The sequence below is a fragment of the Leisingera sp. F5 genome (assembly GCF_001593695.1).
On sequence record NZ_LUKH01000030.1, the window covers coordinates 1 to 55,727 of the forward strand.

Annotated in this window: 54 protein-coding genes and 1 pseudogene (1 of these 55 running past the window's edge); 22 read left to right on the top strand and 33 right to left on the bottom strand. The window is 63.2% G+C overall.

Annotated elements, in window-relative coordinates; genetic code table 11:
* Positions 1 to 196: 196 nt before the first annotated feature.
* Positions 197 to 331: pseudogene (locus A2I95_RS18245) on the top strand (transposase domain-containing protein); the annotation flags it as partial.
* 236 nt (positions 332 to 567) lie between these two features.
* Here A2I95_RS18245 and A2I95_RS18250 read toward each other — a convergent pair.
* The 14 genes from A2I95_RS18250 to A2I95_RS18315 form a co-directional block, all read right to left on the bottom strand.
* Positions 568 to 1,350: a DNA repair protein gene (locus A2I95_RS18250; RefSeq protein WP_291731884.1), complete on the bottom strand. Its 783-nt coding sequence runs from the start codon at positions 1,348 to 1,350 to the stop codon at positions 568 to 570.
* 143 nt (positions 1,351 to 1,493) lie between these two features.
* Positions 1,494 to 1,946, bottom strand: a complete 453-nt coding sequence (locus A2I95_RS18255; RefSeq protein ID WP_291731885.1) for a paraquat-inducible protein A — start codon at positions 1,944 to 1,946, stop codon at positions 1,494 to 1,496.
* Positions 1,947 to 2,149: 203 nt separating this feature from the next.
* Positions 2,150 to 2,818, bottom strand: coding sequence for a hypothetical protein (locus A2I95_RS18260; protein WP_291731887.1), 669 nt, complete (start codon positions 2,816 to 2,818; stop codon positions 2,150 to 2,152).
* A 19-nt stretch (positions 2,819 to 2,837) separates the two neighbouring features.
* The gene (locus A2I95_RS18265) at positions 2,838 to 3,584 is read right to left on the bottom strand and encodes an ABC transporter ATP-binding protein (protein WP_291731888.1); all 747 of its coding nucleotides are present in this window, start codon (positions 3,582 to 3,584) and stop codon (positions 2,838 to 2,840) included.
* The gene (locus A2I95_RS18270; protein ID WP_291731889.1) at positions 3,581 to 4,363 is read right to left on the bottom strand and encodes an ABC transporter permease; all 783 of its coding nucleotides are present in this window, start codon (positions 4,361 to 4,363) and stop codon (positions 3,581 to 3,583) included. The genes A2I95_RS18265 and A2I95_RS18270 overlap by 4 nt, the downstream gene beginning before the upstream one ends.
* Positions 4,360 to 5,397 carry an alanine racemase gene (gene alr, locus A2I95_RS18275; RefSeq protein WP_291731890.1) on the bottom strand — a complete coding sequence of 346 codons (1,038 nt, stop codon included), beginning with the start codon at positions 5,395 to 5,397 and terminating at the stop codon, positions 4,360 to 4,362. The genes A2I95_RS18270 and alr overlap by 4 nt, the downstream gene beginning before the upstream one ends.
* A 193-nt stretch (positions 5,398 to 5,590) precedes the next feature.
* Complete coding sequence (locus A2I95_RS18280; RefSeq protein ID WP_291731891.1) at positions 5,591 to 7,111, bottom strand: replicative DNA helicase; 1,521 nt, start codon at positions 7,109 to 7,111, stop codon at positions 5,591 to 5,593.
* A gap of 255 nt (positions 7,112 to 7,366) precedes the next feature.
* Positions 7,367 to 8,047, bottom strand: coding sequence for an orotate phosphoribosyltransferase (locus A2I95_RS18285; RefSeq protein ID WP_291731892.1), 681 nt, complete (start codon positions 8,045 to 8,047; stop codon positions 7,367 to 7,369).
* Positions 8,048 to 8,187: 140 nt separating this feature from the next.
* The gene (locus tag A2I95_RS18290) at positions 8,188 to 8,865 is read right to left on the bottom strand and encodes a calcium-binding protein (protein ID WP_291731894.1); all 678 of its coding nucleotides are present in this window, start codon (positions 8,863 to 8,865) and stop codon (positions 8,188 to 8,190) included.
* 54 nt (positions 8,866 to 8,919) lie between these two features.
* Positions 8,920 to 9,300 (bottom strand): hypothetical protein, encoded by a 381-nt coding sequence (locus A2I95_RS18295; protein WP_291731896.1) that lies wholly within the window; start codon positions 9,298 to 9,300, stop codon positions 8,920 to 8,922.
* 369 nt (positions 9,301 to 9,669) lie between these two features.
* Positions 9,670 to 11,028 (bottom strand): calcium-binding protein, encoded by a 1,359-nt coding sequence (locus A2I95_RS18300; RefSeq protein ID WP_291731898.1) that lies wholly within the window; start codon positions 11,026 to 11,028, stop codon positions 9,670 to 9,672.
* Between the two features lie 132 nt (positions 11,029 to 11,160).
* A complete protein-coding gene (gene pyrC / locus A2I95_RS18305; protein WP_291731900.1) occupies positions 11,161 to 12,201 on the bottom strand; it encodes a dihydroorotase in 1,041 nt (346 codons plus the stop codon).
* A 53-nt stretch (positions 12,202 to 12,254) separates the two neighbouring features.
* Positions 12,255 to 13,211 carry a phosphoadenosine phosphosulfate reductase gene (locus tag A2I95_RS18310; protein WP_291731902.1) on the bottom strand — a complete coding sequence of 319 codons (957 nt, stop codon included), beginning with the start codon at positions 13,209 to 13,211 and terminating at the stop codon, positions 12,255 to 12,257.
* 150 nt (positions 13,212 to 13,361) lie between these two features.
* A complete protein-coding gene (locus A2I95_RS18315; protein WP_291731904.1) occupies positions 13,362 to 14,426 on the bottom strand; it encodes a glycosyltransferase family 2 protein in 1,065 nt (354 codons plus the stop codon).
* 249 nt (positions 14,427 to 14,675) lie between these two features.
* Between A2I95_RS18315 and A2I95_RS18320 the strand changes: the two genes are divergently transcribed.
* From A2I95_RS18320 to A2I95_RS18360, 9 genes are all read left to right on the top strand, one after another.
* Positions 14,676 to 15,584, top strand: coding sequence for a MoxR family ATPase (locus tag A2I95_RS18320; RefSeq protein WP_291731906.1), 909 nt, complete (start codon positions 14,676 to 14,678; stop codon positions 15,582 to 15,584).
* 61 nt (positions 15,585 to 15,645) lie between these two features.
* Positions 15,646 to 16,899, top strand: coding sequence for a VWA domain-containing protein (locus A2I95_RS18325; protein ID WP_291731908.1), 1,254 nt, complete (start codon positions 15,646 to 15,648; stop codon positions 16,897 to 16,899).
* 99 nt (positions 16,900 to 16,998) lie between these two features.
* Positions 16,999 to 17,550, top strand: coding sequence for a YeeE/YedE thiosulfate transporter family protein (locus A2I95_RS18330; RefSeq protein WP_291731910.1), 552 nt, complete (start codon positions 16,999 to 17,001; stop codon positions 17,548 to 17,550).
* Between the two features lie 3 nt (positions 17,551 to 17,553).
* A complete protein-coding gene (locus A2I95_RS18335; RefSeq protein ID WP_291731912.1) occupies positions 17,554 to 18,144 on the top strand; it encodes a DUF6691 family protein in 591 nt (196 codons plus the stop codon).
* 142 nt (positions 18,145 to 18,286) lie between these two features.
* Positions 18,287 to 19,267 (top strand): XdhC family protein, encoded by a 981-nt coding sequence (locus A2I95_RS18340; protein WP_291731914.1) that lies wholly within the window; start codon positions 18,287 to 18,289, stop codon positions 19,265 to 19,267.
* Positions 19,264 to 20,265 carry a molybdopterin-binding protein gene (locus tag A2I95_RS18345; protein ID WP_291731916.1) on the top strand — a complete coding sequence of 334 codons (1,002 nt, stop codon included), beginning with the start codon at positions 19,264 to 19,266 and terminating at the stop codon, positions 20,263 to 20,265. The genes A2I95_RS18340 and A2I95_RS18345 overlap by 4 nt, the downstream gene beginning before the upstream one ends.
* Positions 20,266 to 20,429: 164 nt before the next feature.
* Entirely contained in the window at positions 20,430 to 20,915 is a 486-nt protein-coding gene (locus A2I95_RS18350; protein ID WP_291731917.1) for a (2Fe-2S)-binding protein, read from the top strand.
* 100 nt (positions 20,916 to 21,015) lie between these two features.
* On the top strand, positions 21,016 to 23,385 hold the full coding sequence (locus tag A2I95_RS18355; protein ID WP_291731918.1) for a xanthine dehydrogenase family protein molybdopterin-binding subunit: 2,370 nt from the start codon (positions 21,016 to 21,018) through the stop codon (positions 23,383 to 23,385).
* A 95-nt stretch (positions 23,386 to 23,480) separates the two neighbouring features.
* Entirely contained in the window at positions 23,481 to 24,269 is a 789-nt protein-coding gene (locus A2I95_RS18360; protein WP_291731919.1) for an FAD binding domain-containing protein, read from the top strand.
* 51 nt (positions 24,270 to 24,320) lie between these two features.
* Here the strand turns inward: A2I95_RS18360 and A2I95_RS18365 are convergent, their stop codons facing one another.
* Positions 24,321 to 24,959 carry a methyl-accepting chemotaxis protein gene (locus tag A2I95_RS18365; protein WP_291731920.1) on the bottom strand — a complete coding sequence of 213 codons (639 nt, stop codon included), beginning with the start codon at positions 24,957 to 24,959 and terminating at the stop codon, positions 24,321 to 24,323.
* Positions 24,960 to 25,094: 135 nt separating this feature from the next.
* Positions 25,095 to 25,643: a translation initiation factor IF-3 gene (gene infC, locus A2I95_RS18370; RefSeq protein WP_291731974.1), complete on the bottom strand. Its 549-nt coding sequence runs from the start codon at positions 25,641 to 25,643 to the stop codon at positions 25,095 to 25,097.
* 367 nt (positions 25,644 to 26,010) lie between these two features.
* On the opposite strand from infC, the gene A2I95_RS18375 reads away from it, so the two are divergent.
* Complete coding sequence (locus A2I95_RS18375; RefSeq protein ID WP_291731922.1) at positions 26,011 to 26,613, top strand: hypothetical protein; 603 nt, start codon at positions 26,011 to 26,013, stop codon at positions 26,611 to 26,613.
* 119 nt (positions 26,614 to 26,732) lie between these two features.
* Here A2I95_RS18375 and A2I95_RS18380 read toward each other — a convergent pair whose 3' ends face one another.
* The 7 genes from A2I95_RS18380 to cobA form a co-directional block, all read right to left on the bottom strand.
* Complete coding sequence (locus A2I95_RS18380; protein WP_291731924.1) at positions 26,733 to 27,236, bottom strand: hypothetical protein; 504 nt, start codon at positions 27,234 to 27,236, stop codon at positions 26,733 to 26,735.
* A 125-nt stretch (positions 27,237 to 27,361) separates the two neighbouring features.
* On the bottom strand, positions 27,362 to 28,228 hold the full coding sequence (locus A2I95_RS18385) for a ferredoxin--NADP reductase (RefSeq protein WP_291731926.1): 867 nt from the start codon (positions 28,226 to 28,228) through the stop codon (positions 27,362 to 27,364).
* Positions 28,229 to 28,373: 145 nt separating this feature from the next.
* Positions 28,374 to 28,769: a DUF934 domain-containing protein gene (locus tag A2I95_RS18390; protein ID WP_291731929.1), complete on the bottom strand. Its 396-nt coding sequence runs from the start codon at positions 28,767 to 28,769 to the stop codon at positions 28,374 to 28,376.
* A 5-nt stretch (positions 28,770 to 28,774) separates the two neighbouring features.
* Positions 28,775 to 29,536 (bottom strand): phosphoadenylyl-sulfate reductase, encoded by a 762-nt coding sequence (locus tag A2I95_RS18395; protein ID WP_291731931.1) that lies wholly within the window; start codon positions 29,534 to 29,536, stop codon positions 28,775 to 28,777.
* 3 nt (positions 29,537 to 29,539) lie between these two features.
* Positions 29,540 to 31,204, bottom strand: a complete 1,665-nt coding sequence (locus tag A2I95_RS18400; RefSeq protein ID WP_291731934.1) for a nitrite/sulfite reductase — start codon at positions 31,202 to 31,204, stop codon at positions 29,540 to 29,542.
* On the bottom strand, positions 31,197 to 31,505 hold the full coding sequence (locus tag A2I95_RS18405) for a DUF2849 domain-containing protein (protein ID WP_291731936.1): 309 nt from the start codon (positions 31,503 to 31,505) through the stop codon (positions 31,197 to 31,199). The genes A2I95_RS18400 and A2I95_RS18405 overlap by 8 nt, the downstream gene beginning before the upstream one ends.
* A complete protein-coding gene (gene cobA, locus A2I95_RS18410) occupies positions 31,505 to 32,260 on the bottom strand; it encodes a uroporphyrinogen-III C-methyltransferase (RefSeq protein WP_291731975.1) in 756 nt (251 codons plus the stop codon). Before cobA ends, A2I95_RS18405 begins: the two co-directional genes overlap by 1 nt.
* 210 nt (positions 32,261 to 32,470) lie before the next feature.
* On the opposite strand from cobA, the gene A2I95_RS18415 reads away from it, so the two are divergent.
* Positions 32,471 to 32,941: an Lrp/AsnC family transcriptional regulator gene (locus A2I95_RS18415; protein WP_291731938.1), complete on the top strand. Its 471-nt coding sequence runs from the start codon at positions 32,471 to 32,473 to the stop codon at positions 32,939 to 32,941.
* Between the two features lie 90 nt (positions 32,942 to 33,031).
* Here the strand turns inward: A2I95_RS18415 and A2I95_RS18420 are convergent, their stop codons facing one another.
* A complete protein-coding gene (locus A2I95_RS18420; RefSeq protein ID WP_291731940.1) occupies positions 33,032 to 34,213 on the bottom strand; it encodes a cytochrome P450 in 1,182 nt (393 codons plus the stop codon).
* A gap of 59 nt (positions 34,214 to 34,272) precedes the next feature.
* On the opposite strand from A2I95_RS18420, the gene A2I95_RS18425 reads away from it, so the two are divergent.
* The 5 genes from A2I95_RS18425 (at position 34,273) to A2I95_RS18445 (ending at position 41,091) form a co-directional block, all read left to right on the top strand.
* Positions 34,273 to 36,015: an ATP-binding protein gene (locus A2I95_RS18425; RefSeq protein ID WP_291731941.1), complete on the top strand. Its 1,743-nt coding sequence runs from the start codon at positions 34,273 to 34,275 to the stop codon at positions 36,013 to 36,015.
* Positions 36,012 to 37,241, top strand: a complete 1,230-nt coding sequence (locus A2I95_RS18430; RefSeq protein ID WP_291731943.1) for a sigma-54 dependent transcriptional regulator — start codon at positions 36,012 to 36,014, stop codon at positions 37,239 to 37,241. Before A2I95_RS18425 ends, A2I95_RS18430 begins: the two co-directional genes overlap by 4 nt.
* 694 nt (positions 37,242 to 37,935) lie before the next feature.
* Complete coding sequence (locus tag A2I95_RS18435; protein WP_291731945.1) at positions 37,936 to 38,937, top strand: DctP family TRAP transporter solute-binding subunit; 1,002 nt, start codon at positions 37,936 to 37,938, stop codon at positions 38,935 to 38,937.
* A gap of 100 nt (positions 38,938 to 39,037) precedes the next feature.
* Complete coding sequence (locus A2I95_RS18440; protein WP_291731946.1) at positions 39,038 to 39,715, top strand: TRAP transporter small permease; 678 nt, start codon at positions 39,038 to 39,040, stop codon at positions 39,713 to 39,715.
* Positions 39,715 to 41,091 carry a TRAP transporter large permease gene (locus A2I95_RS18445; protein ID WP_291731948.1) on the top strand — a complete coding sequence of 459 codons (1,377 nt, stop codon included), beginning with the start codon at positions 39,715 to 39,717 and terminating at the stop codon, positions 41,089 to 41,091. The genes A2I95_RS18440 and A2I95_RS18445 overlap by 1 nt, the downstream gene beginning before the upstream one ends.
* 104 nt (positions 41,092 to 41,195) lie before the next feature.
* Here the strand turns inward: A2I95_RS18445 and tpiA are convergent, their stop codons facing one another.
* From tpiA to A2I95_RS18465, 4 genes are all read right to left on the bottom strand, one after another.
* Entirely contained in the window at positions 41,196 to 41,945 is a 750-nt protein-coding gene (tpiA, locus tag A2I95_RS18450) for a triose-phosphate isomerase (RefSeq protein WP_291731949.1), read from the bottom strand.
* Positions 41,946 to 42,097: 152 nt separating this feature from the next.
* The gene (locus A2I95_RS18455; protein ID WP_291731950.1) at positions 42,098 to 42,457 is read right to left on the bottom strand and encodes an iron-sulfur cluster assembly accessory protein; all 360 of its coding nucleotides are present in this window, start codon (positions 42,455 to 42,457) and stop codon (positions 42,098 to 42,100) included.
* 157 nt (positions 42,458 to 42,614) lie between these two features.
* The gene (locus A2I95_RS18460; protein WP_291731952.1) at positions 42,615 to 43,817 is read right to left on the bottom strand and encodes a glycerophosphodiester phosphodiesterase family protein; all 1,203 of its coding nucleotides are present in this window, start codon (positions 43,815 to 43,817) and stop codon (positions 42,615 to 42,617) included.
* A 104-nt stretch (positions 43,818 to 43,921) separates the two neighbouring features.
* The gene (locus tag A2I95_RS18465) at positions 43,922 to 44,284 is read right to left on the bottom strand and encodes an SUF system Fe-S cluster assembly protein (protein ID WP_129371311.1); all 363 of its coding nucleotides are present in this window, start codon (positions 44,282 to 44,284) and stop codon (positions 43,922 to 43,924) included.
* Positions 44,285 to 44,530: 246 nt separating this feature from the next.
* Between A2I95_RS18465 and A2I95_RS18470 the strand changes: the two genes are divergently transcribed.
* A complete protein-coding gene (locus tag A2I95_RS18470) occupies positions 44,531 to 45,301 on the top strand; it encodes a hypothetical protein (protein WP_291731956.1) in 771 nt (256 codons plus the stop codon).
* An 80-nt stretch (positions 45,302 to 45,381) separates the two neighbouring features.
* Here the strand turns inward: A2I95_RS18470 and A2I95_RS18475 are convergent, their stop codons facing one another.
* The 3 genes from A2I95_RS18475 to rimK form a co-directional block, all read right to left on the bottom strand.
* Positions 45,382 to 45,657, bottom strand: coding sequence for an NfeD family protein (locus A2I95_RS18475; protein WP_027258518.1), 276 nt, complete (start codon positions 45,655 to 45,657; stop codon positions 45,382 to 45,384).
* Complete coding sequence (locus tag A2I95_RS18480; RefSeq protein WP_291731957.1) at positions 45,657 to 46,547, bottom strand: SPFH domain-containing protein; 891 nt, start codon at positions 46,545 to 46,547, stop codon at positions 45,657 to 45,659. The genes A2I95_RS18475 and A2I95_RS18480 overlap by 1 nt, the downstream gene beginning before the upstream one ends.
* 297 nt (positions 46,548 to 46,844) lie before the next feature.
* A complete protein-coding gene (rimK, locus tag A2I95_RS18485) occupies positions 46,845 to 48,254 on the bottom strand; it encodes a 30S ribosomal protein S6--L-glutamate ligase (RefSeq protein WP_291731959.1) in 1,410 nt (469 codons plus the stop codon).
* Positions 48,255 to 48,324: 70 nt separating this feature from the next.
* Between rimK and tgt the strand changes: the two genes are divergently transcribed.
* Complete coding sequence (tgt, locus tag A2I95_RS18490) at positions 48,325 to 49,455, top strand: tRNA guanosine(34) transglycosylase Tgt (protein WP_291731961.1); 1,131 nt, start codon at positions 48,325 to 48,327, stop codon at positions 49,453 to 49,455.
* 56 nt (positions 49,456 to 49,511) lie between these two features.
* Here tgt and rsgA read toward each other — a convergent pair whose 3' ends face one another.
* Positions 49,512 to 50,579, bottom strand: coding sequence for a ribosome small subunit-dependent GTPase A (rsgA, locus tag A2I95_RS18495; RefSeq protein ID WP_291731963.1), 1,068 nt, complete (start codon positions 50,577 to 50,579; stop codon positions 49,512 to 49,514).
* A 442-nt stretch (positions 50,580 to 51,021) separates the two neighbouring features.
* Here rsgA and lon point away from each other — a divergent pair, with 442 nt between their 5' ends.
* Positions 51,022 to 53,433 carry an endopeptidase La gene (lon, locus tag A2I95_RS18500; protein WP_291731964.1) on the top strand — a complete coding sequence of 804 codons (2,412 nt, stop codon included), beginning with the start codon at positions 51,022 to 51,024 and terminating at the stop codon, positions 53,431 to 53,433.
* A gap of 350 nt (positions 53,434 to 53,783) precedes the next feature.
* Here the strand turns inward: lon and A2I95_RS18505 are convergent, their stop codons facing one another.
* Positions 53,784 to 54,839 (bottom strand): Glu/Leu/Phe/Val dehydrogenase dimerization domain-containing protein, encoded by a 1,056-nt coding sequence (locus A2I95_RS18505; RefSeq protein ID WP_291731967.1) that lies wholly within the window; start codon positions 54,837 to 54,839, stop codon positions 53,784 to 53,786.
* 132 nt (positions 54,840 to 54,971) lie between these two features.
* Here A2I95_RS18505 and A2I95_RS18510 point away from each other — a divergent pair, with 132 nt between their 5' ends.
* Positions 54,972 to 55,427 carry an Lrp/AsnC family transcriptional regulator gene (locus A2I95_RS18510; protein WP_291731969.1) on the top strand — a complete coding sequence of 152 codons (456 nt, stop codon included), beginning with the start codon at positions 54,972 to 54,974 and terminating at the stop codon, positions 55,425 to 55,427.
* A gap of 243 nt (positions 55,428 to 55,670) precedes the next feature.
* Positions 55,671 to 55,727 carry the 5' end (the start) of an HU family DNA-binding protein gene (locus tag A2I95_RS18515; RefSeq protein ID WP_291731970.1) on the top strand. The gene runs 390 nt beyond the window's last position, so 57 of the gene's 447 nt are visible here — the first part of the coding sequence; its start codon is at positions 55,671 to 55,673; its stop codon lies off the right edge, out of view.

The window sequence follows — 55,727 nt, forward strand, 5'->3', positions numbered from 1 at the left end:
CGCAACATACTGGCCGTCACCTCGCCGCAGGGTGCGAAAAACCGTTACATCCGATCCGAAATAGGCATGCCATCGGTAGTGAACGCGACAAATCTGCCCGACATGGGCAGAATGAACGGGAACTGGCATTGACGAGGAAAAACGCGCTTTTGCCGGCCACGGCGAAGGTGGCCGCGCTTGGGGCCGCATCGCTTGGCTCATCGCTACGGCGAAGATCAATGGCGTCGGGCCCTTCGCCTCCCTCAAGGCAATCCTCGAAGCCATCGCTGCCGGTCACCCAGCCAGCCGGGTCGACGAGCTACTCCCCTGGAACTTCCAGCCGTCAAGCTGATTCAGGGTGACGTGCAAACACTGCTTACAACGGGGACGCGCCGCTGGCGCAGATTGCCGTGGAAAGTGCGAGGCTCTGCCTCGCGCTCCGGGATATTTCGGGCCAGAAGAATTTTGGCCAGTAGAATGATGGATCCAGTCTTCTTTCTGGTCAAAAATACTCCGGGGGAGGCCCGGAAGGGCCGGGGGCAGAGCCCCCTTTACCTCTCTGCAGTAACCCGGACACCGTGCCGCCTGTCAGTCAGCACGGCGGGGCGGCTGGATCGGCACGACGCTGCCCGGCTGCGGATCAGACCCGTCCGGCGGGCTTTGCAATTGCGCTGACAGTTCCGGCAGCAATTCGAACAGCTCGCCGCGCAGCCGACCCAGATGCGACTTGGCAATGCTTTCCTCTATGTCCACATCGCGGGTCCATTGGCGCAGCTCATGCATGACGATCTGGGCATCCTCCAGCCGCGCCTTAAAGGTCTCCAGCTCCTCTTGCCGCTGCTGCAGGAACAGCCGGGCGCGGGCCACCTTGGCGTCAGAGTAGGTCTCTGCCAGCTCGTGGCTGACCTGGCTCATCTGCGACGCCACTTCCAGCACCTGCGGTTCCAGCCCGGCCAGATCGGGGTGGGCGCGCAGAAAGGCGAGCCGCTCCTTCACCGCGTCAAACTCGGACGCCAGGGTAAAGACCCCGGCACGGTCGGCAGCATGGGCAAGCTGATAGGCTTGCAGCACATCCTCCATCTGCAGGGAAAACCGCCGGTGCGAGGTTTCCAGTGCCAGGATGCGCCCGTTGGCAGGCAGGAAAAAGGCGAGCATCACCGCCAGCGCCGTCAGGGTGATTTGCGCGGCCATCCCGGCCTGCGGGTGGATATCAGCGCCAACCCCGGCTTGCAGGCTGAGCCAGGGCCAGATGCCCGTGGCCGACAGCCCGGTGGCCGCCAGCGCCGCCAGCGCGCCAAAGCAGATCAGCAGGAACGTCAGCCGCATGAATGCGGTCTGGGCAGTGAACAGGATCGATTGAACGCCGGACATAGGTCCCCCTCCAGCAGCAATGCAACAGATGCGGGGCCGGCGGGCTGCGGGGGACACCCGTCAACCGGGCGCAGCGTGCCGGACCCCTGCGATACAGGTGTTCGGCCCTACGAAATGGAGCGGTTCAGCGCCGGATCAAGCTTTCAGACCGGTGTTTTGCCAATCTTTGCAGTGCGTTCAGTGAGCATCCCCAGCACCAGCGAGGCCAGGATGCATGCCGTGAACAGATACAGGCCCCAGGCGGTTTCGATGGTGGCAAGGCCGATCCCTTTGGCCAGCGTGATGTAGAGCGCGATCAGGAAAACATCGGCCATCGCCAGTTTGCCCAGCACATGCAGGACCGGCTGCACCCTTGTATCCAGCAGGTCCCATTGCACCAGCGCCAGGCCGATGGTTTTGAAGTAGGGCGCAAAAATCGCAAAAAATGTCACGATCAGCGCCAGCGCTGCGTCACTGCCCCATAAGGATTGCAGCCCCGTAAGCACCGAGATTTCGCTGAGGCCGAAAATGGGCAGCAGCCCTGCCCGCATCAAGGGCGCAAACCAGGCGACGGGGTAGAGGATCAGCAGCGACAGGTTGAGAAGGCGGAGGGTCATGGCGGCTCGTTTTTGTTGGTCCGCCAAGACTTGTGCGTTCTGTGCCGGTAATGGAAGGGGAAAACGGCGGCAGCCAATACCAGCCGGGCCGCCTGAGGCCCGGCCAGCGCCCGTCCGCCCCCTCGGGCGGGCGCTTCGCTTCCGCCCGCGGACGTGCACTGGCCTTGTGCTGGATGCCGTTGAAGGCCTGAACTCGCCTAAACCTAGCTTTCTTCCGAGGGTCCGGGGGACTCTGGCTTGGGAAGAGCCTTCGGGGGAGCAGGGAGTTGTAGTGGTTCTTCGCGCTTTGAGTTGAACACGCCGGCAATTTTTTCGAAGGCCTCGACCAACGGGCTGGCTTTTTTCCCAAACTTACCCATAGCATCGCCTACTTCCACCAGACCTGCCAAAGCTCTGTCCATGTCGCTTTGAACTTTGTGGATTTCAGACTGAAGAACTTCCAATCGCGCGAGTAAACGTTGCTTGTGTTGATCGTCAAGGAACGTAGAGGAACCGATTGTCTTGCGAGTTTTGTCGATCAGTGATTGGATTTTCTCAATGTCGCTTTCGTCTAGTTTGACAAGAGAGCCGCTGCGGGTTTTTTCCACACGAAATTTGGTTGCAAACGCTCGATGCTGTGCGCGGTAAGTATTATAGCGGCCCAAGAGAGATTTTATCGAATCGACATCATCTTTAATGTCGCGAGGTAGCGTAAGCTGACAGCCTGTATAATTTGAAAGGGCAGACAGTTCGGCGAACAAGTCAATGACTTCACCGACCCTCTCTAGTGCAAGAGCCTCGCCATTGAATTGCCGCGAGAAGAGTTCTGATTTTACAGCATCTAATCTGCCTATACAGTCTTCGATTTCTTCTAAGATCTGTTCTTCTGTCATAAAATTCTCCGTTCAATGCTCACCGCACCGCCTCGATCGGCCCCTCCGCGCGGCCGTGGATGAACTGCTCCATGTAGGGGTCGCCCGACTGATCCATCTCAGCCACCGGGCCGGTCCACTGGATCACCCCGCCGTGCAGCATCGCTACGTTGTCGGCAATCGCCCGGACCGAGGTCATATCGTGGGTGATGGTCATCGCAGTTGCGCCCATCTCCACCACGATCTCGCGGATCAGATCGTTGATGACGCCGGACATGATCGGGTCCAATCCGGTGGTCGGCTCATCGAAAAAGATGATCTCCGGCTCGGCAGCAATCGCGCGGGCAAGGCCCACCCGTTTCTGCATCCCGCCGGACAATTCGGCGGGCAGGCGGTCGGCGACGTCTGATTTCAGCCCCACCCGGCGCAGTTTTTCAATGGCGATTTCGCGGGCTTCCTCAGCCGGGCGTTTCAGCGCGCCGCGCAGCAGTCGGAAGGCCACATTCTGCCAGACCGGCAGCGAGTCAAACAGCGCACCGCCCTGAAACAGCATGCCAAAGCGCGCCAGAAACTTGTCGCGGTCGCCCGACCCGGACGGCCTGCCATCGACATAGATCTCGCCGCTGTCAGGTTGGATCAGCCCCAGCACGCTTTTCAGCGCCACCGATTTTCCGGTGCCGGACCCGCCGATGATCACCATCGAGGTGCCCTTGGCGATCTCCAGGTTCATGCCGTTCAGCACGGCATTGTCGCCAAAGGATTTGCGGACGTTTTCCATGCGGATCATAGCGAGAAGAACACCCCTGTGAGGACAAAGTTGGCGGCCAGGATCAGGACGGCTGCGGATTCCACCGACCCTTTGGTGGCGCGGCCCACACCCTGGGCGCCGCGGCCCGATTGCATGCCGTAATAGCAGCCCATCATCGCCGCGATGGTGCCAAAGGCAGCCCCCTTGGTCAGCGAGGAGATAATGTCGAGCGGCTCCAGGAAGTCGACCGTGTTCTTGAGGTAGGCCGCGGAGTTGAAGCCAAGGTTCTGCACCGCAACCGTATAGCCGCCCATGATGCCGATGATGTCGCCCACACCGACCAGCACTGGCACGGTGATCAGCGCCGCCAGCACCCGCGGCGCCACCAGGTATTTCATTGGATGGGTGGAGAGCGTGACCAGAGCGTCGATCTGCTCTGTCACCTTCATGGTGGCGATCTCGGCGGCAATCGACGAGGTTACACGCGCCGCGATCATCAGTCCGACCAGCACCGGGCCCAGTTCGCGCACCATGCCGATGGCGACGATCTGCGGCACCACGGCCTCGGCATTAAAGCGCGCCCCGCCGGCATAGATCTGCAGCGCCAGCGCGCCGCCGGTGAAGATTGCGGTCAGCCCCACGACGGGCAGCGACAGCCAGCCGATGTTCAACAGGGCTTGCAGGAATTCACGCGGGTAATAGGGCGGGCGGACCATATGGCTGAACGCCCGCAGTGCAAACAGCGCCGCGCGGCCAACTGCAGCCAGCCCGGCCAAAGCGGTGCGGCCCAGCCGGGCCAGAAAGGCAATCGGGTTCATCCCTGGTATGTCCGTGCATAGCGGTGGCCGGTGGAGGTGAGGATCTCATAGCCGATGGTGCCCGCCGCATCGGCCAGGGAGTCCACGGTCTGCTGCTCGTTGAGGATCGCCAGCGCATCCGGCACCTCAGCCAGGTCCGTGACGTCCACAGTGATCAGATCCATCGAGACCCGGCCGACCACGGGGCAGGGGGTTTTCCCGGCGAAAACCCGAATGCCGCCATTGCCCATCGCCCGGTGCAAACCATCGGCATAACCTGCGGCCACGGTGGCAATGCGGCTGGGGCGCTTAGCGGTCCAGGTGTTGCCATACCCGGCGGTCTCGCCCGGTTCCAGGTCGCGCAGCTGAATGACCGGCAGGTCCAGCTGCACCACCGGCAGCGCGTCCGTGAACGGCAGCCCCCCGTACAGCCCGACACCGGGGCGGCAGAGGTCAAAGTGGTAATCGGGGCCCAGCAGCATGCCGCCCGTCGCGGCCAGCGAGCGGGGGGTTTCCAGCCCGTCGGTCATCTCGCGGAAGCTGCGCAGCTGCCGGGCGTTCATCTCGTGGCCCGGCTCATCGGCGCAGGCCAGATGCGACATCAGCAGAACCGGGTTCTGGCCCAGGGCGATCTCGGCCACCGCGGCCCATTCGCCATGCTCCATCCCCAGCCGGTTCATGCCGCTGTCCAGCTGCACCCCGAACGGGTGGCCCGGCAGCGTTTCAAAGTGGCGCAGCATCTGGTCCAGCGAGTTCAGCATCGGCGTCAGCTGGAAGTCTTTCAGCAGTTTGGTGTCGCCCTCCATATGGCCGGAAAACACCGAAATTCCGGGGCCGGGGCCAAGCGCGCGGCGCAGCGCGCCGCCTTCTTCGGCAGCCGCCACAAAGAAATTGCGCGCACCTGCTTTGGCCAGCGCCTTGCCGACGCGGCCTGCATCCAGGCCATACCCGTTCGCCTTGACCACGGCTGCGGTTTCGCAGGTGGTCAGCGCATCCAGATTCCGCCAGTTGGTGACCAGCGCATCCAGGTTGATTGTCAATCTTGCCGTGCTCATGCGGTGTTCATGACACGGGGAACCCGCAGGTCAAGGGGGAAAACCGCAATGCCAGCAGTGCTCCGCCGTCATAGAGCAAATAAGCCCGGTCCAGCGGGGGGCGCTGAACCGGGCCGGTGCCGGGGCACTGACGATCATGTGACCGGCCGGGCCTTGGCACTGTAACCTGAACTTTGGCCGCAAATGGCCAGGGTCAGTAGTCCTCCTGTCCCTGCTGCCACGCCTTGGCAAGGTTGCCGAAGCGGGTGAATTGCGCCTCGAACGACAGCTCCACCGTGCCGATGGGGCCGTGACGCTGCTTGCCGACGATGACTTCGGCCTTGGCGTGCAGCCGTTCCATCGCCTGCTTCCACTCTTCCATCTTGTCCAGCTCGTGGTCGCCGGGCTTTTCCCGTTCCTTGTAGTATTCTTCGCGGAACACGAACATCACCACGTCGGCGTCCTGTTCGATCGAGCCTGATTCCCGCAGGTCCGACAGCTGGGGGCGTTTATCGTCGCGGTTTTCCACCTGGCGCGACAGCTGCGACAGTGCGATCACCGGAATGTTCAATTCCTTGGCAATCGCCTTCATCCCCATCGAGATTTCGGCAATCTCGTTCACCCGGTTTTCGGCCATGCCGCGGCAGAGCTGCAGATAGTCGATCACCAGAAGGTCCAGCCCATGCGTCCGTTTCAGGCGGCGCGCCCGTGCGGCGAGCTGCGAAATCGGAATTGCGGGCGTGTCGTCAATGAACAGCGGGCAGCTTTCCAGATCCTTGGCCGCCTGCACAAAGCGGCGGAACTCGCCTTCGGTCATGTCGCCCTGACGGATCTTATGCGAGGAAATTTCCGACGCTTCCGCCAGAATACGCCCCGCCAGCTGCTCAGCACTCATCTCGAGCGAGAAGAAGCCCACAACACCGCCGTCCAGCGCGCCCTCAGAGCCATCGGGTTTCACCCCGCGTTTGTATGCCTTGGCGACGTTAAAGGCGATGTTGGTCGCCAGCGACGTCTTCCCCATAGAGGGGCGGCCCGCGAGGATCAGAAGGTCCGAGGGATGCAGGCCGCCAAGTTGCTTGTCGAGGTCCATCAGGCCCGTCGAGATGCCGGCCATGCCGCCACCCCGCTGATACGCCTCGTTGGTCACATTAACCGCTTCTGTGACGGCTTTCAGGAACGACTTGAAACCGCTTTCCGTCTGGCCCTGCTCGGCCAGCTGATACAGCGATTGTTCTGCCTCAACTATCTGCTCTTTTGGTTCCGACGCCACGTCCACGCGGCGCGCCTTTTCGGCAATGCTCTGGCCCAGGGCAATCAGCTCACGCCGGATCGCCAGGTCGTAGATCATCTGCGCATAGTCGCGCACCGCAAAGGCCGAGATCGACGCGCCTGCCAGCTTGGCCAGATAGGCCGGGCCGCCCAGCTCCTTCAGCCCCTCGTGGTCCTCCAGAAACGCCTTCAGCGTCACCGGCGAGGCCAGCGCGTTCTTGGAGATCCGCGCCGCGGCCACTTCGTAGATCCGGGCATGCACCGGATCATAGAAATGCGACGAGTCGATGATCAGCGCGATCTTGTCGTAGACCTCGTTGTTGGTCAGGATCGCGCCCAGCAGTTGCTGTTCGGCCTCCACCGAATGCGGCAGCTCATTGTCCGGCATCGCAGATTGCGGTGCGGCAGGTTCCGGCAGCGGGGCCGGAGGCGGCATATCGCCGTCGAAAGGGGTAATCTCGTTCATCACTGCTCTCGTCACTAAGCCCGCCTTATAGGGCGCAAAGGGCGTTTCTCCTATCTGGGAATCTCTGTGGATCCCTTGTGGATATCCGCACGGGGCCTGTGGGCTGTTTACCGGAAAGGCCAGCAAGCCTGCCCTATGCAGACTACATGATGTGGCTCGATCTGGGAAGATTTCTATATCTGCACGCTGTTCGGCGCCGGAAATTGATTCGAGGCGGCCTTGTCCACAGGCCGCCCCGTAGCGCTTTCCCTAACGTTAAGCGGATTTATGCGCGTCCTGCCAGGCGCGCGGATCCTTCAGGAAGGTTTCCACCTCATCCAGTGTTTCGGTGCTGAAGGAACCCTGCGCACGGGCCTCGGCCAGCACGTCCCACCAGGTGCACAGGTAATGCAGCTCCACCCCGTGGTCGCCCAGCGTCTTGGTGGTTTCCGGGAAGATGTCGTAGTAAAAGATCACCGCAGTGTGGCCGCAGGAGGCGCCGGTTTCGCGGATCGCATCGACAAACGACAATTTCGAGCCGCCATCGGTGGTCAGATCCTCGACCAGCAGCACCCGCTCGCCTTCGCTCATCGCGCCCTCAATGCGGGCGTTCTTGCCGTAACCTTTGGGCTTTTTGCGCACATAGGTCATCGGCAGCGCCATCCGCTCAGCCACCAGCGCGGCAAAGGGAATGCCTGCGGTTTCGCCGCCGGCAATATTGTCGAACGCCTCGAAGCCTGCGTTGCGCATCACAGTGACAGTCATGAAGTCCATCAGCGTCGAACGGATGCGCGGAAAGGAGATCAGCTTGCGGCAGTCGATATAGCTGGGCGAGGGCAGTCCGGAGGCCAGCGTATAGGGCGTCTCGGTGTTAAAGTTCACCGCGCCGATTTCCAGCAGCATCCGGGCCGACAGGCGGGCGATTTCTTCGGGGGACGGATAGGACGAGGGGATCATGGCGGCAGGCATCCTTTGCGGCAGCGGTTTTGCTGTCCTTAAACCGGAACGCCGCCGGTTTGAAGCCCTGGAAGATGCAATGCCGGGCGCAGTCCGGCACACCGCGGGCCCGCCGCCGGGCCCGCGGCAAGGTCAGGTGATCAGAACAGGAAATCGTTGCCCGACAGATCGCCGATACCGATCCCGTCCAGGGTGATCGTATTGCCGCTGCCGTCGCTGATCACCGCGTCGCCGTTGCTGTTCTCGGACAGGTGATTGTTCTTCAGATCGCGGAAGGAGGTGATTTCGCCGATGCTTTTCAGATCAACTTTCTCCCGGCGTCCGGAGGTCTGAAAATCGGTGATGGTATCATCGCCGAACCTGCCCTTGAAAACAAACCGGTCCGCGCCGGCGCCGCCGGTCAGCATGTCGTCGCCGCTGCCGCCGTCCAGCGTATCGCGCCCGCTGCCGCCGATCAGCCGGTCATTCTGCCTGCCGCCAATCAGCTCGTCACGGCCGCCGCCGCCAACCAGCTTGTCGCGGCCGCTGCCGCCCTCCAGCGTGTCGTTGCCGCCTGCACCCTTCAGCGTGTCATTGCCGCCAAGGCCGGACAGCGCATCTGCATCCGCGCCGCCGCTGAGCAGATCATCCCCGCTGCTGCCGGTGGGGGAGCCGCTGCCGTCGATCTCCACCCCGGGAAGCGCGGCCCAGGCAATCGGCGTGTTCTGGGCCAAGTCGCCTGTCGCCGGGATGCCGGTCCAGTGATGCACATAGGAGTGGTAGTCACTTAGGCTGTTCATTACCGGCAAGGGCGTGCCACCCAGCTCCACGGTGTACATCGTGTAATTGGAGCCATCCGTATGGTCAAAGCTGGTAAATTCCCAGACGGTAGTTTATTTGCCCTGCCAGGACACCTGCCCAAGGAGACCGATAATTTCAGAATCGGTGAAATCGACACCATCGACCACAAAGCTGTCATAGCTTGCATACAGATCCACCAACGGGAGGTCGTCGTTGTAAATTTCGGTAATCGAATAGGAGAATGCCGGGCTGTCCGTCACGATTGTGATTTCAACGTCTTTTTTGAATCCGACATCGTAGTCTGTTTGAGCGTTAATTGTGACCGCCGACGCCTTAAGTGTATAAGTTGCCATTTTCTTTATCTCGCAGGAGTAGTTTAATGATACCCTACCGGCATTTCGCGTGAGGGCGCTGAAATTATTATTGTTTTCCGGATATTTGGCAATGCGTCGGTTTCTGTGAATGTCGCGCAATCAGAGTGTTGACTTCCGGTTCAGACCGCCGGGGACCGGTTTTCGGGAGCGGCTGCGCGGCCGATTTGACGCTTTTGCAATGCTGGGTAGATATCCGGTTTGCCAAAACTCCAACACGCATGAAGAGATCAATGGTTTGCATGACGCTTTTGGCGCAGCCGGGTCCACGGGCGGACTGCTGGCAGGACCGGAAGGCGTGGAAAATATCAGCTGGGTAAACGGCGTATTAAACCCCTGGCGCTGGCACATGGGAGCCGCAGCTGCATCGGGGTCCAGGTAATGCGGCAAAAGCCGCCATGCACCGGCTTGGGCGGCCCTGCCATTCAGAATGGCCCGGGCGCGGAATGAAACGCGCCCGGGGCGGGTTTGTCAAAAGATGAAATCGTTGCCGGACAGGTCGCTGATCGCAACGTCTTCCAGGGTGATTGTATTGCCCCGTTTGTCGCTGATCACCGCATCGCCGTCATCATTTTCGGACAGGTGGTTGTTCTTCAGATCGCGGAAGTGCTTGATGGTGCCGACATCAGAGAGGTCGATTTTTTCTTTGCGCCCGGCAGTCGAGAAATCAGACACGGTGTCATCGCCAAAGTTGCCTTTGAAAATGAACCGGTCTGCACCGCCTTCGCCGGACAACAGATCGTTGCCGCCGTCACCATTGATCCTGTCCCGGCCGCTGCCGCCATAGACCGTGTCGTTACCGCCCTTGCCGGACAGGGTGTCATTGCCGCCCAGCCCCATCAGGCGGTTGCCGGTGCCGCTGCCGGTAATCTTGTCGCTGCTCTCAGTGCCGCGCGCATTTTCGATGCTTTTCAGCGTGTCGCGGTCGCCGAACCCGTCAATGGCAAAGCCCTTGGACAGGTTGACAGTTGCCCCGTCCTCGCCGCCATAGCGTTCGTCGCGGTCATAGCGGACCTCATCGCGGCCCTTGCCGCCCTTTATGGTGTCGTTGCCTTCGATCCCGCGGAAGGTGTTGTTTTTTCCATTGCCGCTCAGGCTGTCATCATGGGCCGAGCCGCGCAGGGCTTCGATGCTTTTCAGGGTGTCGGTTCTGCCCCAGCCGTCGGTTGCCTTTCCCGTGCCAAGATGCGCAGTCACCCCATTGGGGTCCCAGGTATAGGCAACCTGGTCGAAGCTGCCTTTGCCGCCATTATAGGTATCGCGCCCGTCGGAGCTGGAGAAATAGTCGTCTCCCTTGCCGCCGTTGTAGGTATCGCGGCCGGGGGTGCCCCAGAACTCGTCGTCCTGGCTTGTGGTTGCGCCGTCGATTGACGACCAGGCGATGTTCTGGCCGGGCCCGACGGCGCCGTTGGGGTCCGACAGTCCGGTGATCGAGTTGTCGAAAGCCGTCCAATCGGACAGGCTGCTGATATCCGGTATCTGCGGCCCGTCGATGACAAAATAGAATTCGGTGTCGCTGTTTCCGCCGGTTTCAAAGGCGAGGATCAGCACCGTGCTGGTGCCGCCGGACCAGGTCACGCGCGTGATTTGGGTTTCTTCCGACACAACCGGGAACCCCGGAGCGTCGAGATTCTGGCCGTCCGCGATGACCTGCTGGATATCGTCGGACACATTGATGATCGCCACGCCATCCTCATCATGGCCGGCGATCGAATAGGAGAATGTCGACGACGCAGAGGAAACGATAATCGATGCGTCGATCTCCTTGGCGGCTACCGCATCGCCGTTTTCGTAATCAACCCGAAGCCCATTGAACGTAAATGTTGTCATACCCTTGCCCTTCACCGGAAAGTCGCCAGCGCAAATTGCTGGCAGGAACTATTGGCCCAGTAATTGAGTGGGCAGGCTGATTCCGGGCAAGGGCAAGGGGAGAGGGCGTAAAGGATTGCTTAACAGGTGTTGCTATTCTGCACGCCAGTGAACATCGAACCCCGGATCAAACACCGTCACCGGACCGTCTCCGGTTTCGATCTTCTCCGGGAATTCCACAGCCGTAACCGATTTGCTTATGCTCAGCGTTTCTTCACTCACCGGCAGGCCATAGAACGCCGGACCGTTTTCCGAGGCGAAACCCGCCAGCTTGTCCAGCGCGTCCTCTTCCTCGAATACATGCGCCAGAAGAGGCATGGTATTAGTGGCGGTGAAACAGCCGGCGCAGCCGCAGGCGCTTTCCTTGTTCGGATCGGTATGCGGCGCGGAATCGGTGCCCAGGAAGAACCGCGTATCGCCCGAGGTTGCAGCAGCACGCAACGCCTGCCGGTGCTCTTCGCGTTTGGCCACCGGCAGGCAGTAGTAATGCGGCTTGATGCCGCCCACCAGAATGTGGTTGCGGTTGATGATCAGGTGGTGGGTGGTGATCGTCGCGCCCAGGTCCTTGTCCTGGCTCGCCACATAGTCGGCGGCGTTTTTGGTGGTGATATGCTCCATCACCACCCGCAGGCCGGGGGTGGACTGGCGGATCGGGTCCAGCACCCGGTCAATGAATACCGCCTCGCGGTCGAAGATGTCGATATCGTGGTCGGTCACTTCGCCATGGGTGCACAGCGGCAGGCCGATCTCTGCCATCTTTTCCAGCACGCCGCGGACGTTGTTGAAGTCGCTGACACCCGAAGCCGAGTTGGTGGTCGCCCCCGCCGGATACAGCTTCACCGCCTTGATCAGTCCGCTGGCATGGGCGGCAGCGACATCTTCCGGATCGGTGGCCTCTGTCAGGTACAGCGTCATCAGCGGCTCGAACGCCATGCCCTCAGGCAGCGCGGCCAGAATGCGCTCGCGGTAGGCGGCGGCCTGATCCCCGGTCACCACCGGCGGCACCAGGTTCGGCATGATGATTGCGCGGCCGAAATGGCGGGCGGTTTCGGGCAGAACGGCCTTCAGCATCGCGCCGTCGCGCAGATGCAGATGCCAGTCGTCGGGGCGGGGGATGGTCAGCGTCTCGGTCATGAGGCCCGCGTTAGCACATGCCGGCTTGGAAAAGAAGCGGCGGAATGCGCCGCTCAGTGTTTGGCAGGAAAGGTGAATTCGCCGTCTTCGGCGCGTTTTTCCAATTTCTGCAGGCGGCGGCGGAACCGCGGCGCCCGCATCCGCTCGGTCACATTGCGGCACAACAGCGCCATCAGAAGCGGGCGGTCCTGCCGTTCCAGGCTTTTCAGCAGGTTGCGCAAGAAGAACGAGTTGTTGCGGCGGCTGCGCAGCAGCTTGTGAAAGGCGCCGCCGGTCAGCTTGCGGCTGCCGGCCAGCGACAGGATGTGATAGAGCATCTCCATCTCGATCAGCCGGGTCTGCACCGCATCGCCCAGATGCGGCACCCGCAGCCGCGTGACGTTCTTGCGTGCAAAAAGCGCGGCATGCATCGCATCCAGCCGTTCCCGGGGGTCATAGATCACATAGGCCTGATCGGCGGCGTCCAGCATGTCAGGCGCATAGCCGTAACGGTTGGTGAAGGACAGACGCCGCATATCGGCAAACCGGTCGTCCCATTCGGTCATCCGCGGGTCCAGCGTCGCCTGCGGCTGCACCGCCACCACCACGGCACCGGGCGAAGCCACGGAATAGGCCGCCGCCGCATAGCCGCAGGGGCCTGCGCCGTAAAAGATCACTTTGTCGAACTCGTCGAAAAACCCGTCGTCGATCAACTGGTCAAAGAAACCGTAGATGCGGCCTTCGCGGAACCAGGTGTCGCCGTCCGACACCACGCACATATGCGACCAGCCCAGGTTCTTCACCAGGTCAAACCCCAATGGCTGCGCCTGATCCGACAGATTGTGGATGCCCTGCATGGTCTCAAAGGTCACCAAAAGGGTGTTGCCCTGGTCGATAAAAGTGGCGAAATGCTTGTCGCCAAGCGGCTGGTACATGCCATGCTCTTCGGCCAAGGCCGCCATCCGGGCCTTCCACTGGGCCGGCTTCAGCCCGGAAAGGTCTTCATCCAGATTTTCAAGTCCGTCCTGCATGCCTGCTGTCCTCTTTGCCCCCAAAGGGTCCCTGCCTGCTGTTCGGATTTACATTTAGGTGACAATTAAGGCCAAAATTGGAAAAACCCATGCCTGAATGAGGCGGCGGGCGGTTCTTTCGGCGGCCTTTTGCCAGGGTGCGATGGGGCCTCAGCTGCTGTCTTCCAGCGGCTGCTGTCCGGCCTGGCCCGGGATGGCAAAACCGCGCAGCAGTTCGGCTGCAGCCGGGCTTACCGGGCGGGCAGGGGGCGTCATCAGCAGCCGCGCAAACAACGCCCGGCAGGGCTCCTGTGTCATCAGCCCGGCAAATCGGGCATGGCGCCAGGCCACCGCTCCGCTGTGCAGCCGGGCCAGGTCCGGATCCTCCATCAGCCCGGCCCGAACGCCCGCGCAGGCAGTACCGTACCGGGCAATGGAGGTATCTTCGGCGCTGCAGTAATTCCGTTCAACCCAGTAATCCATGCCCAGCTCCGCCTGCCGGTTGACCCTTCCGCGGTCAGCCTTCAGCACATAGCTCTCCATCGCTCCCAGCGGGTAGTGATTCAGCTGCGCCAGCCGCCCGTTGGGCCGGCCGTAATCGGAAAACAGCCGCTTAGTCTTGAATGCCTTGCCCAGCTCGCGGCCTTCGCAGTCATACCAGCGGAAACTGTCCAGCTGCGCCGTGCTGCGGATGTCGCGGGGCCGGTGAACACCGCATTTACGGTAAGTGCCGTCATTGCGGTACAGCGTCTTGAACATCACCGCCCGCCACGGCCAGTGAATGACCTCCGGCGCGCAGCGGGTGAACTGTCCGGTCACCGGCGCATCTTCGAACCGCACGATGCCGGCATTGCCGAACAGCCGCCAGGTCAGCGTCACCGCATCCGCCTCCGGCAGCGCCGCCAGCAGATCCGCCACAGTGCCACCGCCGGTCTTGATGCAGACAAATTCGTCGATATCCAGCACCAGCACCCAATCGGCCTGTTTCATCAGCGGATGCCTGTCGGCTTGCTTCAGCGCAGTGAACTGAATGCCGCCCTTGTCATAGGGACCCTCGTTGCGCTGGTGGGTCAGCTGCCCCATCTCCTGCAGGCGGTCCAGCATCTGATCGGTGCCGTCCTGGCAATCATTTGAAAATACCAGGAAATCGGTGAAACCCGCAGCCCGGTGATGGGCCAGCCACTCAAGCAGAAATGCGCCCTCATTGCGCACGCAGAGGATTGCCAGAACCCGCATGCCTATGCACCCGCCCGGGCAGGATGGCGCAGCTTAGGCTGGTTGTATGACGCGCTGTGCATGGCTGGCTTCTCTGTCTCTCTGCCCCCGCAGGTTGCGGGGGTGCTGGCGGCAGTTTTACCCGGCAGGTCCGGTTATACAACCGCTGCCGTCAGCCGCAGCCGTCCCGTCAGCCGCAGCGTCGCAGCAGCACACGGCTTGACCGATGCCGCGCCGCATGGCCTGTTGGCCGGGAAAAGGAGGCCACCCATGCAGCAGGCGCAATCCATCGATCAGGTTCAGACCATGCTCTCGGACCAGGGCTACGTCTGCGGCAGGTCCTTGGCCACCGTGGTGTTCCTGTCGCTGAAACTGGGCCGCCCGCTGTTTCTGGAGGGCGAGGCCGGCACCGGCAAGACCGAGATTGCCAAGGCCCTGGCCGCCAGCCTCGGCCGCCGCCTGATCCGGCTGCAATGCTACGAGGGTCTGGATGCCGCCAGCGCCGTCTATGAATGGAACTTCGCCGCCCAGATGGTCGCCATCCGCACCGCCGAGGCCGCAGGCAGCGCCGAACGCGCCGCCCTGCAGGCGGAACTGTTCTCGGCTGACTACCTCATAGAACGGCCGCTGTTGCAGGCGATGCGCCCGGATGAACACGGCGCGCCCGTCCTGCTGATTGATGAACTCGACCGTACCGACGAACCGTTTGAGGCTTTCCTGCTGGAAGCGCTCAGCGATTTCCAGGTCACCATCCCCGAGCTTGGCACCATCCGGGCGCCGGAACCGCCGATCGTCATCCTCACCTCCAACCGCACCCGCGAGGTGCACGACGCCCTGAAACGCCGCTGCCTTTATCACTGGGTCGACTACCCGGATTTCACCCGTGAGGTTGAAATCCTGAACGCCCGCGCACCGGAAGCCAGCGCACAGCTCAGCCGCGAGATCGTCGCCTTCGTGCAATCCTTGCGCACCGAGGATCTGTTCAAGAAACCGGGCGTCGCCGAAACCATCGACTGGGCCAACTGCCTCTTGGCGCTCGACGTCATTGCCCTCAGCCCCGAGGTGATCGCCGACACCCTCGGCGCCATCCTGAAATACCAGGACGACATCGCCCGCCTGCACGGCTCCGAAGCCAAACGTATCCTCGACCAGGCCAAGGCAGGCCTGGACGCCGCCTGATGTTTCATCTTTTCGGAAATACTCTGGGGGTATGGGGGCCAAGCCCCCATGAAGCGCCCTAGTGCCTGACACCCCGCCGCTCACCCTGCCGGACCACCCCAAGCTGGTCCAGAACCTCACCCATTTCGCCCGCGCCCTGCGCAAGGCCGGCCTGCCGGTCGGGCCAGGCCGGGTGCTGGATGCGGTGCAGGCGGTGGCCGCCGCGGGCTTCACCAGCCGGACGGATTTCTACTGGTCCCTGCAGGCCTGTTTTGTCACCAAGCCGGAACAGCGGGTGGTCTTTGCCCAGGTCTTCCGCCTGTTCTGGCGCGACCCCCGGTATCTGGAACATATGATGGCCGCGATGCTGCCGGCCATCCGCGGCGTGCAGGAGGACCGCGCCGCCAAACCCGCCGAAAAACGCGCGGCGCAGGCGCTGCTGGACGGCATGCAAGAGCAGCCTGAAGGGCCGGAGGGCGATGAGGGCGGCACCGAGGTCGAGGTGGACTCCACGCTCACCATATCGGCCGAAGAACGGCTCAGAACCCTCGATTTCGAACAGATGAGCACGGCAGAGGCTGCCGCCGCCAAACGCATCCTTGCGCAACTGACCCTGCCGGTAACACCGATCCAGTCGCGCCGCCTGACGGCCTCAGTGCAGGGGACACGCCCCGACTGGCGCCGCACCCTGCGCAAGGCGGCGCGGCAGGGCGGCGACCTGCAAACCATGGCGCGCGCCAAGCGCCGCATCCGCTGGCCCAATCTGGTGGTGCTCTGCGATATCTCCGGCTCGATGAGCCAGTACAGCCGCATCATCCTGCATTTCCTGCACGCCGCCGCCAACGCCAAGGGTCAGGGCTGGGCCAGGGTGCATGGTTTCACCTTCGGCACCCGCCTGACGAATATCACCCGCCATCTGCATCAGCGCGACGTGGACGCGGCCCTGGCCGCCGCGGGCGCCGAGGCGCAGGACTGGGAGGGCGGCACGCGGATCGGCGACTGCCTGCACGCCTTCAACCGCGACTGGTCGCGCCGTGTCATGGGGCAGGGGGCGGTGGTGCTCTTGATCACCGACGGGCTGGATCGCGGCGACCCGGACGCGCTAGCGCGTGAGATGCAGCGGCTGCAGCTGTCATCGCGCCGCCTGATCTGGCTCAACCCCTTGCTGCGCTGGGACGGCTTTGCCCCCAGGGCCCAGGGTATCCGCGCGATGCTGCCCTATACCGACAGCTTCCGCGCAGGCCATTCCATCGCCTCGCTGCAGGATCTGGCGCAGGTGATCTCCAGCCCCTCGGATGCGGGTGAGAAAGCCCGGCTGATGGCGATGCTCGGCTAACAAATTCATATAATGGAATGCAAGTTGATCTGAATCAAACCGCTTCCGTGTGTTTTATTACATTCTGAAATCAGAATGTAACGTGCGAAAGGAGCTGACATGTCTCTCAATTGGAAAGCCGGAGGCCTCTTGCTGGGGCTGGTGTTTTTCCTGGCGGTGCTGCTGGTCAAACCCATCGGGGTCTCGACGCAATTTGTGATCCTGGACGGCATCATCGCGGACGCGGTGAACCCTGACCTGGTGACGCGGACTGTCGAAGGCACCACCTCCACCAACGCTTATCTGGCGAAATCGGACGGTAAATATGCCAAGGCCGTCGCCAGCCCGCTCAATTACAGCTTTGTCTTTGTGCTGGCGATGGCGCTGGGCGGTTTGCTGTCGGCCAAGCTGCGCGGCGGGATCCCGCAGGCAGACCGCAGTGTGCCCGCCCTGTGGCGCGCCAACTTCGGCGGCTGCCAGGTGAAACGCTACGCTGCGGCTTTCTTGGGCGGATTCATCGTGCTTTATGGCGCCCGCCTCGCAGGCGGCTGCACTTCGGGGCACATGATGTCCGGCATGATGCAGACCGCGCTCTCCGGCTACATCTTCGCCGCCGGAGCCTTTGCCGCTGCCATCCCCGTCTCACTGCTGCTGTTCAAAAAGGAGGCCTGAGCCATGACAACCATCCTATTGGCAACTGTGATCGGCACAGCCTTTGGCGCGGTGCTGGACCGGATCGGGGCCTCCAACCCCAGCTATATCGGCAAGATGCTGAACCTCACCAATCTGAACCTGGCCAAGGCCATCCTGCTGGCAATCGGCACCGGCTCGGTGCTGATGTTCGGCGGCCAGATGGCGGGGCTGGTCGATGTCGGCCACATGTCGGTCAAGGCGGCCTATGCCGGCGTCTTCATCGGCGGGCTGATGCTGGGCGCGGGCTGGGCGCTGGCGGGCTATTGCCCCGGCACCGGCGTGGTCGCCGCTGCTTCGGGCCGCAAGGACGCGCTGTTCTTCATCGCGGGCGGGCTTTTGGGCGCTGCCGCCTATATGGTGACTTATCCGGCGTGGAAGGCCAGCGGCCTGTTGGACAGCCTCGCGGGCGGGAAGGTCACCCTCGGCATCGTTCCGGGCGCAAAATACGAAGGGCTGATGGCGCTGCCCGGCGATCTGCTGGGGATCATTCTGGGTCTTGGGTTTATCGCCTTGGCCTTTGCCCTGCCAGAACGGCTGGTGCCGCAAAAGGTTTCACCGCAACCAGCGGAGTAACCGCCCCTCGTGCAAGATCCAGGCGCCCGCCCGTTCCGGCGGGCGTTTTCTGTTTGGGGCCGCAACTTCTTGCTTGAAACCAAGGCGGTGAACCCCGACCTTTGAGGTTCAAAGCCGGGCAAACCGGTGGGGAGGACGCCGCATGCAAACCGCAAGCCCATTTGAAAACGCGCCTGAGACTGCCTTGGAATGGCACCGTGCCGGTACAGGCGCGGCACTGGCCACGGTTGTGCAGACCTGGGGCTCGGCGCCGCGCCGCACCGGTTCGCAATTGGTGGTCTCGGGGGGCGGACGTATCGAAGGTTCTGTCTCCGGCGGCTGCGTCGAGGGCGCCGTGGTGGCCGAAGCACTTGATGCACTTCAGGACGGCAATCACCGGCTGCTGGAATACGGCGTCAGCGACGCGGACGCCTTTGCCGTCGGCCTCGCCTGCGGCGGCACTATCAAGGTGCTGGTGGAACCCATCGGCGCCGCCTTGCCCGTGGACCTGCTGGAGGAACTGGTGCAGGCCCGCGCCGACCGCACACCCGTGTCCTATGAGGTGAACCTCACCACCGGCGCCCGCCGTCTGGCGCGCGGCGAATTCCCTGAGCGGATGCGCATGGACCGCGCGGGGCTGGAGGACGACGGCGAGACATTTGTGGCCGTCCACAACCCGCCCTTGCGGCTGGTCTGTGTCGGCGCGGTCCACATCACCCAGGCGCTGGTGCCGATGGCGCGGACTGCCGGCTACGACCCGGTGATCATCGACCCCCGCGCGGCCTTCGCCTCGACTGAGCGTTTTCCCGGCGAGACGCTGATGGATGACTGGCCGGACGAGGCGGTGGAGAAGCTTGGCCTCGACAGCCGCACCGCCGTGGTGCTGCTGACCCATGACCCGAAACTGGACGACCCGGCGCTGCAGGCGGCCCTGAAGGCTGATGTGTTCTACATCGGCGCGCTGGGATCGAAGAAAACACAAGTCGCCCGGATGGCGCGGATGCGGGGTGCCGGTTTCACCGAAGACCTGATCAGCCGCATCCACGGCCCCATCGGCCTGGATATCGGCGCCGCAGGACCGGCGGAAATCGCCGTATCCATCCTCGCAGAAATGACCGCCGTTTTGCGCGGCAAACAGCCATGAGGTTCGGCCCCGTTCCCCTGAAGGATGCCGAGGGCGCCATCCTTGCGCATTCACTGCAGGGCGCCAGCTGCAAGGTCGCCAAAGGCACGGTGCTGAGGGCTGATGACCTGCAAGACCTCGCCGCTGCCGGTCACACAGACCTCACCGTGGCCCGGCTGGATCCTGCCGATATCCACGAGGATGCGGCGGCAGCGGCGCTGGCGAACGCGCTGGTACCCGACCCGTCCGCGCAGGGCATCCGTATCTCGGGTGCCGGCACCGGCCGGGTTAACCTCTATGCCGCTGGCGCCGGGCTGGTGCGGCTGGACCGGGCCAGGCTGGAGGCAGTCAACGCAGCCGATCCGATGATCACTGTTGCAACCGTGCCGGATTATCACCGGGCGGACGCAGACGGAATGCTGGCCACGATCAAGATCATCTCCTATGGCGTCGCCGCCGATGCCATCCGCCGCGCCAGCGAAGACGCAGGGGATGCAATCCGGGTGCTGCCGCCGGTGTTCTCCTCTGCCACGCTGATTGAAACGCAGGTGCGTGAAGAGACGCCACCGGACAAAGGCCGCGCCGCGATGGCGGGCCGCCTGCACCGGATGGGCATCCCCCTGTCGCCGCGCGTTGTGGTGCCGCACCGCGAGGACGTGCTGGCAGAGGCCATCACCCGGGCACCGGGACAGCTGGTGCTGGTGCTGACCGGCTCGGCGACCTCAGACACCCACGATGTGGCGCCTGAGGCTTTGCGCAAGGCGGGCGGCAGTGTCACCCGATTCGGAATGCCTGTCGATCCCGGCAACCTGTTGTTTCTGGGCACCTTTCAGAACAGGCCGGTCATTGGCCTGCCGGGCTGTGCGCGTTCACCGGCCCTGAACGGTGCCGACTGGGTGCTGGAGCGGGTGATTTGCGGCCTGCCCGTAACCGCATCTGATATCGCAGCGATGGGTGTTGGCGGGCTGCTGAAGGAGATTCCCACCCGGCCGATGCCGCGCCGCGATGCAGAAGGCTGAATGCGGCGCTGCGGCACATGATTTGTGACGCAAGGTCACAACCATAGGCAGGCCCGTCTGACGCGAATTTTACCGCCGGCACCGCCCTGAAAACACTTCGCGGATGGCCCCGCCCGTGGTTAACTCCCCTCAGCCAGACAAAAACAAGCTAAAGGGAGGGTACTATGGCCAAGGTCTCAATGACCGTGAACGGCAAGGCTGCCAGCGGCAAGGTTGAAGGGCGCACGCTGCTGTCATCATTCCTGCGCGAGGCGCTGGGGCTCACCGGCACCCATGTGGGGTGCGACACCAGCCAGTGCGGCGCCTGCGTTGTGCATGTGGACGGCCAGGCGGTGAAGGCCTGCACCATGCTGGCGCTGGAAGCCGAAGGCGCCGAAGTCGCCACCATCGAGGGGCAGGCCAACACCGACGGCTCGCTGAACACAATCCAGCAGGCGTTCCAGGACCACCACGGGCTGCAATGCGGTTTCTGCACGCCGGGCATGGTGATGTCGGCGGCAGCACTTCTGCAGGACAACCCCAAACCCACTGAGGCTGAAATCCGCGACTATCTGGAAGGCAACCTGTGCCGCTGCACCGGCTACCACAATATCGTCAAGGCGATCATGGCGGCCTCAGGCCAGGATGTTTCCTCCATCGCGGCGGAATGACCGGACGACCCCAGGCCGGATCCGGCCTGAGCTGAACAAGGAGTGACTGACAAAGAGGTGCGCCGCCCAAGGCAGCACCCCCCAGGGAGGAAGACCAGATATGCCCAAGGACAATGACAGCGGCATCGGCGCCAGCCCCAAGCGGCGCGAGGACGTGCGGTTCCTGACCGGAGCCGGAAACTACACCGACGATATCAACGTGAACGGCCAGGCCCATGTGCATTTCCTGCGCGCGGATGTGGCCCATGCAACCATCAATTCCATCGATACATCTGCCGCGGCTGAGATGCCCGGCGTGGTGAAAATCTTCACCGGCGCCGATTTCGCCGAGGTCGGCGGCATCCCCTGCGGCTGGGGCGTGACCGACCGCCACGGCAACCCGCAGCAGGAGCCGCGCCATCCGATCATCGCTGAGGGCACCATCCGCCACGTGGGCGAAATCGTCGCCGCCGTGGTCGCCGATACAGTGGAACAGGCCCGCGATGCGGCCGAAGCGATTGAGCTGGACCTCAGCGACAAGCCCGCGGTGGTCAATATGGCCGCGGCGCTGGGTGACGATAGCACCAAGGTGCATGAGGATCTGACCTCAAACCTCTGTTATGACTGGGTGTTCGGCAATGATGATGACGGCGCGGTGCAGGCCGCCTTTGACAGTGCTGCGCATGTGACCACGCTGGATCTGGTCAACAACCGTCTGGTTGCCAACCCGATGGAGCCGCGTGTGGCCATTGGCGAGTACAGCCGCGGCACCGATGAATACACGCTGCACACCACCAGCCAGAACCCGCATGTGATCCGCTTGCTGATGTGCGCCTTTGTGCTGGGCCTGCCCGAGCACAAGGTCCGGGTGGTGGCCCCCGATGTCGGCGGCGGTTTCGGCTCCAAGATCTTCCACTATGCCGAAGAGGCCTTTTGCACCCATGCCGCCAAGGCCTGCGGGCGGGCGGTGAAATGGACTTCGACCCGGTCCGAGGCGTTCATCTCCGATGCCCATGGCCGCGATCATGTGACCAGGATCGAGCTGGCGCTGGACAGCCACAACCACTTCACCGCGCTGCGCACCAATACGATGGCCAATATGGGCGCGTATCTGTCGACGTTTTCGACCTCGGTGCCGAGCTATCTGCATGGCACGCTGATGGCGGGCAACTACAAGACGCCGGTGGTGCAGGTGAACGTGAAGACGGTGTTCACCAACACGGTGCCGGTGGATGCCTACCGCGGTGCCGGGCGGCCCGAGGCGACCTATCAGCTGGAGCGCGTCATCGACAAGGCGGCGCGCGAGCTGGGCGCCGATCCGATTGCCCTGCGGCGTCAGAACTTCATCACAGAGTTCCCCTATGAGACCCCGGTGGCGCTGACCTATGACACCGGCGATTACGTGGCGACCATGGACAAGCTGGAGGCGGTCGCCGATGTGGCAGGTTTCGCGGCCCGGCGTGCGGAAAGCGAAGCCAAGGGCAAGCTGCGCGGCTTTGGCGTCAACTGCTATATCGAGGCCTGCGGGATCGCCCCCTCCAACATCGTCGGCATGCTGGGCGCGCGTGCGGGGCTCTATGATGCCGCCACGGTGCGGGTGAACGCCACCGGCACCATCAGCGTCTTTGTCGGCGCGCATAGCCACGGGCAGGGTCATGAGACCTCCTTCCCGCAGGTCGTGGCCGACATGATCGGTATCGACGACAGCATGGTCGACATCGTGCATGGCGACACCGGACGGGTGCCGTTCGGGATGGGCACCTATGGCTCGCGCTCCATCGCGGTCTGCGGCTCGGCGATGGTGCGGGCGACCGAGAAGATCATCAACAAGGCCAAGAAGATCGCGGCGCATCTGATGGAGGCCTCGGACGCCGATATCGAGTTGAAGGACGGCCAGTTCACCGTGGCAGGCACCGATAAATCGGTGGCCTGGGGCGATGTGACCCTGACCGCCTATGTGCCCCACAACTACCCGCTGGAGGAGTTGGAGCCGGGGCTGGAGGAAACCGCGTTCTACGACCCGGCCAACTTCACCTATCCGGCCGGCGCCTATGCCTGCGAGGTGGAGGTGGATCCCGACACCGGCAAGGTCAGCATCGAGCGTTTCTCGGCGGCGGATGATTTCGGCAATATCATCAACCCGATGATCGTCGACGGCCAGGTCCATGGCGGGCTGGGGCAGGGCATCGGCCAGGCGCTCCTGGAGAACGCCGCCTATGATGAGGACGGCCAGTTGCTGTCGGCCTCCTACATGGACTACGCGATGCCGCGGGCCGATGATGTGCCGTTCTATCAGGTGGATCATTCGTGCCAGACCCCCTGCACCCACAACCCGCTGGGGGTGAAGGGCTGCGGCGAGGCCGGGGCGATTGGTTCCCCGCCTGCGGTGGTCAACGCAGTGATTGATGCGCTGCAATCAGCAGGCAAGGACGTGACCCATATCGATATGCCGCTGTCGCCCTCGCGTGTCTGGGCGGCGATGAATGGCTGAACCGGAACGGCGGGGGCGCTGCCCCCGCACCCCCGGGGTATTTTTAACCAGAAAGAAGAGGTTACGGCCTCTTGCTCTTTGGGAAGGACAACAGGATGTATGAATTCGAGTTTGAGAAACCTGCGACCATAGGCGAGGCTGTCGCCGCGCTGGCGGATGAGGACGCGCAGGCGCTGGGCGGCGGGCAGACGCTGATCCCGACGCTGAAACAGCGGCTGGCGATGCCGTCGAAACTGGTGAGCCTGACCGGCATAGAGGGGATGAAGGGCGTCAGCGGCGGTGACGGGATGCTGAGCATCGGTGGCGCCACCACCCATGCGGAGGTGGCCGAAGCCGCGGCAGATGCCTATCCGGCATTGGCAGCATTGGCGGGCCAAATCGGCGATCCGGCAGTCCGGAACCGCGGCACCATCGGCGGCTCATTGGCCAACAACGACCCCGCAGCCTGTTATCCGGCGGCGGCGCTGGGCAGCGGTGCGACGATCATGACCAACCGGCGCGAGATCACCGCGGATGACTATTTTCGCGGGCTGTTTGAGACCGCTTTGGAAGACGGCGAGATCATCACCGCGGTGCGCTTCCCGGTGCCGCAGAAGGCCAGCTATCAGAAGTTCCTGCAGCCGGCCTCGCGCTTTGCTCTGGTCGGGGTGTTTGCGGCTAAATATGCGGCGGGCGTGCGGGTGGCAGTGACCGGCGCGTCAGAGGAGGGCGTATTCCGCTGGAATGAGGCCGAAGCCGCGCTGGATGCGGATTTTGCGCCGGAGGCGCTCGATGGCCTCAGCGTGGATGCCGGCGGCATGATGGCGGACCTGCATGGCTCCAAAGCCTACCGCGCCCATCTGGTCGGGGTGATGGCCAAACGCGCCGTGGCGGCTGCAGCTTGATGGTTTGAACAGGGCGGGCACCGCGAAGCCGGTGTCTGCCGGAAACGGCAGCTAGTGCCGCAGGTAACCGGAGATTTCCTCCAGCAGGGTTTGTGTCTTGCCTGACAGTTCGCGGATTTCGGTTGCGATCACCGCAAACCCCTTGCCCATATCGCCGATCCGCGCCGCCTCGATCGAGGCGTTGAAGGAGATGAACTTGATATTGCGTCCGACCCCTTCGGCATTGGCGATGGTGGTCCGCATGTTCTGCTCGCGCTCTTCCTCACGCATCTGCTGTGCGCCGCACAATGTCTGGACCATCTGGCTGAGAAAGCTGGAGACGGCCGGTTCCAGCCGGTAGAGGCAGAGGCCCGCAAGATCCGGGATCCGGCGCACATTCTCCAACGGGCCGCCCTCAGGCCGGGAGGTGGCGCTGTGCAGGGGGGTGAGCACGTCCAGGCAGGCCTGGCGTTTGGCTTCCAGATCCTTGGGCAGGCTATAGCTGCACTCCTGCAGCAGGCTGTCCAGGCCGCTGCTGAGCATCGCATGGGCGGCCGCAATCCGCTGCACGGACAAGGTCAGGACGTCCGCGGCGCTGCCAGCATCCGCGTCTTTCGGATTCTGGGCCAGAGCCAGCAGAGACAGCGCGGCGATGCGGCTGGGGCCGACGGCCATGAAAGCGGTGTTCTGTACGTCGGATAAACTTTTCATGCCTGCACCTTAATGACCATGCAGACCGTTCTAACGGGCAGGCGTTAAGGCAGCGCTAACTGCGATGGCTCCGGCAAAAAGAAAAGCCCCGCAGCGGCGCTGCGGGGCTGGATACCTGTCTTGAAGGCGGCCGGATTACTTGTTTGGCAGCGGGCCGATCATCATGATCATCTGACGGCCTTCCATCTTGGGCATGTTCTCGACCTTGCCCAATTCCTTGATGTCTTCCGCAACCCGTTCCAAAAGCTCGCGGCCCAGGTTCTGGTGCGCCATCTCGCGGCCCCGGAAACGCAGGGTGACTTTCACCTTGTCGCCGTTTTCCAGGAACTTGTAGACGTTGCGCATTTTCACATCGTAGTCATGAGTGTCCGTGTTGGGACGGAACTTGACCTCTTTGACCTCGATGATCTTTTGCTTCTTGCGGGCTTCGCTCTCGCGTTTCTGCTGTTCATACTTGAACTTGCCAAAGTCCATGATCTTGCACACGGGCGGGTTGGCGTTGGGCGAGATTTCAACCAGATCCAATCCGGCCTCGGCAGCCAGCTCCATGGCTTTGGACGGGTGTACAACCCCGCCGTTTTCGCCATCGGCGCCAATCAGGCGGATTTCGGAGGCACGGATTTTTTCGTTGACGCGCGGGCCGGTGTCGCGTTGCGGCGGCGCGTTATGAGGTCTGCGGGCTATGACTGCGATCCTTCTGTCATTGCAAAAAGTGCGGGAACGCTACTGCCCCCGCGCGTGTGATTCAAGGCTTATAGGCGGTATGGCTGCAGGAAAGCCGCATTTCAAGGCCGCATATTGCAAATGGCCCTGAAAACAGGCGCGAACCCTGACCGGACGGCAGCATGGCGCTGCGGGACAGCATCCTGAAAAGACGGGAATGCGGCGGGGTTCCGCCAGTTGCGGGACCGGCGGGCGGCAGCTGGCCGCCCGTGATGCAGGCCTGGGAAACTTCCCCCTTGAGTGCTGCGCTGCCGCGCGCCATCTGGCAGGCAGATGCTGCGGATGGCGCGGCCAGGCCGGCAAAGCCGGTAAACGGAAGGAGTGTATTATGAAACAGTTATTGATCCTGATTGCGCTAGGGGCTGCTGCAGTGGGCGGCTATGTGCTGCTGAACGGCCAGGGGGCGCAGGACCCGGCACCTGCCGAGGCACCGGCCGTGCAAGAAGAACAGAGCAGCACCGCGCCGGAAGCGGCAGACGAGGAAAACGCGGCTCCGGCCGAACAGGCGGTGGAAGATGCGGCGGACGCCGTTGAGGGCGCCATCGACTCCGGTGCCGAAGCTGCCGGCGCCGCTGTTGATGCAGTGCAGGACACCGTAAGCGAGGCGGCGGAAGCGGCTGCTGAAGCGGCAGGGGACGCAGTTGATGCGGCCCAGGGCACGGCGGGTGCTGCATCGGACGCCGTGCAGGATACCACAGACGCTGCCACCGATGCCGCTGCCGGCGTTGCGGATGACGCTGCGGATGCTGCTGGTTCGGCGGTGGATCAGGCCGGCGAGGCTGCCCAAGGCGCGGCAGAGACTGCCGCCGGCGCGGCTGAGACCGCAGAGGACGCCGCATCCGAGGCGCTGGACAGTGCAGCCGGCACCGCACAGGAGCTGCTGAACCAGCCCGGCGCGGCGGAAACCGAAAGCACTGCGGGCAGCGATTGAACCCGGCCGTAGGCTGAGCCTGGCCAGAAGTTGAGCCAGGCCGCCAGGCACGAAATGCAACCGGCGGCAGGCATTATGCCCTGCCGCTGGAAGTCTGCGGCCGAATCTGCAGCCGCGGATCAGTGCGGGCGGGCCTGTGCCTGCTGCGCGACACGGGCCATATGGTCCAGCGGGGCCTGATCGCCTGGCTGCGGCTGCGGCGCCAGGAAGGCCAGGAAGGTCTCCCAGCCGGCACTGTTGCCGCCTTGTTTGCGGGCGCGCTGGATTTGCAGCTGGGCCACACCGATCAGGTCAAGCGGCTTGGCACCGTCGTAGGCGCTGCCGGTGAGGGTGGCCAGATGGCTGCGGAACCGTTTGCCCATGGAATTCAGCAGCAGCATCGGCGAGGTCACCGGATGGCCGGCCTGCACCAGCGCGTCAAACATCTCGTCAATGTCGCCGGGGGCAATGGCACGCGCATCATAGCGGGCTTTGACGCCTGCGATCCGCTCGGGAACCGTCGGCTGCACCTGGCCGGGACGGGCCTGGAACCCCGCAACCGCTGCTTTGACGCGGGCTTTGCCCGCCTCTGTTCTGACGGACTGGAAAACGGGCGGCTGCCCCGAGGTCAATTCGTTCTGCATGTTTCGTTGCTCCGTTCTGGATCTCAGCAACCGGAATACAGAATCATCCCCAACAAAAGATAAACGGGAGGCGGCGGCCTCCCGTCAAAATAGTGTCAAAATCCGGGCAGCGCCCCGGCGCGGGATCAGTCGAGGAAGGCCTTTTCGACCACGAAGTGCGCCGGTTTCGAGTTGGCGCCTTCTTCCAGCCCATAGGTGTTCTCGAACAGGTCCTTGAGCTCCAGATTGAAGGCCAGGTTGCCGCAGATCATCGCCCGGTCGCTTTCCGGGTTCAGCGGCGGCACACCAAGTTCGGCAAAGGCCTCGCCCGAGCGCATCAGGTCGGTGATGCGGCCCATCTTGGGGCTCTCTTCGCGGGTGGTGGTCGGGTAATACTTGATCTTCTTCCAGAAGCCTTCGCCGATCACCTCGTTCAGCAGCTCGTCTTCCTTGAGGCTTTCGATCAATTCGCGGCCATAGGTCAGCTCGCCTGCGGTGCGGCAGGTGTGGGTGATGATCACCTCGTCGTAATCCTCATAGGTCTGCGGCTCGCGCAGGAGGGACGCAAAGGGCGCAAAGCCTGTGCCGGTGGCAAAGAACCAGATCCGCTTGCCCGGCAGCAGCGCGTCATGCACCAGGGTGCCGACCGGCTTGGGGCGCAGGATGATCTCGTCGCCTGGCTGGATGTGCTGCAGGCGCGAGGTCAGCGGGCCGTCTTCCACCTTGATCGAGTAGAATTCCATTTCCTCGTCCCAGCTGGGCGAGGCGATGGAATAGGCGCGCAGCAAGGGTTTCACCTTGCCGGTTTTGGGGTCGGGATCGTTCATCAGGCCGATCATCACGAATTCGCCCGAGCGGAACCGCAGCGAGGCCGGGCGGGTCACCTTGAAGGAGAACAGCTTGTCGGTCCAGTGCTTCACCTCAGTGACGGTCTGGGCATCGGGCAGGGCGGGCTTTGCCTTTTCGGGCGCGGCGTTGGTTGCAATGTCGGTCACGGGTGTCATCTCATTCATCGGGTCCACTGCCGGAGGAGTAGCCGGCACCTCTGATTAGTCTTTGATACAGGTCAGGAAAACCCCTTGTTTTGCGAAACCGGCCCCGCGCAGGACGCAACGGAACCGGTCTGGCAAAGGTTTTCCCAGGCTCGGGAGGGCTGGCTTAGCGGGCAGCGGTGCTGCCGCGCAGGCGGGCCTGATAGCTGTGGTCTTTCCAGTTGGCGCGGGCCAGCCACTGGTCCTCGGGCTGGCGGGCGGCGAGGTCGTCGCTCAGCTCCACCTCGTCAAAGCCGGAGCGGCGGGCCATGGCATACTGGTCGGCGATCACATGGCCAAAGGCGCGCAGGCGGCCCTCATAGCCCTTCAGCCGCAGCTGACGGGCCAGGGTGAAGCCGCGCCCGTCGGCAAAGCTGGGGAATTGCACCCGCACCAGCTCAACCCCGTCCAGCGACACGTCGTTCAGGCTGGCGTCCGAGGCCAGTTCCAGCACATCCGAGCCGTCAAAGCCGGTGGTCCAGTCGTCGGCCGCAAAGCCGGTGTCGGTCACGATAACAGTCATCTCACTCACGCTCCTGTGCGTACCATTTGGCCGTCCACAACATGGATGCCGCATTCTTCCTTGTTTTCCCCGCGCCAGCGCCCGGCACGGGGGTCTTCGCCTTCCTTGACCGGGCTGGTGCAGGGCGCGCAGCCGATCGAGGGATAGCCCTTGGCCACCAGCGGATGGCGGGGCAGGCGGTTTTCATCCATATAGGCGCGCACGTCCTCGGGCGCCCAATGGGCCAGCGGGTTGATCTTGAGCCGGCCGGTGCCCTCTTCGACCTCGAAGAACTCCAGCGCAGCGCGGGTGCCGGCCTGGAACCGTTTGCGCCCGGTGATCCAGCCGTCATAGCCGTCCAGCGCCTTTTGCAGCGGCACCGTCTTGCGCAGGGTGCAGCAGGCGTCCTTGTCGCTGAATTTGAGCGCCCCGTAGGGATCCTTTTCGGCGATGTCATCGGCGCGGATGATGCGCAGATTGCGCAGGCCCAGCCGCTCGCTCACCTCCTGCTGATAGATCAGCGTCTCGGTGAACAGCAGTTCGGTGTCCACGAACACAACCGGCGTCATCGGGTCGATGATCGCGGCCATATGCAAGAGCACCACGGATTCCGCGCCGAAAGAGGAGACCAGGGCGATATGGCCCGCGTCCTTCAATGCGCCCTCCATAACCGAGGTGGCCGAATGGTGGCGGAAGCGCGCATTCAGCGCCTCCGCCTTGGCGGCCAGCTCCCGGTCCCGGGCGGGGTTGCCCCCCCCGGCGGGCTGTTTTCCGGCAGTGTCGAACATGGGTCAGGCGACCTTTTTCTGAGCCTCGGGATAAAGCGCGGCCTTGAACGGCTCCATGCCGATCCGGCGGTAGGTCTCGAGGAAGGTTTCCTCAGCCCCTTCACGCTGGGCCATATAGACCTCGACGATGCGTTCCACGGCGGGAACAATCTCGTCATAGGCAAAGCCGGGGCCGGTGCGGGTGCCGATGGCCGCCGTCTCGGTGGCGTCGCCGCCCAGGGTGATCTGGTAATTCTCCACCCCGGCGCGGTCCAAACCAAGAATGCCGATATGGGCAACATGGTGATGGCCGCAGGCGTTGATGCAGCCCGAGATCTTGATCTGCAGATGGCCGATGTCGTGCTCCATCTTCAGTTCGTCAAAGCGGGTTGCAATCTCCTGCGCCACGGGAATCGAGCGGGCGGTTGCCAGCGCGCAGTAGTCCATGCCGGGGCAGGCGATGATATCCGAGATCAGGCCGATGTTGGCGGTGGCCAGGCCGTTTGCCTTCAGCGCGGCGTGGATTGCCGGCAGGTCGTTCTTGTGGACATGCGGCAGGATCACGTTCTGCTGGTGGCTGATGCGCAGCTCATTATAGGCGTATTGCTCGCCCAGATCCGCCATCACCCGCATCTGTTCAGCGCTGGCGTCGCCGGGTGTTGCCCCGTGCGCCTTGATCGAGATGGTGACGATGGCATGGTCGCCCTTGCGGTGCTCGGCCAGGTTGGTGTCGGCCCAGGCGCGGAACACCGGGTCGGCTTCATAGGCCGCGTCAAACGCGTCGGTCGGGCCGGAGCGGAACTCCGGCGCTGCGAAATGCGTCTTGATCTCTTCTAAGAGTTGCTGGTCGGTGCCGTCGTACTGGCCGCGGATCGCCATGAAGGCCTCCTCGGTCATCGCGCGGTAGGTGTCGATGCCGTTCTCGGAGACGGTGATCTTGATGCGCGCCTTGTACTTGTTGTCGCGGCGGCCCAGCACGTTGTAGACGGTCAGAACCGACTCCAGATAGGGCAGCAGATCCGCCTGCGGCAGGAATTCGCGCAGTACCTGGCCGATCATCGGGGTACGGCCGAGGCCGCCGCCGACAACGACCTTGAAGCCGGTCTTGCCGTCCTGTTCCACCACCTGCAGACCCACGTCATGCGCCTTGATCACGGCGCGGTCGTTGCCGCTGCCGGTGATGGCGATCTTGAACTTGCGGCCCAGGAACTGGAATTCCGGGTGGTCGGTGGACCACTGGCGGATCAGCTCGGCATAGGGGCGGGGATCGGTAAGCTCATCCGCGGCGGCACCGGCGAAATGGTCGGCGGTGGTGTTGCGGATGGTGTTGCCCGATGTCTGGATAGCGTGCAGTCCAACCTCACCCAGCGCGTCCAGCATATCCGGAATATCGCGCAGTTTCGGCCAGTTGTACTGGATGTTCTGGCGGGTGGTGAAATGGCCGTAGCCCTTGTCCCACTTCTCACCCAGCAGGGCGAGGGTCCGCATCTGGGCGGAGTTCAGGGTGCCATAGGGCACCGCGACCCGCAGCATATAGGCGTGCAGCTGCAGGTAAACGCCGTTCATCAGGCGCAGCGGCTTGAACTCGTCCTCGGTGAGAGAGCCGTCAATGCGGCGCCCGACCTGGGCGCGGAACTGGGCGTTGCGCTCGGCCAGGAAGGCCGCGTCGAACTCGTTGTACTTATACATTGGCTTCGGCCTCCTGCTTGCCGTGGAAGTAGTTCGAGGGGCCGGTGCGGCGGAAATCCTCGCGGAAATGGGTCGGCTCGGGGCCGTTCGGGCCTGCCTTGGCATCGGCCAGATAGGCGCCGACGATGCGGATGTTCTGCTTCTCTGCCTCGATCAGGCGCAGCTGGGCTTCGGCCTCATCGGTGATCAGCTCAGCCTCCGACAGGTCGCGGGTCCAGCTGTCGTCAGCGGTGAAATAAATCACGTCGCCTTCCAGCAGATCGTTGGCGGTGATGACTTTGGGGGTAAAGGCGCGGGCCATTATGCAAGCTCCGTTTTGAGGTCGGTCAGGGCGGCGGCCGCTTTGCGCGGCGCAAGGCCCAGGAAGGTGAGGGCAGGGCCGTCAAAACCGGCCGCATCAAGGTCGGCGGGCAGGCGGTCCAGATTGGTTTCCAGCACCCGCTGTTCGGGGCGCGAGGCGTTCTCGACAATGGTCACCGGCGTGGCGCGGTCAGCGCCGTGCATGATCAGGCGGCCCTGCACAAACCGGGCGGACTTCTTGCCCATATAGATCGCGGCCACCTCGCCCGGACGCGCCAGCGCAGCCCAGTCGTGATCGGCAAAACCGCTCATCGCATGGCCGGTGATGAAGCGCACAGACGTGTTGCGGCCGCGCTGAGTCAGGCTTTGGCCGATGCCCGCCACGGCAGCCGAGGCAGCGGTGATGCCGGGGATGATCCGGGTGGCGATTCCAGCCTCTTCGCAGGCGGTCAGCTCTTCATCCAGACGGGCAAAGATGGTGGGATCGCCGGCCTTCAGCCGCAGCACCTTGCGGCCAGCCTTGGCATGGGCAACCAGCCGCGCGTTGATCTCGTCCTGGCTGACCTGCGCACCGAAGCCTTCCTTGCCGACGTTTTCCAGCTCTGCTTGCGGGCCGGCCAGCGCCATGATCTCACCACTGACCAGACGGTCATACAGAATGACATCGGCTTCCTGCAGCGCGCGCAGGGTCTTGATGGTCAAAAGATCCGCGTCGCCGGGGCCGGAGCCTGCAAAGGCAACCTGGCCCGCAACCATACAAGCCATGCTGCCGCGGGTGTAAGCGGTGGCATTGACGGTATGTGTGGTATGTGCAGGCATTTCAGCGGCCTCTCCGGTATGTTTGACTTGAGGTTAGATATAGGAAATATTCCCGGTATTGCGCTATATGTGCGGACAAATAAGAACATGGGTTCTTGGTGGTTGAAGATGCGGGCCGATTGGTCCTCACAACAGGAGAAAACAGGAATGACGGTGCGGATCGACGCCACTGACCGGAAAATTCTGGCTGAACTGCAGCGCGACGCGGGTCAGTCGCTGGACGAAATCGCCCGTCAGGTGGGGTCATCAAAGACCCCTGTATGGAATCGCATCCGCAAACTGAAGGAAGGCGGTGTGATCGGTCAGCAGACAGTTCTGCTGGATGCCGAAGCGCTGGGGTTTGAGGCCTGTTTTTTTGTCCTCATCCGCACTTCCGAGCACGAGGCGGACTGGCAGGCAAAGTTCCTTCAAGCCTTGCGCGATCGCCCCGAGGTGCAGGAAGCGCACCGGCTGGCGGGCGACATCGACTATATCCTGAAGGTCCGGGTGCAGAACGCGCGCGCCTATGATGTGTTCTATCAGGCGCTGATTGCCGAAGTGCGGGTGCATAATGTGACGGCGCTTTTGTCGATGGAAGAGATAAAATCCACAACGATGCTGCCGCTTCAGCCCGGATGATTTCGGGTATTTAAGACCAGAAAGAAGCCGGAGGATTGTCTGCTTCTTTCTGGTTTGAAAATACCCCGGGGTTTGGCGCGGAGCCCCAAGTCAGGCCGTAACCATCAGCCGGGTCAGTCCGTGGAAATGATAGGTGTTGGAGTATCCAGGCTCAACCGCCAGTGCCAGATCCGGGCAGCGGTGGAACAGGATCGGCAGGGCGATCTGCATCTCCAGCCGCGCCAGCGGCGCGCCGACGCAGAAGTGCAGGCCGCCGCCAAAGCTTTTGTTCACTTTCGGAGGCCGCGCCGGGTCGAAACGGTCCGCATCCTCCAGCGCCTTAGGGTCGCGGTTGGCAGCACCCAAGAGCAGCGCCACCTGATCGCCGCGCTGGAAGGTGTGGCCGAACACCTCGGCCTCTTCATAGGCGTGGCGGGTGAACATATGCAGCGGCGGGTCATATCGCAGGATCTCCTCCACCAGCCGCTCGATCCCTTCCGGAGCCAGCCACTCCGGCTGCCAGCCTTGCTGCAGCATGGTCTTCACGCCGTTGCCCAGTGAATGCACGGTGGCCTCATGGCCCGCGTTCAAGAGCAGGATACAGGTGCCGATCAGTTCGTCGGTGGACAGCTTGTCGCCTTGTTCCTCCGCCGCGATCAGCCGGGTGATCAGGTCGTCGCGGGGATCGTTCCGGCGTTCCGCGATGTAGCCGCGCAGGAACTCTGTGAACTCTTGCGAGGCCTGTGCTGCGGCGTGTTCGGTGTCTTCCGTGCGCGACGCCTGATACATCGCCACGATCTTGTGCGACCAGTCCACGAGATTGGCGCCCATCTCTTCCGGCACACCCAGAAGGCGGCAGATGGTCACGACCGGAACCTGGGTGCAATAGGCCTCCAGCAGGTCAAAGGGCTGATCCGGAAAGGCGTCGATCAGCTGGTGGCACAAGTCCTTGATCCCCGGCTCCAACGCCGCGATTCCGCGAGAAGTGAAAGCGTGCAGCACCAGGCGGCGCAGGCGGGTGTGGCGGGGCGGCTCGGCGTCGAGCATCGAATGCGCCTCAACCGCTAGGAAGGGGGCGAGATGGGCGGGGCCGTCCTGGCGCAGCTCCTCCGGCACCTCGCGGCCGAAGCGGCGGTCGCGCAGCAGCATGTGCACCGCGGCATGGCCGAAGGCGGCGGCCATGCCGTAGTCCTGCCAATGGTGCAGCTGGCCCTCGGCCTGCGCGGCGGCGTAGAAAGGGTAGGGGTCCTGCACAAAGGCCGGGTCGGTGGGGGATTGGAATAAAGTCTTCATACACCGGTTGTTGCCGTTGCATCTGGTCAATGCAAGGGCCGCTTTGATAACGTGCCGCAATGAAAACACAGCAACTTCTTCGCTGGAGCCTGCCTGCCGGGTTCCTGTTGGCCGTGGCGGCATTGGCGCTGGCGGTCTGGTCTTATGGCTACCGCCAGGCGCTGGACAGCCTGGCAGAGCGCAGCGCGGCGGATCTGGCCTTGGCGTCGGACAGGGTCAGCACCCAGTTGCAGGTCTATCAGGAACTGGCGGTGCTGACCGCCGAACACCCGGCGCTGACGGATCTGTCCACGCCCGCGGCGCAGGACGCGGCGGCGGAGCTGCTGCGCACGGTCGCCGATAAGACCGCGGCGCTGGATGTGTTTTTTGCCGCTGCGGACGGCCGGGTGATGGCGGCAGCCGAAGGGGTGTCCGGCCCGGATGTTTCGGAGCAGGCGTATTTCACCCGCGCCATGCACGGGGCAATGGGCACCGGCCATGCGGTTTTGCAGCCGGGCGGGCGGCGGGCGTATTTCTATGCCGCGCCGGTGTTCCGGTCCGGCGGTGTGCATGGCGCTTTGGTTGTGGCAGCGGATGTGAATGATGTGGAACAGACCTGGCGCGGCTCGCTGCCGGCGGTGTTCTTTACCGGCATGAGTGGCGAGGTGTTCATTTCCAACCGGTCCGAAATGCTGTTCTGGCAGCGCGGCGCGGAGGGGGAAACCCCGAGTGTCACGCGCAGGGACCGCTATGCAGGGCATGAAATCTGGAGTCTTGAGGGCAGCCCGTATTTGCCCGGCCGCGCGCTGCATCTTTCCGTGGACTTGCCGCTGATTGGAATGACAGGCGAAATCCTGGTGGATGTGGCGCCGGCCCGGCGGATCGCGGCCTTGCAAGCGGCGGCGCTGGCGGCGGTGTGCCTGGCACTCGGGGCCATGCTGTTCATCGTGATGGAGCGCCGACGCACTCTGGCCGAGGCCAATGCAGTGCTGGAAAGCCGGGTTGAGAAGCGCACCCGGGATCTGTCGGCGGCCAACACCCGGCTGCGCCGCGAGGTGCGCGAACGCGAGGAAGCCGAGGCGGCGCTCAAACGCGCGCAGGAGGATCTGGTGCAGGCGGGCAAGCTGTCCGCTTTGGGGCAGATGTCGGCGGGCATCAGCCATGAATTGAACCAGCCCTTGATGGCGATCCAGCAATATGCCGAAAACGGCACGGCCTTTCTGGAGCGCGGCAAGGCGGAGCGGACCGGCGAGAATCTGGGACGGATAGCTGACATGGCGGTGCGGATGGCGCGGATCATCAAGAACCTGCGCGCCTTTGCCCGCAATGAAAGCGAGCCGATGGGGCGGGTGGACCTGCTGCAAGTGATCGACGCCGCGGTGGAACTGACGATGCCGAGGCTGAAGGCAGATCGCATCGATCTGCGCTGGAACGCGGCGGCCTGTGGCGGACCGGTCTATGCCTGGGGCGGCGAGGTGCGGCTGACGCAGGTTTTTGTGAACCTGATCAACAATGCCGCCGACGCGATGCAGGCACAGGTGGAAAAGGTGATCTCGATCTCCGTCGACACCGGCCCGCGGCTGCAGGTGCGGGTGCAGGACAGCGGTCCCGGCATCAAGGAGCCGGAGAAGATGTTCGACCCGTTTTATTCCACCAAGGCGGTGGGCAGCTCTGAGGGCATGGGGCTGGGGCTGTCGATTTCTTACGGGTTGGTGCAAAGCTTTGGCGGCAATATCCGCGGTGCCAATACCGGCGGCGGTGCGGTGTTCACGGTGGAGTTGGAGCCATGGCACGAGGGTGCTGAGAAGGGGGACGCGGCATGACCCGCAAGGTGCTATTGGTGGATGATGACGCGGCAGTGCGCGAGGCGCTTGCCCAGACGCTGGAGCTGAACGATCTGGAGGTGGTCGTCTGCGGCTCGTTCGTAGCGGCGAAGGATCATATCACAAGCGCGTTTGATGGCATTATCGTGTCGGACATCCGGATGCCGGGGCGGGACGGGTTTCACCTGCTGGACTATGCCCGCGGTGCAGACGAGGAACTGCCGGTGGTGCTGCTGACCGGCGAGGGGGACATTCCGATGGCGGTGAAGGCGATGTCGCAGGGGGCGTTTGATTTCCTGGAAAAACCCTGCGCCGCAGCCGATTTCCTGCCGGTGCTGGAACGCGCCCTGAAGACCCGGGCGCTGGTGCTGGAAAACCGGCGCCTGAAGCACCAGCTCGAGAGCGGCGATCCGGCGGCGCGGCTGCTGTTCGGCACCTCGCCCCAGGCCACCGAGATGCGCCAGCGGGTGCGGGCGGTGGCGCCGACGGGGGCCGAGGTGCTGGTCACCGGCGCGCCGGGCAGCGGCATTTCCAAGGTGGCAGAGGTCATCCACCTGATGTCGCCTGCCGGGCAGGGGCCGTTTGTGAAACGCCCGGCAGCCGGGCTGGCAGCCGGGACAGTGGCGGAGCTGTGCCAGGAGGCCGCGGGCGGGTCGCTGTTCCTGGATGAGGTGCAGGCACTGCCGGAAGCGGCGCAATATGCGCTGCTGGCGCAGTTGGAGCAGGGCAGCGGAGTTCGGATCATAGCCGGTTCCAGCGCCGATCTGGCGGGTAAGGCGGAGGCTGGCAGTTTCAGTGCCGACCTGTTCTACCGGCTGGATGTGATGCGGGTGCGCATCCCCTCGCTGGCCGAACGCCCCGGTGATATTCCGGTGCTGTTCCGCCATTATGTGGCGCAGGCGGCAGAGCAGGCCGGGATCGGGGTGCCGGAGATCAGCCAGGACCATCTGGCAGCCCTGATGGCGCAGGATTGGCCGGGCAATGCGCGCTCCCTGATGTCGGCGGCGATGCGGTTTGTGCTGGGAATGCCCGAGGAGGCCGTCGTGGCCGCCGGGCTGGGGCTGGCAGAGCAGATGGCGCAGGTGGAGCGCTCGCTGCTGATTGCCGCATTGGGCCGCGCCAACGGGCGTGCGGCTGCGGCCGCGGAAGCGTTGAGGCTGCCGCGCAAGACGTTTTATGACAAGCTGGCCCGCTATGGCATCCGGCCCGAGGAGTACCGCCGCTGAGGGCGTTGGGGCCGGGGCCTTGCGGTTTGTCTTTCCCGGCGCAGTGGCCGGGGTATTTAAGGAGGCGGCGCCGCCGGAAAACCCCGGATGGGGCCATGGGCGGAGGGAGGACGGGGGTCGCAAGCCCCCATGTCCGCTGAAGCCTTCGTTGCGGGACGCCCCTGCACCCGATGAGGAGGTGGTCTTGGGGGCCCTGTGGTCTCCTGGTGGTGCGGGGTGTCAACCCGCACCGGTGTCGCGACGGAAGGCAGTATTGCAGGGCGGGGTTAAGGGCAGGAAAGCGGTGCGTGCGGTGGGGATGCAACACCCCGGCGGACGGCGTGAGGCGGAGAGGCCGGATGCCTCCCCTCTCGGCGGCATAGCCGCCTGACGGGCAGCGGGACGAGGATATTTTCAGCCAGAAGAAGGGCGGCGATTCCATTGCAGTTCTGTCTGGCGCTAACATTTGTGCGGAATTCCGCACGAAGCCGGAAGCACCCTGTGCGGGATTTCGCACAGCTTTTGACAGATGCAGCCTGTGTGCATTTGGACCTGTCCGTAAGCCTATACAAGAAATCGAAAAATTCAGACGCCCGGTGATTCTCGAATCAATTGTTGAGCGGATTTCTGCAACTTGGGATGCTCTGGGCGGGCTTCAGCCATGCGCTGAATGCAACATCGGATTTAGAGATGATTTTTCTGGGAGGAAAAGACCATGAAATTCCTGACCACTGCCGCCACCGCATTGGCACTGACCGTTACTGCAGGCGCTGCTTCGGCAGCCTGTGACGACGGCGAGATTGTGGTGAAGTTCAGCCACGTCACCAACACCGATAAGCACCCCAAGGGGATTGCCGCGTCGCTGCTGGAGAGCCGTGTGAACGAAGAGATGAACGGCACCATGTGCATCGAGGTCTATCCGAACTCGACGCTGTATAACGACAACAAGGTGCTGGAAGCGATGCTGCAGGGCGACGTGCAGCTGGCGGCGCCGTCCTTGTCGAAGTTTGAGAAGTTCACCAAGCAGTTCCGCCTGTTCGACCTGCCGTTCATGTTCAAGAACATCGACGCGGTGGATGCGTTTCAGGGGTCGGAAACCGGCCAGGAGATGCTGGATTCGATGCAGCGCCGCGGGTTGCAGGGGCTGGCCTACTGGCACAACGGCATGAAGCAGATGTCGGCCAACAAGCCGCTGGTGGACCCCACGGATGCCAACGGGCTGAAGTTCCGGGTGCAATCCTCGGACGTGCTGGTGGCGCAGATGGAAGCGATCGGCGGCAGCCCTCAGAAGATGGCGTTCTCGGAGGTTTACGGCGCGCTGCAGCAGGGGGTTGTGGACGGGCAGGAGAACACCTGGTCCAATATCTATGGCAAGAAGTTCTTTGAGGTGCAGGACGGTGTCACCGAAACCAACCACGGCGCGCTGGACTATCTGGTGGTGACCTCGGTCGACTGGCTGGACAGTCTGGACCCGGCGGTGCGCGACCAGTTCCTGACCATCCTGAACGAGGTGACCACAACCCGGAACGCCGAGTCCACCAAGGTGAACGGTGAGGCGCGCCAGGCGATCATCGATGCCGGCGGCGTGGTGCGCGAGCTGACCCCTGAGCAGCGCGCGGCCTGGGTCGAGGCGATGAAGCCGGTCTGGGAGAAATTCGCAGGCGACGTCGGCCAGGAGAAGATCGACGCGGCGCAAGCCATCAACGCAGGCCTCTAAGGCAGGCTTTTTCCGGGAGGCCCGTATCGGGGCCTCCTGACCGCAGGGGGCGTGTGGATCCGCCGCCTGCACCCCTTTCCGCAAAATTTGGGAGGCAGCCATGGCGGGGTCCAGAACCGGCCCGAGCGGGCTTATCAACTCACTCGAAGAAACTCTGATCGCGCTCCTGCTGGGGCTGATGACCGCAATTACTTTTGCCAATGTGATCGCGCGGTTTGTGTTCAATTCCAACATTCTATGGGCGCTGGAACTGACGGTGTTCCTGTTTGCCTGGCTGGTGCTGCTGGGCGCGTCTTATGCGGTGAAGGCCCATGCGCATCTGGGCGTTGACGCCATTGTCAACATGCTGGCACCGGGCACGCGCAAGGTGGTGGGACTGTTCGCTGCCGCCTGCTGCATCGTGTTCTCCTTGCTGCTGCTGAAGGGCGCCTATGACTATTGGGCGGTGTTTGCCGACCTGCCGCCCACCTCCGGGCGCTGGTTCCCGACCGGGTTTGACATGAAGGCGCGCAGCCAGAGCTTTTATGAGGTGCAGGACGTGCCGATGGTGGCAGTCTTCAAGTTTCTGGAAGACCTGATCAACTACGGCGACGCCTATGAAAAGCTGCCGAAGGTGGTGCCTTATGTGGTGCTGCCGGTGTCGATGCTGCTTTTGGTGTTCCGCTTCATTCAGGCGGCGCTGCAGATTGCCCGCGGTGACGTGGACCGGCTGGTCGCCAGCCATGAGGTGGAAGATGAGCTGGACGCCGTGCGGGCGCAGCGCGGGGAGCATGACTGATGGAAGTGGTAATTCTCTTTGCGATGGTGATTGGCCTGCTGTTGATCGGGGTGCCGATTGCGGTGTCGCTGGGCCTCAGCTCGACGATTTTTCTGCTGATTTACTCCGACAGTTCGCTGGCGAGCGTCGCGGGCACCCTGTTTGAAGCCTTTGAGGGGCATTTCACCCTGCTGGCGATCCCGTTCTTTATCCTAGCGTCGTCGTTCATGACCACAGGCGGCGTGGCGCGGCGGATCATCCGGTTTTCGATTGCCTGCGTCGGTCATCTGCCGGGCGGGCTGGCGATTGCGGGTGTGTTTGCCTGTATGCTGTTTGCCGCTTTGTCGGGGTCCTCGCCGGCCACCGTGGTGGCCATCGGCTCCATCGTGATCGCGGGCATGCGGCAGGTGGGCTACTCCAAGGAATTTGCTGCCGGTGTGATCTGCAATGCAGGGACGCTGGGCATCCTGATCCCGCCGTCGATTGTGATGGTGGTTTATGCGGCCGCCGTCGAGGTTTCGGTGGGGCGGATGTTCCTGGCCGGTGTCATTCCGGGTCTGATGGCGGGTCTGATGCTGATGGTCACCATCTATGTGATGGCCAAGGTCAAGAACCTGCCCAAGGGCGAGTGGAAGGGCTGGGGCGAGATCTTTGAGTCAGCGCGGGACGCGGGCTGGGGGCTGTTCTTGATCGTGATTATTCTGGGCGGTATCTATGGCGGTATCTTCACCCCGACCGAGGCGGCGGCAGTGGCGGCTGTCTATGCTTTCTTCATCGCGAGCTTTGTCTACAAGGACATGGGGCCGCTGGCGAATGGGGAGGGCGAGGCGAAGACGCCGCTGTTGAAGAAACCCTATGCGCTGCTGACTGCCTTCCTGCACAGCGACACCAAGCATACGCTGTTCGAGGCGGGCAAGCTGACGGTGACATTGCTGTTCGTGATCGCCAATGCGCTGATCCTGAAGCATGTTCTGACCGACGAGCAGGTGCCGCAGCAGATTGCCAATGCGATGCTGTCGGCGGGCTTCGGTCCCATCATGTTCTTGGTGATTGTGAACGTGATCCTGCTGATCGGCGGCCAGTTCATGGAGCCTTCGGGCCTGTTGGTGATCGTCGCTCCGCTGGTGTTCCCGATTGCCATCGAGCTAGGCATTGATCCCATCCACCTCGGCATCATCATGGTGGTGAATATGGAAATCGGCATGATTACCCCGCCGGTTGGCCTCAACCTGTTTGTGACCTCGGGCGTGGCGGGGATGCCGATGATGGGGGTGGTGCGCGCGGCCCTGCCGTTCCTGGCGGTGCTCTTTGTCTTCCTGATCATGATCACCTATATCCCCTGGCTGTCGACGGTGCTGCCAAATGCGGTGATGGGGCCGGAGATCATAACAAAGTAAGGCTTTGCAGAAAAGAAAGCGGCGCCCGGTTGTTCGGGCGCCGTTTTGCGTTCTTGGCAAAATTCTTGGAAGAATTTTGCCAAGAAAATTCGAATTTTCTTGGCTCAGGCGGCCTCAAGCGCGGCGATGATCGGGGAGAAATCTGCGGCCTTCAGACTGGCGCCGCCCACAAGCGCGCCGTCGACGTTGGAGACGGCAAAGATTTCACCCGCGTTCGATGGTTTGACCGAGCCGCCGTAGAGCAGGCGGATGGCCTCTGCGGTCTCTGCCCCGAAACGTGCGGTGAGTTCGGTGCGCAGGAAATTGTGCACTTCGGCAATTTGCTCCAGCGTCGGCACTTTGCCGGTGCCGATGGCCCAGACCGGTTCGTATGCCACAACAGTGTTTTCGCCAGCGGCAGAGGCCGGGACGGAACCTGCAAGCTGAGCGCCAACCACCTTCAGCGTGTCGCCGCCTTCGCGCTCGGACAGGGTTTCACCGATGCAGATCACAGCGGTTAGGCCTTCTGCGAGGGCGGCTTCGGCTTTGGCGCAGATTTGGGCGTCAGTTTCGCCGTGACCGGCGCGGCGTTCGGAGTGGCCGAGGATCACGGCGGAGGCGCCGGCGTCCTGGAGCATCGCCGCTGACAGATCGCCGGTATGGGCGCCGGAGGCGTTTGCGTGGCAATCCTGGCCGCCGATGGCAATGGCGCTGCCTTTGGCGGTGTCCGCAGCGCGCGACAACAGGCTTGCGGGCGGGCAGATCAGGATGTCCGCGGCCGGGCTTGCATGGCTTTCGGCCAAGGCTGCCAGTTCCGTCAGGCTTGCGCCGGTGCCGTTCATCTTCCAATTGCCTGCTGCCAGTTTCCGCCGCATGGGGATATGCCTCCGAGTGTCCTGTTTGGACGTGACTGGTAGCACCGGCTGCAGAGCGGTGCAATTCGCTTGAAAGCTTTGGCCGGAAGAGGGCAGGCAACAAAAAGGACGGGGAATGCCCCGCCCGGTGTATTCTTTCCTGGTGCGCCGGATCAGGTGCCGGGCAGTTCCTTGAAACTGATCGACTCGCCGCAGCCGCAGGCATCCGCGACATTGGGGTTGTTGAACTTGAAACCGCTTTCCAGCAGCGTCACCTCATAGTCGATCTCGGTGCCGAACAGGAACATCTGCGCCATCGGTGCGATCAGGATGCGGGCGCCGTCCTGTTCCACCACTTCATCGTTGGCCGAAGGCTCGTTGACGTATTCCATGGTGTATTCCATGCCTGCACAGCCGCCTTTCTTGACGCCGATGCGCAGGCCGGCGTGGCCGTCCTTGGCCATCAGCCTGGCGATCTGCGCTGCCGCTTTGGGCGTCATGGTGACAGCCTGTTTGCCGGGAATGCCGAACATGGGTTTCTCCTTACACTTAGTCCCTATCTAGGGCTGGTGCTGCCGCGGCTCAACCCCGCAAACGTCCAGACAGGCAGGTAACATGCATTCTGTATGCGGATTTTTATGGCCGGAGCGGCCTGAAACCTGCGCTGCCGCCGTTCGCGGGCCGATGGTGTCACAGCCCCATGCAGTTTGCATAGTAGGTGACGGTGGCGGGCCAGTCGGAGAAAACGCCTTGGACACCTGCGTCCTGTGCCAGAACGTCCAGCAATTGGTAATACATGCCGTCGCCGGGGGAGAGATCTGCGAGGGACTGAAAGTACCATTCGCCGCCTTGCAGCGGGCCGGAGCGTTCCAGAGTCCAGGTGATCAGTTTGAGCCCGGCGGATCTGGCGGCGGTGGCATAGGCGGAGGGGATAATCCGGCCGTCCTGCACTGTCACCAGCATCCAAAGGGGCGGCGCCAGGTAGGTGACGCCCTGCGCCTTCAGCGCGGCGAAGTCATAGGGGAATGTGGCCGGAATCATGTGGTCGAAGCCCTCCTGCCGGTAGCTGCTGTCGAGCAGCACTGCTTGGCGGCCGAACTCCGGTTCGTGTTCGATCCAATAGAGGATATCGTCCAGGCTGAAGCTTTGCACCCAGACGTCAGCAGGCGGGATGCCGGCGGATTTATAATCATCGATCAGTTTCTGTGCGAAATCCTGTTGCGTGAAGCCGTTGAAAGGCATCGGGACTGCGGGGGCCTTCAGCTCGGGCATGAATTTTGCGCCGAGACTTTGGAACAGGGCGATTGAGTCCGCATGGGTCAGAAGCCGGGCGTTGCCGGAGTAGAGCGTGCTGCGCCACGAGGGGAGGCCGCCCTGATAGTCCTGCGGCGTGGCGGCAAAGGGGTTGGCGCTGTCCATTTTCGGGCGCAGGCTACGGAATTCGTCCAGCGTCAGATCGGAGCTGCGGCACTCGGCACTTGCAGGCGTTGCGCCAGCCGCTGGGGTGAAAGGCTGGAAGCAACGGTCCGCCAGCGGTGAGGTCAGGATGTCCGTTGTCCGGTGCAGGTCGTTTTGCGCATGGCGGCAGACCAGTTCCAGATCGCGGGTGAAGGTGACGTCGCATTCCAGAATGCCCGCGCCCATGGCGGCGGCGGCCTGGTATCCTTCGGCGGTGTGTTCGGGGAACATCAGCGGCGCGCCGCGATGGCCGATGGAGAAATCCGTGCGCGCGGGGGTCTGGCCTGCGCAGGCCTGCAGCCTGTCCTTGAGCGCACCTTCGGGCAGTTGGCTGATCAGATAGGCCGGGCGCGGGCCGTAGCTGAGCGCCGGAGGGTCCGCAGTGCCGGGGGCGGGAAGCAGCAGCAGGGCTGCGGACAGCAGGGCAAGGCGCATGGGCGGCTCCAGGTCTAGGGTTGCCGCACCTTAGGCCCGCGGGCCGGAAAATGAAAAGGCCCCCGCAGGTGCAGAGGCCGGATCCGGGTACAGGGTGCGCGGGCTTACATGAAGCCCAGTTCCAGGCGGGCCTCGTCGGACATCATCTCCATGCCCCAGGGCGGTTCCCAGGTGAGTTCGACGTCAACGGTTTTCACCCCCGGCACCGGCGAAATGGCGTCGACGAGCCAGCCCGGCATCTCGCCCGCGACAGGGCAGCCAGGTGCTGTCAGCGTCATGATGATCCTGACGTCGTTCTCGTCGTTGATGTCGATCGTGTAGATCAGCCCCAGCTCGTAGATGTTCACCGGGATTTCCGGGTCATAGACGGAGCGGCAGGCGTCGGTCACGGCCTCATACAGCGGGTGGCTGACGGAGGAGGGCGCGATCAGCGGTGCGCCTTCAAGCGGTTCGGAAGGGTTGGTCATGAGGATTCCGGTCTGATATTCCGACGATTTATATAGGGAATGTACGGCCCGGCGTCCAGAGGCGGCGCACACTGCAGCGGGAATGTTCTGTTACTCACTCCTTCGTGAAAATTTGATTTGATGGGGTGAGCGCGCTAAATTGTGGTTCCCCCACGATGATTTCGTAAACGCTGCCCGAAGGATGCGGGCCGTGCGCCGGTGTCCGGCCACGGGGCTGCTGCGTGCGGGCAGGAGCGGAGAGAGGCCATGCCAGGGAAAACTGCGACCCGCAGATGCGTGAATTCCGCCGCCCTTGTGCTGGCGGGCAGTTGCCTGGCTGCAGGCGGCACGGCCGGCGATGCCCGGGCGCAGGGGGCGTGGCGCTGGCAGTTGACGCCCTTTGTGCTGGCGCCGTCGGTAGAGGGCACAACCGAGCTGGGGCAGGCAGGCGGCGGTCTGTCGATTGATGCGGGCGATGTTTTCGATCAGCTGCAGGCCGGCGGGATGCTTGCGTTCGAGGGGCGCCACAGCAGCCGTTTCGGTTTTCGGTTGCGCTATGCGGTGATGGATTCGGACCGCACAGCGCAAAGCGCTGCGGGCGTGGTGGCTGCAGCCTATGACCAGAACATGGCGGAAGCGGTGGTGACCTACAGCTTCGGCCAGGGGCGGGACCGGTTTGAGGTCTTTGGCGGGCTGCGTCATTGGGATGTGGATGTGACGGCAAATCTGCCGGGCGGCGCGGTGCGGCGCGGCGGCGCATGGACCGACCCGATTGCGGGGCTGCGCTGGGAGCGGCGCCTGTCGCCGCGGTTCAGTGTTTCCCTGGAGGGCGATATCGGCGGCTTTGGCGCCGGGTCGGATCAAAGCTGGTCAGCCATGGGCGGGATGATTTACGACCGCTGGGAGCGGGCCTCGATCTACGTGATGTACCGCGGGCTGGGGGTGGAGTATCAGGATGGCGTCCGCGGCACAGACAGCTTTTTCCGCCATGATGCGGTGACGCACGGGCTGCTTGCGGGGGTGGGCTTCAGGTTCTGACGCCAGCCGTACCGCATGGGACGTACTGCATGGGCCGGGCCGCGGTGATGCGCAGCCCGGCCTGCTGTCAGTCAGTGTTGTCAGTCGTTGATGTCGTGGTTGAAGGTCTTCACCTGGCCCTTGGGCAGGGCAAAAAAGCGGCGCATCACCAGCCATGCGGCCAGAGACAGCACAGCAAAGATCAGCAACAGCGGCGGCAGGCTGAGACCGGCGCCGGCCAGCAGCAGCAGGCTGACGGCAGCGGCGCCGATGGCAAAGCCGAGAAAGACAAAGCCGGGCGCCAGAACCTCCAGTATGGCCAGCACCAGCGCCGCGGCGCCCCACACCCACCACAAGGCCCAGAACGGCATGTCCATCATTTGCCCCCTTTCAGCAGGTTGAAGGCGTTGCCAAAGGCCTCCAGCGCGTGGGCCGGGACCAGGATGGTCTGATTGCCCGCGCCCTTGCCGAGCGCGTGCAGCGATTCCACCTGTTTCAGCGCGACCTGATACTGCGCTGCCTCGATACCGTTTTCGCGGATCGCCTTGGCCACAACTTCGGTGGCATAGGCCTCAGCCTCGGCCTGGATGCGGCGGGCCTTGGCGGTCTGTTCGGCGGCATAAAGCTCGGCGTCGGCGTTCAGCTCGACGGCGCGTTTCGCGCCTTCGGCCTCGGTCACCTGGGCGCGGCGGGCGCGTTCGGCGTTCAGCTGCTGCAGCATCGCGTCGCGGGTGGCCTGGTCCAGATTCACATCCAGGATCTCGGCGCGGGTCACCTCGATGCCCCAGTCATCGACGGCGCTTTCGACCGAATGCTGGATTTGCCCGATCAGCTGCGAGCGGTTCGATTGCACCTCGTCCAGATCCATCTTGCCGATCTCAGCCCGCACGATGCCGGCCACAGTGGTGGCAATGGCGCCGTCCACGTCGCGGATCCGGTAGACGGTCTTTTCCGGTTCCAGAATGCGGTAGAACACCGATGTGTCGATCTGCACCAGCACGTTGTCCTTGGTGATCGCGTCCTGGGTGGCATTCGGGAGCTGGCGTTCCAGGATCGAAACCTTGTGGCGCGCCACATCCAGGAACGGCACGATGAAGTTGATGCCCGGCCCCAGCACCGAATGCAGGCGGCCGAACCGTTCGATCACGTATTTTTCGGACTGCGGCACGATGCGCACCCCCTTCAGCACCACGATGATCAGCAGCACCGCACCCAGCAAATACAGCAGGTTGCTGGATAGGAGGTCCAGAATCAGGTCTTCGTTCATCAAAAATTCCTTTGGTTGTTCTGCGGCGGCGGCTGGTTCGCCGGACTGGGCGGGCGTGGCCGGGGTCTGCGGCCGGCTGAGCGACGGTAACTCATCAGTCAATTCACCGGCAAAGTTACTGGGCGGACCGCTGGGTAATTCACTGGATAACTCACCGGGTGATTTGGCTTTGTTCAACGGAACGCCCTGTTGTGTGCAATGGTATGCAAATGTGTTTTGCGGCGGCGGTTTTCAAGACTTGTATGGGCGTGAGCGAGGGCGGCTGGCAAGCCCTGAAAGCAGGGCTGCCGTGCCGGTTCAGGCGGCGGGGCCGGATTTGAGCCGCCGCATCGGGGCGGGGCGGACCCGGTCTTCGATTTCGGCATAGATCAGCGCGGCGATGTTCTTGGAGGAGGTTTTTTCAATTCCCTCCAGGCCCGGGGAGGAATTGACCTCCAGCACCTTGGGTCCGGCTTCCGACCGCAACAGATCCACGCCCGCCACGTTGAGGCCAAAGGCACGGGCGGCGCGGACCGCGGTGGAGCGTTCTTCCTTGCTGATGCGCACCATTTCGGCGCTGCCGCCCAAGTGCAGGTTGGAGCGGAAGTCGCCCTCGGCCCCCGACCGTTTCATCGCCGCCACGACTTTGGAGCCGACCACCAGGCAGCGGATATCCACGCCTGCGGCTTCCTTGACAAATTGCTGCACCAGAAAGTTGGCCTTGAGCCCGCGGAAGGCGGTGATCACGCTTTCGGCAGCCTTTGTGGTTTCGGCCAGCACCACGCCCTTGCCCTGGGTGCTTTCCAGCAGTTTCACGATCAGCGGCGCGCCGCCGACGATCTGGATCAGGCTGCCGGTGTCCTTGGGCGAGGCGGCAAAGGCGGTGGCGGGCATGCCGATCTTGTGGCGGGCGAGGATCTGATGCGCGTGCAGCTTGTCACGGCTGGCGGTGATGCCTTCGGCGCCGTTGATGCAATAGGTGCCCACGGTTTCGAACTGGCGCAGCAGGGCGGTGCCGTATTGGGTGACGGAGGCGCCGATGCGCGGGATCACCGCGTCGTAGCGGGGCAGGCGCTTGCCGTCGTAATGGACCTCGGGCGCCAGCGCATTCAGCGCCATGTAGCAGCGGGTGGTGTTGATCACCTCCACCGTGTGGCCGCGGTTTTCGCCCTCTTCCACCAGGCGGCGGGTGGAATAGTTGTCCTCGCGGCTGAGCACGGCAATGCGCAGGGAGCGTTTGGGGGCGGACTTGCGGATATTGGCAGAGGCGTAGACCGAATAATCCAATTCCGGCTGGCACAGGCGTTCGCCCGGCACCACCGTCACGTTCTCGGTCAGCGCCTGGCGGCCCAGCAGCATGTGTTTGGCCATGCCGCGCCGGTCGGTCAGCGTCAGCTCCACCGGCCAGGACTGGCCTGAAATCTCCATCGGGGTTTCGATCACAAAGCGCATCTCGCTTTCGCCGTTGGAGGAGGTCACTTCGCGCCGGTCCTTGATCAGTGCGGAGCAGGGGATTTCCAGATCGTACTGTCCGGGGATGGGATGCACCATAAAGCGCACCTTGGGGGCGCTTGCCGGGCCAAAGGTTTCAATGCCGGTGGCGTGCAGCGAAGAGGTGCGGGCGCCGGTGTCGACCTTGACGCGCAGGGCGGGCAGGCCAAGGCCGGGCAGGCTGACCCATTCTTCCCAGCCGAGTTTCAGTTGCGGCGCGGTGTCGGCTGTGGACATGGAGTGGGCTCCTTGGCATTAGGGGTGAATCACCGGGGTGCCGGTTTGATTGTAACGGCAGGAACAGAAGATGGCAGAGCTTTTCAACTTTGAACTGAAGGCAACCGACGGCAAGGCGCGCACGGGTGTCATCAATACCCCGCGCGGCGAGATCCGCACGCCCGCCTTCATGCCGGTTGGCACTGCCGCGACGGTCAAGGCGATGCTGCCGGAAAGCGTGCGCGCGACCGGGGCCGATATCCTGCTGGGCAACACCTACCACCTGATGCTGCGGCCGACGGCGGAACGCATCGACCGGTTGGGGGGCTTGCACAAGTTCATGAACTGGGAGCGGCCTATTCTGACCGACAGCGGCGGGTTTCAGGTGATGTCGCTGGCAGGGCTGCGCAAGCTGACCGAGAAGGGGGTGACCTTCAAAAGCCACATTGACGGCTCCAAGCATGAGCTGACGCCGGAACGCTCGATGGAGATCCAGCGCCTGCTGGGGTCGGACATCGTGATGTGTTTCGACGAATGCCCGGCGCTGCCTGCGGACCGGGAGCGGATTGCGGAATCGATGCAGCTGTCGATGCGCTGGGCAGAGCGGTCGCGCGACGCCTTTGGCGACCGTCCCGGCCATGCGTTGTTCGGGATCATGCAGGGCGGGCTGGAACAGGATCTGCGCGAAGAAAGCGCCGAGGCGCTGAAGAAGATCGGGTTCGAGGGCTATGCCGTTGGCGGTCTGGCCGTAGGCGAGGGGCAGGAGGCGATGTTCGGTTGCCTTGATTACGCCCCCGGTTTTCTGCCCGAGGACAAGCCGCGCTATCTGATGGGTGTAGGCAAGCCCGACGACATCGTCGGCGCGGTGGCGCGCGGGATCGACATGATGGACTGCGTGCTGCCGTCGCGGTCGGGCCGCACCGGCCAGGCGTTTACCCGTTATGGTGTGGTGAATATCAAGAACGCCCGCCATCAGGACGACCCGCGGCCGCTGGATGAGGGCTGTTCCTGCCCGGCCTGTTCCAGTTATTCACGGGCCTATCTGCACCATGTGTTCCGCTCGAACGAGATGATTTCGGGGATGCTGCTGACCTGGCACAACCTGCATTATTTCCAGGAGATCATGGGAGGCATGCGGGATGCGATTGCGGCAGGCACCTTTGAGGCCTGGCAGAAGGATTTCCACGAGACCCGCGCGCAAGGCGATATCGAGCCGCTGTAAAGGGTTGCGGGGTGCCCCCGGCGTTGCTGCGCCAGGGGCGGGCTCAGGCCATGGCCCTATTTTTTCCGCTTGATGCGCTTGGCCTGTTTGATCACCTTGCCAAGAGCCTTTCCGGCGGCGCGGCGTTCCGCCAGGGACTGCGCGTTAAAGGCGTCTTCGGTTCGCAGCTTTTTCCAGCGTGCCACCCGGGCCGGGTCAAGCTGCCCGTCCCCGATTGCGGTTTGAATGGCGCAGCCCGGTTCGCTTTCGTGCTGGCAGTCCCGGAACCGGCAGTGCGCCGCGATGTCCGTCAGGTCCTGAAACACCATATCAATACCCTCCTGCGCGTCTGAAATCTGCAGCTCGCGCATGCCGGGGGTGTCGATCAGCCAGCCGGCCCGGGGCAGCCGCAGCATTTGCCGGTGCGAGGTCGTGTGGCGGCCTTTGCTGTCATCTTCGCGGATGGCGCCGGTTTGCATCAGCCCGCCGCCGGCCAGCGTGTTTGCCAGCGTGGACTTGCCGACACCTGAAGAGCCGGCCAGTGCCACCGTTTCCCCCAGCCCGCACCAGACGCGCAAGCGATCCACCTCTGCCGGGTTGGTGGCGTCGATGGTTTCGGCCACCAGACCGGGCTGCAGGGATTGGGCCTGCAGGCGGTAGCTGTCCGGATCATCCGCAAGGTCGGCCTTGGTCAGAATGATCACCGGGGTTGCACCGGCCTCGTTCGCCAGCGCCAGAAAGCGTTCCAGCCGGGCGATGTTGAAGTCGTGGTTGCAGGAGGTGACGATAAACAGGGTGTCGATATTGGCGGCGATCAGCTGGGTGTCGCGTCCGGTGCCGGGCGCGCGCCGTTTGAACAACGAGGCCCGATCCAGAATGGCCGTGCTATGCCCCGTTTCAGGGTCAAGAAGCAGCCAGTCCCCGACCGCGGCGCCGTCAATGGCCGGGCAGCTGCGGGGGCCTTCCGCGCTGATGAGGTCGAACTGGCTGCGGTGAATGGCGGTGATGCGGGCCGGGGCGGCGCCGTCGGCAGCATCCGCCATTTGGCGTTGGAAAAAGGGTTTGAAACCCAGTTCGCTCAGGCCGGAAGGGACCTGCGGACGTACGGGGGTGTCCAGAAAGCCGGGAAGTTTTCTGCGGTTCATGTCTTAAAACTCTCGGAGAGCCCGTTTAACGGGCGTGGCAGAATGAAATGCGGCCAAACATAACCGGCCCGCAAACTGCGGGGCTGAAGGTTTTTGCGTTTGGTGTGGACCGGCATGCCGCGGGCCCGGATGACTCAGGTCATACAATCTCCGGTTTTCACAGGCAGTTTAGACGCCGGCAGCAAGGTGATCAAGGTGCTGGATTCCCGCCCGCTGCCGGGCGGTATCACGGGCCGCGGCGGGCCTGTTAGGGCTTTGCTCACCCTTTCCCCATTTGCGCCCTTGTGGTCCGGGCGCGCTGCGGGCAATGTGGGCGCGACCTTGCGGCGGGCCGGTTGAAAATTGTTAACCATCCCCCCAGATAAAGACATCCAAAGAGGAGACGGGCCAAGTGCTGCCGGATACCGGGGCCGGGCCGTCTTGCCAAACCAAAGGACCGAGTATGCAAGAGCCACTCAATTCCTCCTACCCAGTCCTGCCGCTGCGCGACATCGTGGTCTTCCCCCACATGATCGTGCCGCTGTTCGTGGGACGGGAAAAATCGGTGCGCGCCCTGGAAGAGGTGATGGCAGACGACAAGCAGATCCTGCTGTCGAGCCAGATCGACCCCTCCGAGGACGATCCCGAAACCGATAGCATCTATTCCGTGGGCGTGCTGGCCAATGTGCTGCAGCTGCTGAAACTGCCCGACGGCACCGTCAAGGTGCTGGTCGAGGGGCAGGCGCGTGTGAAGATCACCGAATTCCTGGAAAACGACAATTTCTTTGAGGCCAAGGCCGAAGAACTGCCGGAAATGCCCGGTGACGTTACCACCACCGAAGCGCTGGTGCGCACCGTGGGGGATGAGTTTGAGCGTTACGCCAAGGTGCGCAAGAACATCCCCGAAGAGGCGCTGTCCGCGGTGGGCGAAACCGCAGAACCGGCCAAGCTGGCCGATCTGGTCGCCGGCCACCTGGGTATTGAGGTGGACCGCAAGCAGGAACTGCTGGAAACGCTGTCGATCAGCGAGCGGCTGGAGAAGGTCTATGGCCTGATGCAGGGCGAAATGTCGGTCCTGCAGGTCGAGAAAAAGATCAAGACCCGCGTCAAATCGCAGATGGAGAAGACCCAGCGCGAATATTACCTGAATGAGCAGATGAAGGCCATTCAGAAGGAACTGGGCGACGGCGAGGAAGGCGCAGGCGAAATCGCCGAGCTGGAAGAGAAGATCGCCGCCACCAAACTGTCGAAAGAGGCGCGCGAGAAGGCGGATGCGGAGCTGAAAAAGCTCAAGAACATGTCGCCGATGTCGGCCGAAGCCACCGTTGTGCGCAACTATCTGGACTGGATGCTGTCGATCCCGTGGGGCAACAAGTCCCGCGTCAAGAAAGACCTGAACAAGGCGCAGGAGATCCTGGATGCGGATCACTATGGGCTGGAGAAGGTCAAGGAGCGGATCGTCGAATATCTGGCGGTGCAGCAGCGCTCGGTCAAGCTGAAGGGGCCGATCCTGTGCCTTGTCGGCCCTCCGGGGGTGGGTAAGACTTCACTGGGCAAATCCGTTGCCAAGGCAACGGGGCGCGAGTTCATCCGCATTTCGCTGGGCGGCGTGCGCGACGAGTCCGAGATCCGCGGCCACCGCCGCACCTACATCGGCTCGATGCCGGGTAAGATCATCCAAGCGCTGAAAAAGGCCAAAACCACCAACCCGCTTATCCTGCTCGATGAAATCGACAAGATGGGCCAGGATTTCCGAGGCGACCCAGCCTCGGCGATGCTGGAGGTGCTGGATCCGGAACAGAACAACACCTTTATGGATCACTACCTGGAGGTGGAATACGATCTGTCGAACGTGATGTTCCTGACCACCTCGAACAGTTACAACATGCCTGGGCCGCTTCTGGACCGGATGGAGATCATTCCGCTGTCGGGCTACACCGAGGACGAAAAGCGCGAGATCGCCAAGCAGCACCTGATTTCCAAACAGGTGAAGAACCATGGCCTGAAGGCCAAGGAGTTCGAGCTGACCGAGGACGCGGTGACCGAAATGATCCGCACTTATACCCGCGAGGCAGGGGTGCGGAACCTGGAACGCGAGATCGCCAAAGTGGCGCGCAAGTCGCTGACTAAGATCGTCAAGAAAGAGGCCGACAGCGTGACTGTCACGGCGGACAATCTGGATGATTTCCTGGGGGTCAAGAAGTTCCGTTACGGCCTGGCCGAGATGGAAGATCAGGTCGGTGTGGTCACGGGTCTCGCCTATACGTCGGTTGGCGGTGAGCTGCTGAGCATCGAGGCGCTGCGCCTGCCGGGCAAGGGCCGGATGAAGACAACCGGCAAGCTGGGCGACGTGATGAAGGAGTCGATCGAGGCAGCGTCTTCTTATGTGCGCTCGGTCAGCCCGCAGATCGGCGTCAAGCCGCCGTCCTTCGACAAGCTGGACATCCATGTGCATGTGCCCGACGGCGCGACGCCCAAGGACGGCCCAAGTGCCGGCCTGGCGATGGTCACCGCGATTGTGTCGGTGCTGACCGGCATCCCGGTGCGCAAGGACATTGCGATGACCGGAGAAGTCACCCTGCGCGGCAATGCCAGCGCCATTGGCGGCCTCAAGGAAAAGCTGCTGGCGGCACTGCGCGGCGGCATCAAGACCGTGCTGATTCCGCAGGAGAACGAAAAGGACCTGCCGGAAATTCCGGATAATGTGAAAGAAGGGCTGGAAATCATCCCGGTGTCCCATGTGTCCGAGGTGCTGGAGCACGCGCTGGTGTCCAAGCCGGATCCCATCGAATGGGACCAGGAAGCCGAGGAAGCAGCGGCCGCCAAGGCGGCTTTGAAAGGTTCAGAGGACGGGGCGGGCGCCACTGCCCACTGATCACGGCCTTCAACTGATGGAAGAAAAGAAAGGGCGGTCCCGCGGGGCCGCCCTTTTTCAGTTCTCTCTTCCGTTCTGGCCCTTCTTGCCGGGGCATGAATTCCAGGTTTCTGCGTGTCTTTCCCTGTCTTGCGCTGACAGGTTTCAGGCGCGGGCGGAGGGCTCCCGCCCGCTGCTGGATGCGCTGATGCGCCTCCGCTTCGGTTGGGCGGGGCGCCGCACCTGGGGTGCGGCGCGCGGCCTGCCCCATCGGGGCAGGCCGCCGGGCCCAAAATCCGTTTGGAGACCGGCAGCAGGCCGGGGTCCGTGCGGGTGCGGGAGTGCACCGCGGTGCCGGAAGGGATAGCCGGTCAGGCCGCTTTGCTGGAACTTGCCATTCTGGCCTGAACCGTGGCAATGGCCATCTCTGCCGGGCTGACATCTGCTGCTTCAGCCTGGATCAGGATTGAGGCCATCGTCTCGTCCAGCGCCTGCAGTTTCTCGGCGACAAATCCCTTGCGGTCCTTGATCCGCTGAATTTCGGTCGCAACGTTGATGATGCCGCCGCCGTTGGCCACAAAATCGGGAGCATAAAGGATGCCACGCGTGTGCAGGCCTGCGGCGTCAGCCGCGGTGGCAAGCTGGTTGTTGGCGCCGCCTGCGACAATGTCCGCCTTCAGCTGCGGGATTGTCCGGGCATTCAAGATGCCGCCGATGGCGCAGGGAGCAAACACATCTGCGTCAACACCGTAGATTTCGTCCAGCGGCACTGCTTTGGCTCCGAATTCGGCAATTGCCTGTTCTACGCGGGCCACATCGATGTCCGTCACAACCAGCTTGGCGCCGGCCTCTGTCAGAAACTGGCAAAGATACCAGCCGACATGGCCGAGGCCCTGCACCGCAACGGTGACGCCAGCCAGGTCCCGGCGGCCATGCTTGTGGGCGCGTGTGGTGCAAATCGCGTTGAATATGCCGCGGGCGGTGATGGGCGAGGGATCGCCGCTGGCAAATTCACCATCGGCAAGGCCTGCCACAAACCGGGTTTCCTCCGCCAGCACACCCATGTCGGAGGGGCTCATCCCCATGTCTTCGGCAGTGATGTAACGGCCGTCCAGGGTTTCGATGGCACGGGCAAAGGCGCGCAGCAGGTCCGGCGATTTGTCCCGGGCAGGGTCGCCGATGATCACCGCTTTGCCGCCGCCCAGCGTCAGTCCCGCTGCGGCGTTCTTGTAGGTCATGCCTTCGCTGAGCCGCTGAACGTCGGTCAGTGCTTCTTCTTCGCTGGCATAGGGGCGCATGCGCAGGCCGCCGGCTGCCGGGCCCAGCCGGGTGGAATGCACAGCAATGAAGCCCAGGAGGCCCACGGAGGCCTCTTCGACGCGGTAGATCTCTTCATGGGTTGTCGATGCGACGGCAGTCACTGTCATCTGGATTGCTCCTCCAAAACTTTTCCCGATAATACTAGGGCGCAGGCGCCGGTTTTCACTAAAAAGGCCTGCCGGAACGGAGATGTTTGGTGGTATGCTCTGTGAAATGGGCCTTTATTGGAGGGAAGCTCCATGGACTTGATTGATCGCAAGATTGTGGCTGCGCTTCAGCGCAATGGGCGGCTGAAGATCTCCGAATTGTCGGAAGCAGTCGGGCTGTCGCCAACGCCCTGCGCGCGCCGGGTGGCCAATCTGGAGGAAAGCGGCGTGATCAGCGGCTATTCCGCGCGAGTGGATCAGGCCAAGATGGGGCTGCCGGTCACGATCTTTGTTGCGGTGGAGCTGGAGCGGCAATCCGCTGGCGCCCTGCAGGCCTTTGAAAAAGCGGTGCGCCGGTTCGATCAGGTGATGGAGTGCTACCTGATGACCGGCACCCGCGATATCCTGTTGCGGGTGGTGGCTGAGGACCTGCCGGATTTCGACCGGTTTCTGGAGGACCGTCTGATGCGGGTGCCGGGTATTCGCAACACCCGCTCCAGTTTCACCTTGCGCACCATGATCCAGCGCGATGCCCTGCCGGCCTGCTAACCGGTTCACGCCAAGGGGTGCCTGTGTTAGGCTGGCTGCACAGAGCAGGCCCGCACGCCTGGCCGCCAAGCGCAACAGCACGAGGCAGCTGAGAAGCCGATGCAGGGTGAATAACAGGATCATGGGGCACAAATGGCAAGAGCAACCAGCAAAAGCAGTACATCCGCGCGCAAATCGGGCGCGGGCAAGGCACCTGCGCGGAAGGCGGGCACACTGACGGCGTCCACCGCCACGACGGCAGCTGTGAAATTTGAAACGGGCACGGCGGCGGGTGTGAGCGCGCCGATGCAGCAGGACGCG

Excerpts from the sequence above, each read along its gene's own strand:
- A2I95_RS18465 (WP_129371311.1), bottom strand. The coding sequence starts at position 44,284 with ATGACCAACCCTTCCGAACCGCTTGAAGGCGCACCGCTGATCGCGCCC.
- A2I95_RS18360 (WP_291731919.1), top strand. The coding sequence starts at position 23,481 with ATGTATGAATTCGAGTTTGAGAAACCTGCGACCATAGGCGAGGCTGTC.
- A2I95_RS18435 (WP_291731945.1), top strand. The coding sequence starts at position 37,936 with ATGAAATTCCTGACCACTGCCGCCACCGCATTGGCACTGACCGTTACT.
- A2I95_RS18460 (WP_291731952.1), bottom strand. The coding sequence starts at position 43,817 with ATGCGCCTTGCCCTGCTGTCCGCAGCCCTGCTGCTGCTTCCCGCCCCC.
- A2I95_RS18290 (WP_291731894.1), bottom strand. The coding sequence starts at position 8,865 with ATGTACACCGTGGAGCTGGGTGGCACGCCCTTGCCGGTAATGAACAGC.
- A2I95_RS18385 (WP_291731926.1), bottom strand. The coding sequence starts at position 28,228 with ATGAATGAGATGACACCCGTGACCGACATTGCAACCAACGCCGCGCCC.
- A2I95_RS18455 (WP_291731950.1), bottom strand. The coding sequence starts at position 42,457 with ATGTTCGGCATTCCCGGCAAACAGGCTGTCACCATGACGCCCAAAGCG.
- A2I95_RS18350 (WP_291731917.1), top strand. The coding sequence starts at position 20,430 with ATGGCCAAGGTCTCAATGACCGTGAACGGCAAGGCTGCCAGCGGCAAG.
- A2I95_RS18445 (WP_291731948.1), top strand. The coding sequence starts at position 39,715 with ATGGAAGTGGTAATTCTCTTTGCGATGGTGATTGGCCTGCTGTTGATC.
- A2I95_RS18345 (WP_291731916.1), top strand. The coding sequence starts at position 19,264 with ATGAGGTTCGGCCCCGTTCCCCTGAAGGATGCCGAGGGCGCCATCCTT.
- A2I95_RS18480 (WP_291731957.1), bottom strand. The coding sequence starts at position 46,547 with ATGAACGAAGACCTGATTCTGGACCTCCTATCCAGCAACCTGCTGTAT.
- A2I95_RS18265 (WP_291731888.1), bottom strand. The coding sequence starts at position 3,584 with ATGATCCGCATGGAAAACGTCCGCAAATCCTTTGGCGACAATGCCGTG.
- A2I95_RS18365 (WP_291731920.1), bottom strand. The coding sequence starts at position 24,959 with ATGAAAAGTTTATCCGACGTACAGAACACCGCTTTCATGGCCGTCGGC.
- A2I95_RS18475 (WP_027258518.1), bottom strand. The coding sequence starts at position 45,657 with ATGGACATGCCGTTCTGGGCCTTGTGGTGGGTGTGGGGCGCCGCGGCG.
- A2I95_RS18285 (WP_291731892.1), bottom strand. The coding sequence starts at position 8,047 with ATGATCCCCTCGTCCTATCCGTCCCCCGAAGAAATCGCCCGCCTGTCG.
- A2I95_RS18395 (WP_291731931.1), bottom strand. The coding sequence starts at position 29,536 with ATGTTCGACACTGCCGGAAAACAGCCCGCCGGGGGGGGCAACCCCGCC.
- A2I95_RS18470 (WP_291731956.1), top strand. The coding sequence starts at position 44,531 with ATGCCAGGGAAAACTGCGACCCGCAGATGCGTGAATTCCGCCGCCCTT.
- A2I95_RS18430 (WP_291731943.1), top strand. The coding sequence starts at position 36,012 with ATGACCCGCAAGGTGCTATTGGTGGATGATGACGCGGCAGTGCGCGAG.
- A2I95_RS18280 (WP_291731891.1), bottom strand. The coding sequence starts at position 7,111 with ATGAACGAGATTACCCCTTTCGACGGCGATATGCCGCCTCCGGCCCCG.
- A2I95_RS18505 (WP_291731967.1), bottom strand. The coding sequence starts at position 54,839 with ATGACAGTGACTGCCGTCGCATCGACAACCCATGAAGAGATCTACCGC.
- A2I95_RS18405 (WP_291731936.1), bottom strand. The coding sequence starts at position 31,505 with ATGGCCCGCGCCTTTACCCCCAAAGTCATCACCGCCAACGATCTGCTG.
- A2I95_RS18260 (WP_291731887.1), bottom strand. The coding sequence starts at position 2,818 with ATGACAGAAGAACAGATCTTAGAAGAAATCGAAGACTGTATAGGCAGA.
- tgt (WP_291731961.1), top strand. The coding sequence starts at position 48,325 with ATGGCAGAGCTTTTCAACTTTGAACTGAAGGCAACCGACGGCAAGGCG.
- rimK (WP_291731959.1), bottom strand. The coding sequence starts at position 48,254 with ATGTCCACAGCCGACACCGCGCCGCAACTGAAACTCGGCTGGGAAGAA.
- A2I95_RS18320 (WP_291731906.1), top strand. The coding sequence starts at position 14,676 with ATGCAGCAGGCGCAATCCATCGATCAGGTTCAGACCATGCTCTCGGAC.
- A2I95_RS18270 (WP_291731889.1), bottom strand. The coding sequence starts at position 4,363 with ATGAACCCGATTGCCTTTCTGGCCCGGCTGGGCCGCACCGCTTTGGCC.
- tpiA (WP_291731949.1), bottom strand. The coding sequence starts at position 41,945 with ATGCGGCGGAAACTGGCAGCAGGCAATTGGAAGATGAACGGCACCGGC.
- A2I95_RS18425 (WP_291731941.1), top strand. The coding sequence starts at position 34,273 with ATGAAAACACAGCAACTTCTTCGCTGGAGCCTGCCTGCCGGGTTCCTG.
- alr (WP_291731890.1), bottom strand. The coding sequence starts at position 5,397 with ATGAGCACGGCAAGATTGACAATCAACCTGGATGCGCTGGTCACCAAC.
- A2I95_RS18510 (WP_291731969.1), top strand. The coding sequence starts at position 54,972 with ATGGACTTGATTGATCGCAAGATTGTGGCTGCGCTTCAGCGCAATGGG.
- A2I95_RS18400 (WP_291731934.1), bottom strand. The coding sequence starts at position 31,204 with ATGTATAAGTACAACGAGTTCGACGCGGCCTTCCTGGCCGAGCGCAAC.
- A2I95_RS18380 (WP_291731924.1), bottom strand. The coding sequence starts at position 27,236 with ATGCAGAACGAATTGACCTCGGGGCAGCCGCCCGTTTTCCAGTCCGTC.
- A2I95_RS18390 (WP_291731929.1), bottom strand. The coding sequence starts at position 28,769 with ATGACTGTTATCGTGACCGACACCGGCTTTGCGGCCGACGACTGGACC.
- A2I95_RS18340 (WP_291731914.1), top strand. The coding sequence starts at position 18,287 with ATGCAAACCGCAAGCCCATTTGAAAACGCGCCTGAGACTGCCTTGGAA.
- cobA (WP_291731975.1), bottom strand. The coding sequence starts at position 32,260 with ATGGTTGCGGGCCAGGTTGCCTTTGCAGGCTCCGGCCCCGGCGACGCG.
- A2I95_RS18255 (WP_291731885.1), bottom strand. The coding sequence starts at position 1,946 with ATGACCCTCCGCCTTCTCAACCTGTCGCTGCTGATCCTCTACCCCGTC.
- A2I95_RS18440 (WP_291731946.1), top strand. The coding sequence starts at position 39,038 with ATGGCGGGGTCCAGAACCGGCCCGAGCGGGCTTATCAACTCACTCGAA.
- A2I95_RS18250 (WP_291731884.1), bottom strand. The coding sequence starts at position 1,350 with ATGTCCGGCGTTCAATCGATCCTGTTCACTGCCCAGACCGCATTCATG.
- rsgA (WP_291731963.1), bottom strand. The coding sequence starts at position 50,579 with ATGAACCGCAGAAAACTTCCCGGCTTTCTGGACACCCCCGTACGTCCG.
- lon (WP_291731964.1), top strand. The coding sequence starts at position 51,022 with ATGCAAGAGCCACTCAATTCCTCCTACCCAGTCCTGCCGCTGCGCGAC.
- A2I95_RS18330 (WP_291731910.1), top strand. The coding sequence starts at position 16,999 with ATGTCTCTCAATTGGAAAGCCGGAGGCCTCTTGCTGGGGCTGGTGTTT.
- A2I95_RS18375 (WP_291731922.1), top strand. The coding sequence starts at position 26,011 with ATGAAACAGTTATTGATCCTGATTGCGCTAGGGGCTGCTGCAGTGGGC.
- A2I95_RS18300 (WP_291731898.1), bottom strand. The coding sequence starts at position 11,028 with ATGACAACATTTACGTTCAATGGGCTTCGGGTTGATTACGAAAACGGC.
- A2I95_RS18310 (WP_291731902.1), bottom strand. The coding sequence starts at position 13,211 with ATGCAGGACGGACTTGAAAATCTGGATGAAGACCTTTCCGGGCTGAAG.
- A2I95_RS18355 (WP_291731918.1), top strand. The coding sequence starts at position 21,016 with ATGCCCAAGGACAATGACAGCGGCATCGGCGCCAGCCCCAAGCGGCGC.
- pyrC (WP_291731900.1), bottom strand. The coding sequence starts at position 12,201 with ATGACCGAGACGCTGACCATCCCCCGCCCCGACGACTGGCATCTGCAT.
- A2I95_RS18415 (WP_291731938.1), top strand. The coding sequence starts at position 32,471 with ATGACGGTGCGGATCGACGCCACTGACCGGAAAATTCTGGCTGAACTG.
- A2I95_RS18315 (WP_291731904.1), bottom strand. The coding sequence starts at position 14,426 with ATGCGGGTTCTGGCAATCCTCTGCGTGCGCAATGAGGGCGCATTTCTG.
- A2I95_RS18420 (WP_291731940.1), bottom strand. The coding sequence starts at position 34,213 with ATGAAGACTTTATTCCAATCCCCCACCGACCCGGCCTTTGTGCAGGAC.
- A2I95_RS18335 (WP_291731912.1), top strand. The coding sequence starts at position 17,554 with ATGACAACCATCCTATTGGCAACTGTGATCGGCACAGCCTTTGGCGCG.